This window comes from Nonomuraea glycinis, from assembly GCF_014646515.1.
Taxonomy (GTDB): Bacteria; Actinomycetota; Actinomycetes; order Streptosporangiales; family Streptosporangiaceae; genus Nonomuraea; species Nonomuraea glycinis.
The window spans coordinates 115343-171649 of record NZ_BMNK01000021.1; the positions used below are offsets into that span (position 1 = coordinate 115343).

The 56307-nt window shown below is 70.6% G+C and carries 49 protein-coding genes and 2 pseudogenes (2 of these 51 only partly in view); 25 read left to right on the forward strand and 26 right to left on the reverse strand.

Features of this window, described 5'->3' with window-relative positions; translation table 11 throughout:
- Positions 1-471, reverse strand: partial view of a TetR/AcrR family transcriptional regulator gene (locus IEY87_RS39840; protein ID WP_189144054.1) — the 5' portion only. Its footprint begins 111 nt before the window's first position; the window shows 471 of its 582 coding nt (coding positions 1-471); the start codon lies at positions 469-471; its stop codon lies off the left edge, out of view.
- A gap of 68 nt (positions 472-539) precedes the next feature.
- Between IEY87_RS39840 and IEY87_RS39845 the strand changes: the two genes are divergently transcribed.
- Both IEY87_RS39845 and IEY87_RS39850 read left to right on the forward strand, forming a co-directional pair.
- Positions 540-1328, forward strand: coding sequence for an ABC transporter ATP-binding protein (locus IEY87_RS39845; protein WP_189144055.1), 789 nt, complete (start codon positions 540-542; stop codon positions 1326-1328).
- Positions 1325-2650: an ABC transporter permease gene (locus IEY87_RS39850; protein WP_189144056.1), complete on the forward strand. Its 1326-nt coding sequence runs from the start codon at positions 1325-1327 to the stop codon at positions 2648-2650. Before IEY87_RS39845 ends, IEY87_RS39850 begins: the two co-directional genes overlap by 4 nt.
- Before the next feature lie 20 nt (positions 2651-2670).
- Here IEY87_RS39850 and corA read toward each other — a convergent pair whose 3' ends face one another.
- Both corA and IEY87_RS39860 read right to left on the reverse strand, forming a co-directional pair.
- The gene (corA, locus tag IEY87_RS39855; RefSeq protein ID WP_189144057.1) at positions 2671-3789 is read right to left on the reverse strand and encodes a magnesium/cobalt transporter CorA; all 1119 of its coding nucleotides are present in this window, start codon (positions 3787-3789) and stop codon (positions 2671-2673) included.
- 8 nt (positions 3790-3797) lie between these two features.
- The gene (locus IEY87_RS39860) at positions 3798-4268 is read right to left on the reverse strand and encodes a nuclear transport factor 2 family protein (RefSeq protein WP_189144058.1); all 471 of its coding nucleotides are present in this window, start codon (positions 4266-4268) and stop codon (positions 3798-3800) included.
- Between the two features lie 305 nt (positions 4269-4573).
- Here IEY87_RS39860 and IEY87_RS39865 point away from each other — a divergent pair, with 305 nt between their 5' ends.
- The 4 genes from IEY87_RS39865 (at position 4574) to IEY87_RS39880 (ending at position 11380) form a co-directional block, all read left to right on the forward strand.
- On the forward strand, positions 4574-5275 hold the full coding sequence (locus IEY87_RS39865) for a M50 family metallopeptidase (protein WP_189144059.1): 702 nt from the start codon (positions 4574-4576) through the stop codon (positions 5273-5275).
- A gap of 154 nt (positions 5276-5429) precedes the next feature.
- The gene (locus IEY87_RS39870) at positions 5430-6629 is read left to right on the forward strand and encodes a hypothetical protein (RefSeq protein WP_225277623.1); all 1200 of its coding nucleotides are present in this window, start codon (positions 5430-5432) and stop codon (positions 6627-6629) included.
- Positions 6626-8221, forward strand: coding sequence for a hypothetical protein (locus tag IEY87_RS46365; RefSeq protein ID WP_225277624.1), 1596 nt, complete (start codon positions 6626-6628; stop codon positions 8219-8221). Before IEY87_RS39870 ends, IEY87_RS46365 begins: the two co-directional genes overlap by 4 nt.
- Positions 8222-8362: 141 nt before the next feature.
- Positions 8363-11380: a coiled-coil domain-containing protein gene (locus tag IEY87_RS39880; protein ID WP_225277625.1), complete on the forward strand. Its 3018-nt coding sequence runs from the start codon at positions 8363-8365 to the stop codon at positions 11378-11380.
- Positions 11381-11436: 56 nt separating this feature from the next.
- Here the strand turns inward: IEY87_RS39880 and IEY87_RS39885 are convergent, their stop codons facing one another.
- A complete protein-coding gene (locus IEY87_RS39885) occupies positions 11437-11673 on the reverse strand; it encodes a DUF397 domain-containing protein (RefSeq protein WP_189144061.1) in 237 nt (78 codons plus the stop codon).
- The gene (locus tag IEY87_RS39890) at positions 11670-12527 is read right to left on the reverse strand and encodes a helix-turn-helix domain-containing protein (RefSeq protein ID WP_189144062.1); all 858 of its coding nucleotides are present in this window, start codon (positions 12525-12527) and stop codon (positions 11670-11672) included. Before IEY87_RS39890 ends, IEY87_RS39885 begins: the two co-directional genes overlap by 4 nt.
- A gap of 203 nt (positions 12528-12730) precedes the next feature.
- Here IEY87_RS39890 and IEY87_RS39895 point away from each other — a divergent pair, with 203 nt between their 5' ends.
- The gene (locus IEY87_RS39895) at positions 12731-13123 is read left to right on the forward strand and encodes an ATP-binding protein (protein ID WP_189144063.1); all 393 of its coding nucleotides are present in this window, start codon (positions 12731-12733) and stop codon (positions 13121-13123) included.
- A gap of 60 nt (positions 13124-13183) precedes the next feature.
- Here the strand turns inward: IEY87_RS39895 and IEY87_RS39900 are convergent, their stop codons facing one another.
- Positions 13184-14440, reverse strand: coding sequence for a citrate synthase (locus IEY87_RS39900; protein WP_189144064.1), 1257 nt, complete (start codon positions 14438-14440; stop codon positions 13184-13186).
- Between the two features lie 67 nt (positions 14441-14507).
- Between IEY87_RS39900 and IEY87_RS39905 the strand changes: the two genes are divergently transcribed.
- Positions 14508-15725: a LeuA family protein gene (locus tag IEY87_RS39905; protein WP_189144065.1), complete on the forward strand. Its 1218-nt coding sequence runs from the start codon at positions 14508-14510 to the stop codon at positions 15723-15725.
- Positions 15726-15727: 2 nt separating this feature from the next.
- Here IEY87_RS39905 and IEY87_RS39910 read toward each other — a convergent pair whose 3' ends face one another.
- Positions 15728-19582: an AAA family ATPase gene (locus IEY87_RS39910; RefSeq protein ID WP_189144066.1), complete on the reverse strand. Its 3855-nt coding sequence runs from the start codon at positions 19580-19582 to the stop codon at positions 15728-15730.
- Positions 19583-20701, reverse strand: coding sequence for an exonuclease SbcCD subunit D (locus tag IEY87_RS39915; RefSeq protein ID WP_189144067.1), 1119 nt, complete (start codon positions 20699-20701; stop codon positions 19583-19585).
- 106 nt (positions 20702-20807) lie between these two features.
- Here IEY87_RS39915 and IEY87_RS39920 point away from each other — a divergent pair, with 106 nt between their 5' ends.
- Positions 20808-22298, forward strand: a complete 1491-nt coding sequence (locus IEY87_RS39920; protein ID WP_189144068.1) for an alpha/beta hydrolase family protein — start codon at positions 20808-20810, stop codon at positions 22296-22298.
- On the opposite strand, the gene IEY87_RS39925 is transcribed toward IEY87_RS39920, so the two are convergent.
- Positions 22271-23224, reverse strand: a complete 954-nt coding sequence (locus tag IEY87_RS39925; protein WP_225277626.1) for an alpha/beta hydrolase — start codon at positions 23222-23224, stop codon at positions 22271-22273. The two genes, IEY87_RS39920 and IEY87_RS39925, sit on opposite strands and share 28 nt — an antisense overlap.
- A 294-nt stretch (positions 23225-23518) precedes the next feature.
- On the opposite strand from IEY87_RS39925, the gene IEY87_RS39930 reads away from it, so the two are divergent.
- Entirely contained in the window at positions 23519-24952 is a 1434-nt protein-coding gene (locus tag IEY87_RS39930) for an LCP family protein (protein WP_189144069.1), read from the forward strand.
- On the opposite strand, the gene IEY87_RS39935 is transcribed toward IEY87_RS39930, so the two are convergent.
- From IEY87_RS39935 to IEY87_RS39950, 4 genes are read right to left on the reverse strand one after another with little or no spacing between them, the layout of a single operon-like run.
- Positions 24927-25883, reverse strand: a complete 957-nt coding sequence (locus IEY87_RS39935; protein WP_189144070.1) for an asparaginase — start codon at positions 25881-25883, stop codon at positions 24927-24929. The two genes, IEY87_RS39930 and IEY87_RS39935, sit on opposite strands and share 26 nt — an antisense overlap.
- Positions 25876-26700 (reverse strand): amino acid ABC transporter permease, encoded by an 825-nt coding sequence (locus tag IEY87_RS39940; protein WP_189144071.1) that lies wholly within the window; start codon positions 26698-26700, stop codon positions 25876-25878. Before IEY87_RS39940 ends, IEY87_RS39935 begins: the two co-directional genes overlap by 8 nt.
- A complete protein-coding gene (locus IEY87_RS39945) occupies positions 26697-27341 on the reverse strand; it encodes an amino acid ABC transporter permease (protein WP_189144072.1) in 645 nt (214 codons plus the stop codon). Before IEY87_RS39945 ends, IEY87_RS39940 begins: the two co-directional genes overlap by 4 nt.
- Positions 27341-28243, reverse strand: coding sequence for a glutamate ABC transporter substrate-binding protein (locus IEY87_RS39950; RefSeq protein WP_189144073.1), 903 nt, complete (start codon positions 28241-28243; stop codon positions 27341-27343). Before IEY87_RS39950 ends, IEY87_RS39945 begins: the two co-directional genes overlap by 1 nt.
- Before the next feature lie 122 nt (positions 28244-28365).
- On the opposite strand from IEY87_RS39950, the gene IEY87_RS39955 reads away from it, so the two are divergent.
- Complete coding sequence (locus IEY87_RS39955) at positions 28366-29505, forward strand: ROK family transcriptional regulator (protein ID WP_225277627.1); 1140 nt, start codon at positions 28366-28368, stop codon at positions 29503-29505.
- Positions 29506-29597: 92 nt separating this feature from the next.
- Here IEY87_RS39955 and IEY87_RS39960 read toward each other — a convergent pair whose 3' ends face one another.
- The 4 genes from IEY87_RS39960 to IEY87_RS39975 form a co-directional block, all read right to left on the reverse strand.
- Positions 29598-31631, reverse strand: coding sequence for a methyltransferase domain-containing protein (locus IEY87_RS39960; RefSeq protein ID WP_189144127.1), 2034 nt, complete (start codon positions 31629-31631; stop codon positions 29598-29600).
- A gap of 72 nt (positions 31632-31703) precedes the next feature.
- Positions 31704-32708, reverse strand: a complete 1005-nt coding sequence (locus IEY87_RS39965) for an enolase C-terminal domain-like protein (protein WP_189144074.1) — start codon at positions 32706-32708, stop codon at positions 31704-31706.
- 10 nt (positions 32709-32718) lie between these two features.
- On the reverse strand, positions 32719-34104 hold the full coding sequence (locus IEY87_RS39970) for an MFS transporter (protein ID WP_225277628.1): 1386 nt from the start codon (positions 34102-34104) through the stop codon (positions 32719-32721).
- A 262-nt stretch (positions 34105-34366) separates the two neighbouring features.
- A complete protein-coding gene (locus IEY87_RS39975) occupies positions 34367-35587 on the reverse strand; it encodes an RNA-guided endonuclease InsQ/TnpB family protein (protein WP_189144075.1) in 1221 nt (406 codons plus the stop codon).
- A gap of 181 nt (positions 35588-35768) precedes the next feature.
- On the opposite strand from IEY87_RS39975, the gene IEY87_RS39980 reads away from it, so the two are divergent.
- From IEY87_RS39980 to IEY87_RS40010, 7 genes are all read left to right on the forward strand, one after another.
- A complete protein-coding gene (locus IEY87_RS39980; RefSeq protein WP_189144076.1) occupies positions 35769-37244 on the forward strand; it encodes a mannitol dehydrogenase family protein in 1476 nt (491 codons plus the stop codon).
- A 118-nt stretch (positions 37245-37362) separates the two neighbouring features.
- A complete protein-coding gene (locus IEY87_RS39985; protein ID WP_225277629.1) occupies positions 37363-38811 on the forward strand; it encodes an extracellular solute-binding protein in 1449 nt (482 codons plus the stop codon).
- Complete coding sequence (locus IEY87_RS39990) at positions 38812-39738, forward strand: carbohydrate ABC transporter permease (protein ID WP_189144078.1); 927 nt, start codon at positions 38812-38814, stop codon at positions 39736-39738.
- Positions 39735-40658 (forward strand): carbohydrate ABC transporter permease, encoded by a 924-nt coding sequence (locus tag IEY87_RS39995; protein WP_225277630.1) that lies wholly within the window; start codon positions 39735-39737, stop codon positions 40656-40658. Before IEY87_RS39990 ends, IEY87_RS39995 begins: the two co-directional genes overlap by 4 nt.
- 9 nt (positions 40659-40667) lie before the next feature.
- A complete protein-coding gene (locus IEY87_RS40000) occupies positions 40668-41681 on the forward strand; it encodes an NAD(P)-dependent alcohol dehydrogenase (protein ID WP_189144079.1) in 1014 nt (337 codons plus the stop codon).
- Positions 41682-41685: 4 nt separating this feature from the next.
- Positions 41686-42801, forward strand: coding sequence for an ABC transporter ATP-binding protein (locus IEY87_RS40005; RefSeq protein WP_189144080.1), 1116 nt, complete (start codon positions 41686-41688; stop codon positions 42799-42801).
- Positions 42802-43006: 205 nt separating this feature from the next.
- A complete protein-coding gene (locus IEY87_RS40010; RefSeq protein WP_189144081.1) occupies positions 43007-43363 on the forward strand; it encodes a hypothetical protein in 357 nt (118 codons plus the stop codon).
- Positions 43364-43437: 74 nt separating this feature from the next.
- Here the strand turns inward: IEY87_RS40010 and IEY87_RS40015 are convergent, their stop codons facing one another.
- Complete coding sequence (locus IEY87_RS40015) at positions 43438-43866, reverse strand: MarR family winged helix-turn-helix transcriptional regulator (protein ID WP_189144082.1); 429 nt, start codon at positions 43864-43866, stop codon at positions 43438-43440.
- A 152-nt stretch (positions 43867-44018) separates the two neighbouring features.
- On the opposite strand from IEY87_RS40015, the gene IEY87_RS40020 reads away from it, so the two are divergent.
- On the forward strand, positions 44019-44822 hold the full coding sequence (locus IEY87_RS40020) for an alpha/beta fold hydrolase (protein ID WP_189144083.1): 804 nt from the start codon (positions 44019-44021) through the stop codon (positions 44820-44822).
- Between the two features lie 99 nt (positions 44823-44921).
- On the opposite strand, the gene IEY87_RS40025 is transcribed toward IEY87_RS40020, so the two are convergent.
- The 4 genes from IEY87_RS40025 to IEY87_RS40040 form a co-directional block, all read right to left on the reverse strand.
- The gene (locus IEY87_RS40025) at positions 44922-45698 is read right to left on the reverse strand and encodes a DUF899 family protein (protein WP_189144084.1); all 777 of its coding nucleotides are present in this window, start codon (positions 45696-45698) and stop codon (positions 44922-44924) included.
- A gap of 209 nt (positions 45699-45907) precedes the next feature.
- Positions 45908-46114, reverse strand: a complete 207-nt coding sequence (locus tag IEY87_RS40030) for a hypothetical protein (protein WP_189144085.1) — start codon at positions 46112-46114, stop codon at positions 45908-45910.
- A gap of 62 nt (positions 46115-46176) precedes the next feature.
- The gene (locus IEY87_RS40035) at positions 46177-46629 is read right to left on the reverse strand and encodes a hypothetical protein (RefSeq protein WP_189144086.1); all 453 of its coding nucleotides are present in this window, start codon (positions 46627-46629) and stop codon (positions 46177-46179) included.
- 149 nt (positions 46630-46778) lie between these two features.
- Positions 46779-47147, reverse strand: coding sequence for a hypothetical protein (locus IEY87_RS40040; protein WP_189144087.1), 369 nt, complete (start codon positions 47145-47147; stop codon positions 46779-46781).
- A gap of 546 nt (positions 47148-47693) precedes the next feature.
- Between IEY87_RS40040 and IEY87_RS40045 the strand changes: the two genes are divergently transcribed.
- Together IEY87_RS40045 and IEY87_RS40050 are read left to right on the forward strand one after the other, a co-directional pair.
- A complete protein-coding gene (locus IEY87_RS40045; protein WP_225277631.1) occupies positions 47694-49022 on the forward strand; it encodes a sensor histidine kinase in 1329 nt (442 codons plus the stop codon).
- A complete protein-coding gene (locus tag IEY87_RS40050; protein ID WP_189144088.1) occupies positions 49019-49687 on the forward strand; it encodes a response regulator in 669 nt (222 codons plus the stop codon). The genes IEY87_RS40045 and IEY87_RS40050 overlap by 4 nt, the downstream gene beginning before the upstream one ends.
- 78 nt (positions 49688-49765) lie before the next feature.
- On the opposite strand, the pseudogene IEY87_RS47350 reads toward IEY87_RS40050, so the two are convergent.
- Positions 49766-49972: pseudogene (locus IEY87_RS47350) on the reverse strand (phosphatase PAP2 family protein); the annotation flags it as partial.
- Here IEY87_RS47350 and IEY87_RS46370 point away from each other — a divergent pair.
- From IEY87_RS46370 to IEY87_RS40070, 4 genes and pseudogenes are all read left to right on the forward strand, one after another.
- Positions 49886-50299 carry a hypothetical protein gene (locus IEY87_RS46370; RefSeq protein WP_229699448.1) on the forward strand — a complete coding sequence of 138 codons (414 nt, stop codon included), beginning with the start codon at positions 49886-49888 and terminating at the stop codon, positions 50297-50299. The pseudogene IEY87_RS47350 and the gene IEY87_RS46370 sit on opposite strands and share 87 nt — an antisense overlap.
- A 224-nt stretch (positions 50300-50523) precedes the next feature.
- Complete coding sequence (locus IEY87_RS40060; RefSeq protein ID WP_189144089.1) at positions 50524-50718, forward strand: hypothetical protein; 195 nt, start codon at positions 50524-50526, stop codon at positions 50716-50718.
- Positions 50719-50733: 15 nt separating this feature from the next.
- Positions 50734-51642, forward strand: a pseudogene (locus tag IEY87_RS40065) (NsdA family TPR-like regulatory protein); the annotation flags it as partial.
- The gene (locus IEY87_RS40070) at positions 51617-52177 is read left to right on the forward strand and encodes a GNAT family N-acetyltransferase (RefSeq protein WP_225277632.1); all 561 of its coding nucleotides are present in this window, start codon (positions 51617-51619) and stop codon (positions 52175-52177) included. The pseudogene IEY87_RS40065 and the gene IEY87_RS40070, both read left to right, overlap by 26 nt.
- A gap of 39 nt (positions 52178-52216) precedes the next feature.
- Here the strand turns inward: IEY87_RS40070 and IEY87_RS40075 are convergent, their stop codons facing one another.
- The 3 genes in view from IEY87_RS40075 to IEY87_RS40085 are tightly spaced (each overlapping or abutting the next) and all read right to left on the reverse strand, a layout consistent with a single transcriptional unit that may run on beyond the window.
- The gene (locus IEY87_RS40075; protein ID WP_189144091.1) at positions 52217-53374 is read right to left on the reverse strand and encodes a VWA domain-containing protein; all 1158 of its coding nucleotides are present in this window, start codon (positions 53372-53374) and stop codon (positions 52217-52219) included.
- Positions 53367-55631, reverse strand: coding sequence for a DUF5682 family protein (locus IEY87_RS40080; RefSeq protein WP_189144092.1), 2265 nt, complete (start codon positions 55629-55631; stop codon positions 53367-53369). The genes IEY87_RS40075 and IEY87_RS40080 overlap by 8 nt, the downstream gene beginning before the upstream one ends.
- Positions 55628-56307, reverse strand: partial view of an ATP-binding protein gene (locus IEY87_RS40085; RefSeq protein WP_189144093.1) — the 3' portion only. It continues 385 nt past the right edge of the window; 680 of the gene's 1065 nt are visible here — the last part of the coding sequence; the start codon falls outside the window, past its right edge — the gene reads right to left on this strand; its stop codon occupies positions 55628-55630. Before IEY87_RS40085 ends, IEY87_RS40080 begins: the two co-directional genes overlap by 4 nt.

A 56307-nucleotide genomic window follows, 5' to 3' on the forward strand; every position in this document is an offset into this window, starting at 1 on the left:
GTGCGATCCGGCCGCGTGGACCTCGCCCGGATCGCTGTCCGGTCCGAGGCCGGCGAACGCCCGCGCCAGCGAGGCCCTGGCGAGCTCTTGACCGCTGGCGATCATTCCCCGGATCTCGTCGTCCTGCCGTACGGACGCGACAGATTCGAAGTTGACGAACCACAGCGATCGGTTCGCCTGAATCGAGTCGATGATCCGACCCCACAGGCCTACCTGATCGCCGAGCCTGGACCGCGTGCCGTCGGCGACGCCGTCGGCTTCCTTGAGCACCGCGAACAGCAGCTCACCCCATTCCGTGTTGAGATCGCGCAAGGCCCGGGTGAGCAACCGCTCCTTGGACCCGAAGTGGTAGTTGATCGACGCCTGGTTCGCTCCCGACGCCGCGACCAGGTCTCGCACGGTCGTGTGCGCGTACCCCTGGGCCAGCAGACACTCGCGCGCCGCCAGCAACAGCTTGTCCTTGGCACTCATATGCTCTACCGTATCAAATCAACATTCGTATTAAACGATCATTTAAAACATCTTTTTAGAGAGGTACCATGACTCCGTACGCCGCTGCCGCGCCCGCGCCACCCGTACTGCGCATCCGCGCTCTCCGCTGCGAATATCCAGGTGAGGCCGGACCCGTCCACGCCCTGCGCGACGTCGACCTCAATGTCGCCCGATCATCCTTCTTGGCGATCATGGGACCGTCGGGTTCCGGCAAGACCACCCTCCTGCACTGCGCCGCCGGGCTGCAGAATCCGACGTCAGGCTCCGTCGAGCTCGACGGGCAAGACCTTCGCGGGCTCGATCAGACCCAGCTCGCGCGGTTGCGCCGGCGCCGCGTCGGATTCGTCTTCCAGTCGTTCAACCTCCTGCCCGCGCTCTCGGCCATCGACAACGTCGAGCTCCCCCTGCGCCTGGACTCCCGGAAGACCGAACCGGCGCGCACCACCGAACTGCTCACCCGCGTGGGGCTCGCCAACCGGGGCAGCCACCGCCCTCATCAGCTGTCAGGCGGCCAGAAGCAACGCGTCGCCGTCGCGCGAGCATTGATCACCGATCCCGACATCGTCTTCGCCGACGAGCCCACGGGCGCCCTCGACATTCGCAGCGCCAGGGAAGTCCTGCGATTGATGCGTGAACTCGCGGATCACGGTCAAACGATCATCATGGTCACCCACGATCCGGTCGCCGCCTCCTATTCCGACGCCGTCCTCTTCCTCGCCGACGGCCGGATCGTCGATCACCTCCCGCACCCCACCGCGCAGCAGGTCGCCGGCAGAATGGCCGTCCTGGTCGAGTCCGCGGAACAGGCCGCCCAGGACACGGCGGTGAACCGATGATCAAGATCGCCATGCGCTCTTTCGCGCATCACCGCGCCGCCGCGATCGCCACGGGCCTGGTCACCCTCGTCGGCACCATCCTGGTGACGGGCATGATGAGCCTGCTCGGCACCGGGCTGGCCGAGAGTACGGCCGCCGCCGACCGCGCGTTCCTGGTGCAGTTCCCGCTCATCATGGGCGGCTGGGCGGTCGCGATCGTCCTGTTCGCCATGGTGTCGACGATCAGCGTCGCTCTCACCGGCCGCGCCGGTGAGATCGCGGGCATCCGTCTCATCGGCGCGAGCCCTCGACAAGTGCAGCAGATGCTCGTCATCGAGACAGCGGCCATCTCCGCCATCACGGCGCTCCCGGGCCTGGCCGTCGGCTACATGGTCGGCTGGATCGTCACACGGAGCATCCATTCCGCCGGCCTCACCGACGCGGCCTCGGTCTTCGCTCCCGGTGTGCTCCTTCCGATCCTCGGCGTACTCATCGTGCTGGCCGCGAGCGTACTCGCCGCATGGATAGGCAGCCGTGCTCTCGCGCACCGCAGCCCTGTGGCCGATGCGTCTCCACCCCGACGCCGTCGTACGGGACGGCATCCGGGACGGCGGCGCCGGGTCACCGCGGCGTTCATGATCGCCGCCGGTTTGGCCTCATCGGCCGCGGTACTCGCCATGGATCCGGCCGACGTGCTCACCACCGCGATGACCGGGCCCGGCTGCGTCCTCGTCGCCGTCGGCATGTGCGTCCTCGCCCCGGAGCTCGTCGCCACGGCGAACGCCACGCTCGATGCCTTCCGCCCGGCACGCACCACCGCCCCCGCCCACCTGGCCGCGATCAACCTCTCCGCGGCCCCGGAGCGGGTACGACCGACCGTGACCTTCCTGACCCTTTTCGTCACTGTCGCCGCGGGCACGCTCACCATGCAAGGCATCGAGAACAGCGTCGGCACGGCGAACAGCACAGCCCAGGTCCTCGCCTCGATCAACTACTTCGTCGTCGCCCTGATCGCGGCGTTCATGGCCATCGCCCTCACCAACAACCTCGTCGCCTCCATCACCCAACGCCGCGAGGAGTTCGCGGTCATGTCCCTCATCGGCTCGACCAGCGCACAAACACAGCGCATGCTCGTACGCGAGATCGGTGCGGCCACCGCCATCAGCACCATTGCCGGAAGCGTAGGGGCGTTCGTCACCGTCCTGCCCTTCGCCATCGTCAAAACCGGCAATCCCCTCCAGGCGGCGGCACCGCTGCCCTACGCGGTCACCATCGTGATCGGGATCAGCGTCACCCTCGGCGTCACATCTCTCGTCGGGAGGCGCACCATCCGCACGGCGTGAGGTCGCGGCAGGCAAGGACTTCAGAGCCAGTCGCGCCGTTTGAAGATCACGTACAAGGTGATGCAGACGGCGGCCATGAGGAGGATGGCGAAGGGATAGCCGAAGGCCCAGTGGGTTTCCGGCATGTTGTCGAAGTTCATGCCGTAGATGCCGCCGACCACCGTCGGGGCGAACAGGATGGCCGCCCAGGAGGAGATCTTCTTGACCTCTTCCCCCTGCCGGATGCTGACCTCCGTCATCCGGGCCATCTCGGCGTTCTGCGCCTGGGTGACCAGCGTCGAGTTCACCACCAGGATGTCCTGGAGCTGCTGGCGGAAGGAGGCCACCCGCTCGGTGACCGTGATGACGTGGTCGGCCACGTCCCGCAGGTAACTCAGCAACTCCTCGTTGAGGTCGTACTTCTCGGCGCCGGCGATGAACCCGTCGATCAGCCGCACCAGCGGCACGGTGGCGCGCTGGAACTCGATGACCTCGCCGGACAGCTCGTAGACGCGGCGGGAGACCGACGGGTCGCCGCCGAACACCTGGGCCTCGATCTCCTCGATGTCCTTCTGCAGTCCGGCCACGACCGGGGCGTAGCCGTCGACGACGGCGTCCAGGATGGCGTACAGCACCGCCTGGGGGCCCTGGCGGAGCAGGTCGGGGTCGGACTCCATGCGCTTGCGTACCGCCTGGAGGTCGGGGGCCTCCGCGTGCCGGACGGTGAGCACGAAGTTGGGGCCGACGAAGATGTGCACCTCGCCGAACGCCACCTCCTCGACGTCGTCGAGGTAGCGGGCGGCGCGCAGCACGACGAAGAGGGTGTCGCCGTAGCGGTCGGCCTTGGGCCGCTGGGAGCCCACGATCGCGTCTTCCAGGGCGAGCTCGTGCAGCTCGAACTCCTCGGCGAGCTTGACCAGCTCCCACTCCTTCGGCCGGTAGAGGCCGATCCAGGCCAGGGCGCCGGGCATCTGCTTGAGGCGTTCGAAGGCGTCGGCCAGCGAGCCGGGGTTGTCGACCGCCTTGCCGTCCTGGTAGATCGTGTTGTTGATCACGGTCGGCCGGTAGGGCGGCTCGTCGGAGGCGCGCGGGTCCATCGAGTGTTCGGGCGCCTCCTCGCGGGTCGCGCCGGTACGCCTGAGCCCTTTCACCCTGGCCATGCCACCTCCTAAGGACGGAACTGGTTCAGCTCCTGCAGTGCTCGATCGCGGATGGTCTTGCGCCACATCGGGGTCCAGCCGAACAGCAGTCCGGCCGGACGGCCCAGCGCCATCTTGGACCAGCGCTTGAAGTCGAACTCCTCGTGATGCCGGACGATCAGGTCCCCGTCGAACCTGAACTGCGCGTCGATCTCGTTGACCACCTCGCGCCCGGTCTTGGCGAAGGTGTAGCGGGCGGTCCGGTGCGCGCTGCCGGAGAAGTCGTCGGCGGTCACATCACCGTAGGTGACGTGCAACCTGTCGCGGACCCCGAGCAGGAGCCGCCACATCGCCATCACCCGCTCGCGGCCCTCCACCTCCTGGAAGATGGGGTCTCCGAAGCTCACCTCGGGGTGGTAGCAACGCTCCATCGCCGCGAAGTCGGCGTGACTCAGAGCCTCATGGAACGCTGTGATCAGCGCAACGTGCCGTTCGTTCACTTTTCCATCAGATCATGACAAGGCCGTTGCTCCAGCACACGGCCCTCAACCAGTCGTCACCCAGATCGAGCCGGTCGAGTGCGTGGAGCTGATGCGCATACGGGTGCGGAATGGTGGGGAAATCACTGCCGAGGACCACCTTCCCAGCCAGCCCCAGATCACGCAAAGCGGGGCATAGTTTCGCAGGGCAGGACGTGCACCCTCAGGCCGTCAGGCCGAGCGCCCGCCACCAACCTGGAACGTCCGCATCAGAATGTCGTTCTGTGAGCACGGCCGAGACTTTACCTGGATAGGGTTTCTTCTCGATGGACAAGCTCTGGGCTCAGCTGATCGAGGTCCAGTCCGCCCCCGACCCCTGGGTCGTGGGCGGCTCGGCACTCGCCGCACTCGCGATCGTCACCTTCACCATGTCCTGGCAGCTGACCAGAGGCCTGATCACGATCGCCCACGAGGGCGGCCACGCCGTGATGGCCCTGCTCACGCGGCGCAAGCTGGAGGGCATCCGGCTGCACTCCGACACCTCCGGCGTGACGCTCACCCGGGGCAGGCCCAACGGGCCCGGCATGGTGCTGACCGCGCTCGCCGGCTACCTGGCGCCCTCGCTGCTCGGGCTGGCGGCCGCCTGGCTGACCGATCAGGGGCGGATCACGCTGCTCATCTGGAGCATGCTGCTGTTCCTGGTCTGCATGCTGCTGCTGATCCGCAACCTGTACGGCGCGCTGATCCTGCTGGTGACGGGCGGGGCGGTGTTCGCGGTGTCGATGTACGCCCCCGCCGAGGTGCAGCAGGTGGTGGCCCTGGTGGTGGTCTGGTTCCTGCTCTTCGGCGGCATCCGGCCGATCTTCGAGCTGCAGCGCAAACGGCGCAGGCGGCAGGCCCGCGACTCCGACGCCGACCAGCTCGCCAGGCTGACGTTCCTGCCCGGCGGGTTCTACGTGTTCTTCTTCCGGCTGGTCGGGGTGGGCTCGGTGGTCGCCGGCGCCTACCTGATGAATCCTCTTCAGTAGGTCCCAGACGCCCTTGATCACACCGTCGACGAGGACGACGGGGTGCAGGATGCCGCCGCCGGGGAACACCGCGCCCGTGTGCTCGGCGGCGGCGCATGGGCCTGATCATGCCACCGGTCCGAGAATGTCGGCGGGAGGCCGTACCTTAGTGCGCGTGCCCGAGCAGCCCTTGACTCTCGACACCGCGCTCACCGACGAGGCGGTGTTGTCCACCTATCGCCGCATGTTCGCGGCGCTGGCCCGCGACAGCGGTGCGGTGGTCGACGACCCGGCCCTGGTCGACATCGCCGAGACGCTGTTCGCGGCGTTCGCGGAGGCCGGTGAGGAGTGGCTGACGCACGAGCAGATGCGCTTCGCCTGCCGGGCGCATCCGACCGACCAGTTCGACAACCGGCTGCGCGTGCTCAAGGGGCTCGGGGCGATCCGTGAGGTGTTCCCCAAGCCCAACCAGTTGCGCTATCGAGCGTCGTTCACGAGCGTGGTCGGGCTGATGTTCATCCGGCGGATGATGGACGACGGCGGGCAGTCCGAGATGCACCGGCTGCTCGCGCTGGAGGATCTCAACGTCGCCGATCCGCGCACCACGATGGACGAGGCCCGGCAGAGTGCCGCGAATCTGGCGCGGGCGTTCCGGCTGTGGGCGCTGGAGCTGATCACGCTCACCACCGGCACGATCGAGGAGCTGCGCGAGCAGGCGCCCAAGCTGTGGGGCACCGAGGAGATCGCGCACCGGGCGCAGAGCCTGCACGGCACCATCCTCACCCGCTGGCCCGAGCTCGACCGGTCCTGCACCGACCTGCGCGCCGCCATCTACTCCTACAGCGACGCCTCGCGGCGGGCCGCCGGGCGGCTCGCCGACTCGGCCGGGATGACCCGCAACCTGACGTTGCTGCCGACGGAGGCGTGGCGGACGTTCGCCCAGACGGCGTCCAAGGAGCGGCTGGCGGCCGTGCTGGACGGGTTCGTGTTCGACGCGCCCGCGCCCTGGCACGATCCGGCCGCCATCGCCCGCGCCGTCGACGAGGCTCCGCGCCCGACCCCCGCGCAGCCCACTCCCCCACGCTCCGCCCTGCCCGATCCCGGGCCCGGCGACTCGCTCGACTCCTCGCCCACGGCCGCGGTCGAGCGGCTGACCGAGCTGGCGGAGACCCTGCTGGGGGCGTCGACACGGGTCGCGCTAGCCGACGTGCTCGGCCCCGACTGGCCCTCCGCACGCCGGTTGCTCGCCGACCTGACGACCGTCGATCTGCGGCCGGAGCTGCCCTACCGGCTCGCCTGGTCCGACTCCCTCACGATCGATCCGGCTCGTGAGCCGGCCTGGCTGTCCCACGGCTACCTGGAGCGCGTCCGATGAGCGACGACCGTCCCCGTGCTGGTCTCGCGGCTGACGCGCGTCGCCGTTCCGATGTCGGTCCCGCGACTGACGCGGTCGCGCATGTGCGGGCCCGCTCGGGCGGGCCTGTCTCGCTGGGCGCCGCGGTCCCGGCCCCCGGCGGGATGGTACGGCTGTCGCGCCACGACTACACCGGCCAGGCCCTGCCGCTGTGGCCGGACGGGGTGACGCCCTCGCTGCTGGAGGAGCATCAGGTGGCGCCCATGCCGGTGGAGCGTGCCGGAGAGACGCGGCGGGTATTGGCGGCGGTGCTCGCATGCTGCTGGGCCGACCAGTCCACCGACCCGTGGCCGGGCGAGCCCGCGCCGATGGAGCGGGTGCTCGACACCTACCGGGCGCTGATCGGCCGCAGCGACGACCTGATGCGCAACTGGGCCATCGGTGCGCTGCGCCGCTTGCACGACTCGGCGTGGATCGTCATGGCCGACGGCATCGTCTCCCTGGGCCCGCGCTGCGCCCTGTGGCCGGTGGAGTCGCAGTCCGTCCTGAAGGATCTGGTCCGGCGCGTCCCCGAGCCGGAGCGCCGGGCGCTGACCGTGGTGCCCGACGCCGACCTCGTGGCGGCAGCCCGCACCTCCGGCACCGACCTCGTGGCGGCGACCCACCTGCCCGACACCGACCTTGCGGTGACGGCCCACGTGCCCGACACCGACCTTGCGGCGGCGGCTCGCGCATCCGATGCCACGCCGGTGGTTCAGCCCGGAGGGCTCGCCGACGCCACCGACCCGGGGGATCCCCGGTCTGCGGACGGTTCTCGGGGCGGCACCGGCCTGCGTGGGCCGGGGAGTGGTGGGCGGGTGGAGTCTGGCGTGGTGGAGTTCGACGACCTGCTCGGGGCCTACGACGAGCGGCGGCGGGCCGAGCTGGTGGCGGCTTTCATGGTGGTGGAGCACGCCGCCGAGCCCGTACAGGAGGCGAGGTTCGCCGCGCTGCGTGATCCGGCGCTGCGCCGCACGCTGGGCGAGATGCTCGCCCGGCGTGGGCGCACCCTGATCCAGCACCGTGAACGCTGGATCACGGGCTACGACGACGAGGCCGCCGCCCTCGCCTCGGCCTTTGACCACAAGGTCACCGCCACCGGCTCAGATCGCGCCGCCGAGGCCGCAGCCGGCTCGAAGGGTGTCTTCATGGCCCCTTCGACCTCGCCGGGCGCGGGCGCACGCGCTGGCGGGGCGGATGCCGGTGCTGGGTTGGGTGAGAGCGAGCGGGCGGTGCTGACGCTGGTGCTGGTGCACTCGGTGGCGATTCCGCGCGCCGAAGGGCTGTTGCCGGAGGACTCGTGGCTGTCGCCACATCCCACGCCGGCCGACGAGTTGCGCCGCCACACCCAGTTGCCGATCGGTGAGCTGGAGTCGGCGTTGCGGACGCTGCGGCACGCGGGGCTGCTGACTCAGGTGAAAGCGGGCGAGGAGGCGGGCGGTTACGTGCCCGGTCCGCAGTTCCACCGGCTCACCCCGGCGGCGCGGCGACGGTTGCAGGAGGAGCTGATCCTGGCCGCCGGCCCGGACACACCGCTGGCGGCGGCCGTACGAGCTCGCAGGTCGGCACGGTGACGGGCATGGATCACACGTGCACATGGTGAAACCGCGGTCCTGAGAGCCATGCCTGCGAGTCCTGGGAGGGTGCAGGCAGCGAGGGGGCGCGGGTTGGAAGCGTACGAAGCCGCACGCGATGGGCGTGCGGGCGGAAGGATCATGGGGGTCCAGGTGGCGCAGGTGGAGAACGTCGTCGGCGAACGGGTGCTGATCGCTGTCCAAGCGGTCAACATCTCGCGGCTGTCCACCCACCCGGTGCCCACGGTGCCCGGCACGCTCATCGTGGTGGCGGGCGCCGGGCCCAAGGACTCCAACGGCGCGGGCAAGTCATCGTTCATCGCCTCGATCACGGCGCTGCTGGGTGACGAGCAGTGGCGGTTCGCCTCAGGCGCCAAGGCGGTGTCGGAGCTGCTGTTCAACGCCGAGCTGGCCAGCGGCGCGGGCGCGCGGCAGTGGGCGAGCGCCGATCACGGCTACATCGTGGGCGTCTTCGCTCCGGCGGGCATGGAGGACTTCACGGCGGCGACGTCGGTCGATTCGGTGGCCGGTGCGGACGGGGAGCTGTTCGAGGTGACCGCCACCTCCGGCGGAGCCGTCACCGTCTGGCTGCGGGTCAACCAGGAGGCGCCGCATCTGGAGATCCGCTGGCGCGAGGGAGTGCACCTGGCCGCCGCGGCCTCCGAGGCCGAGCGGGTGGCGCGGGCCGACGAGCTGTGGGCGTCGCTGCCGAGGTCCGCCGGGCGGCGGGACGTGGTGGCGCGCGATCTCACCAAGGTGCTGTACGGGGATCGGGTCCGGTGCGTGTCGTTCCTGTCGACCAGTGTGCGCAGCAAGGTCGCCACCAACCTGCTCTCCCAGCCGCTCAACGAGATCTCCCCCGAGCGGGTCTTCGAGGCCATCGCCGCGCTCACGGGGCTGGACGCCGAGCTGGAGCAGGAGCGGGAGGCCCGCCGGGACGAGCACGCCAAGCGGGTACGGGCCGCGCTGGCGGGCGAGCGGCTGGCGGAGTTCGAGGCGGAGTCGAAGGCGTTGCTGGCCACGTTCGACCGGCGGGACCAGGCGCGGGTGCGACTGGCCGGGGCGTTGCGGTGCTGGCGTGGCAGGCAGGCCAGGAGACTGGCCGACGCGGCGGGCAAGGACGAGGCGCTCGCCGCCGAGCTGGCGCGCCACCAGGCGGCGAGTGAGGCGGCGGCCGAGGCGATCGCGATGGTCAAGGCGGAGATCGGCACGCTCAAGGAGGACACGCTCGACCGGAGTGTCACGGAGGCGCGCAGGGAGCTCGCCGCCCTCCAAGCACGGGCCGGCAAGCTCGACGCCGACCGTGCCGTGGCGGAGAACTCCGCCGACGAGCTGCGCGCGATGATCCCCGCGCTGGAGGAGGCTCGCAGGTTCGCCGACGGCCGCGACGTGCCCACCGCCGAGCGGGAGTTGAAGGAGGTCGGGCTCCGGCTGAACGAGGCGCTCAAGGCTCTCGGCGTAGCCGACCGGGAGACGGCCTCCGCGCAGGCGGCGCTGGACGACGCCGAAGGAGGTCCGGCGGCCGCCCAGCTCAACGCGCTGGCGGCGGCGGGTGTGGGGGCGACCGGGCTGCTCGACGCGCTCGACGTGGCCGAGCAGGCCCGCGACCACGCCGACGCGCTGAAGGAGTTGCGGGGATGGCCGGGTGAGCACGCGGTGATCGTGGACGCCGCCCAGTTGGAGACGGCCGCCGCCGCGCTGGCCGGGCTGCCCGGCTCCGTGCTGGTCAGCGCCGCCGGGGTGAGCGTGGTGGGCGCGTTCGACGGGGTGGCGACGGGGCGCGAGGCCCGGATCAAGGCGGCCGAGCAGCGGCTGAACCGCGCCCTGGACATCCAGGAGACCGCCGCGCAGGCCGTACGGGATGAGGAGGAAGCGGTCGCGCAGGCGCAGCGCAGGCTTGAGGGGGCCAGGGCCGGGGTGCGGCTGGAGGAGTTGGAGCGGCGGCTGGGCGAGCGGCGGGCCAGGCTGAGCGAGCTGACGGCGGCGCTGGAGGAGCTGGTGCCGCGCGTCGCGGAGGCCGAACGGCAGGCGGGCGCGCTCGACTTCCGGGCCCGCACCCGGGACATGGAGATCGAACGACTGGAAGGGCGCCGGCACCGGCACGAGGCCGAGCGGGCGCGGGCGCGCGAGCAGGAGGCGAAGGTCGGCGCCGAGCGGGACGCGCTCAAGCTGGCGGCGCTGGCCGCCGACTGGGGCGGCACCGTGGAGACGGCCGGCGAGTGGGTGCGGGCGCTGCCGGAGGAGGAGCGGGGGCGGACGGCCGACGAGTGGTGGCGGGCCGCCGAACGCCTCCTCGACCAGGCGTTGCGTGACACGTTCCCGCAGGAGGAGGACGAGGTTCCCGAGGAGCTGCGGTTCCTGCTGCAGGAGCGCGGTGGCAGCACGGCGCGGGAGCAGGCGACGTTCGCGGCGGTGTGCGGGTCGCTGGCGTCCTACCTGCGGGCGCAGGAGGAGTACGAAAAGCACCAGCGGCGGCAGATCGAGGCGCAGGTGGTGTCCAGGCAGCGTGACCTGGCGGCGGCCGACAAGGGCGCGGAGGAGGCGGCCCAGTCGACGGCCGTGCACCGGGCGGCGCTGACGGCGGCGATCAGGGCGCGGCTCACCCGGGTGGCCGAGGAGTTCGAGAAGCTCGACAGCTCGTACGGCGGTTACGGCGCGACGCTGGAGTTCCCGGTGCCGCCCGCCCCGGCCGACCCGGAGCAGCGCTGGCAGTGGCGGGTGACGCCGAAGTGGCGGCGCGGCGAGGGGCAGGGCTACGTGCCGTACAACCGCCGGGCCAACACCGCGCTCATGGACGAGAAGGCGGTCAAGCTGGTGTGCGCGGCGGCCATCGCCTCCTCCGGCGGCGGGCATCTGTGCCTGGTGCTGGACGAGCTGGGCCGCAACCTGGGCAAGGAGCACCGGCGGGAGGCGGTGGCGCTGTTCCGGCGGATCGGGGAGACCTACGGCATCACGGTCATCGGGGCGCTGCAGGACGACATGGAGCCGTACGCGATCGACGCCTGCGGCCAGTACATCAAGCTCCGCCGCTCCTCCGACGCGATGCCCTACAACGAACCCCCGGTGATCGTCGGCCACGACCAGCACGCCGAGCGGGTACGAGCCCTGGCGGCGTACGTGGACAGGACCGGCGAAGCGTCAGGCACCGCTGCCGGTTGACTTGTACGGGCTCGGTCGGCGCCTTGATCCGAGGGCAAGGGGTCGAGCTCTCATGCTCAGGGACGCCGGAGTTCGCCGTGCTCGATGCCTCCGACGAAGGCGTTGTACTCCGCGTCGGTGAACAGGTGCGGCGGCTTCTGCGGGTTCTTGGAGTCGCGTAAGGCCACGATGCCGCCGTCCAGGAAGGCGACCTGAACGCAGTTGGTGCCGCCGCTGCTGAAGCTGCTGGTGTGCCAGTGGGCGTCACGGAGTTGGGTCTCGATCCAGGCAGTGTCGAGGGCGTTCTTGTTCATGAGAGATCCTTGGCGATCGTGGTGAGAAGCTTCTGCGAAGCGTTGGGTGACAGAGCGTCGGACTTCAACAGGTCGCTGGCGGTCCGGTAGAGCTCGACGGTTTCGGGCTTGTTCACGTGCAGGGATGCGCGTAGGGACTCGATGCAGACGAGGTCGCGGCCGGTCGAGAAGGACATGATCATAAATGGGCCGTCCATTCCCGCGTGCGCTCCCGCCGAGAATGGCAGGACTTGGATGGTGACTTCAGGGCTGGTGCGAGCCACGTGCATCAGATGCTCGATCTGGGCGCGCATGCATGCCCGCCCTCCGACCTCTTGGCGCAGCATTCCTTCAGGGAGCACTGTCCAAATCTTCAACGGCGGTCGGCTCTCCGACATGGTTCGCTGATGTTCCAGTCGTAGCGCTACGAAGCGGTCGATGTCCTGAGGGATCTTCCAGACCCTGCTGCCCTCGGTCACGGCGTGGGCGTACTCCGGGGTCTGGAGCAGGCCGTGGACGGCCAGCGGATTGAAGACGAACAGACCGTTGGCGTTCTCCACCTGGGAGAGGTAGTCGCCGAGCGGGTCATCGACCACACCCTCGTACCGTTGCCACCAATCGGCTTCGCCGGCACGGCGTACAAGATCCCGGAGTTCCTCGCGCAAGGTGGCGTCGGTGATGCCGAAGACCTCGAAGAAGTGCGGGAGCTGCTGGATCCTGAGCCTCTGCAATCCGTTTTCGATCTTGCTAACGGTCGAAAGGGACTGGTATCCGAGGCGGCTCGCAGCCTCCTCCTGGGTCCAGCCCAGCGCCTCACGGATACGCCTGAGCTCTGCCCCCAGACGCCGCCGGCGTGGAGTGGGTTCGACAGGCATGACCACCTCCTTCCTTGGTGGAGCGTAATGCCGGGGTCGGCCCAGATAACGCCATCCTCCCTGAAGGAAAGACTTTCTTCAAGGAATGACTTGCCCACAGGGTAGATCTCGCTGCATCATCAGGCATCACAGCGGAATGTGTCCGAGCGAGCACGGAGCGACATCTCCGCTGGACCGCTCGTCCACATCCCTGGAGAGGTCACATGTCTGCTATCACGGCTGCACCCGCCGCCCGCCAGTACTACATGGTGCTATCCGAGGTATGCCCGGAAGTGCTCGGCCCCGTTCGCGAGGTGGTCCGCGTCTACCTGGGGCTCTGGCGTAAGAGCGAGTTGAGTTTCGTGGCCGAGTTGGGCGTCACCGAACTGTTGACCAACGTGCACAAACACGCCCACAGCGGCTGCGAAGTGCTGGTCCGCGAGACGGCGGATGGAATCACCGTTGAGGTCACCGACTTCGACGACACCCTTCCGGTGATGAAGGAACCGACCCCGGATGAGGAGAGCGGCCGGGGACTTTTCCTGCTGTCCATGCTCGCGGAGGACCTGATGTTCGAGCCGCTTCTGGGCGGGAAGCGCGTCTGGTTCCGGCTGTAGGAGCAAGGCCCGACGGTCCGTACAACGGGGCCTCGATGTCAAGAACATTCTGACGCCGGGCTATCTGATCGGCGGGCCGATGTAGGTGGCGCGTAGGCGGAGCAGGGTGCCGTTGGCGTACTCCTCCATGGCGTGGGCGAGCCAGCCGGCGGTTCTGGCGATCGCGAAGATGGCCTCGCCCGCGCCGCTCACCATGCCGGCGACCTCGGTGAAGGCGGCGAGGGCGAAGTCGACGTTCTGCTCGGGGAGGCGGCGTCTGCGCACCTCGTCCAGCACGGCGCGGGCGGCGGCCAGCCTGTCGTGGCCGGGGGCTGCCTGGGTGATCAGGTCGAGGAGGAAGCGGCCTCGGGCGTCGCCGTTCTTGTAGACGCTGTGGCCGAAGCCTGGGATGCGCTCGCCTCGGCGAATCCGGTCGGCGATCACGCGCGGTGCCTGGGCCGGGGTGGTGACCTCGTGCAGGAGGCGTTCGGCGGCGTAGGAGGCGCCGCCGTGCAGCTGGCCGCCGAGGACGCCGAGGCCGGTGAGCACCACGGCGTACGGGTCGGCCTTGGCTGAGGCGGCCACCCTGGCGGCCAGGGTCGAGGCGGCCAGTTCGTGGTCGGCGAGCAGGACGAGGGCGGCTTCGAGGGTGCGCAGGAGGGCGGGGGTGGCGGGGTGCGGGGTGAGGCGGGGCCAGAGCCGCTCGGCGATCGAGGTTCCTTGGGGCTGCTGGAGGGCGGGCAGGGCTTCGACCAGGCCGGTGATGAGGCGGCGGGCGGTGGCGGTGACGGACTCGGGGTCGAGGTGGTAGCGGAGGGAGTCGGACGCGCCGAGCACGGTGGTGATCACTTGCAGGCGGTCGAGCGGCAGGATGCCGTCGGGCAGGTCGCGCTGCGCGGCAACGGCCGCCCGCACCGCCTCGGGATCGCACGCCCAGGGCCGCGCCTCTCCGCTGCGGGCGTAGGCATCTCCAGCCGGTTCACTGTCGGGCACGCCGGAAGGGCTGGGCTCGGGCAGGAGGGTCGGGTCGCCGGTCCACAGCCACTCGGCGGTGGCCGCGAAGCCCGTGGTGCGGGCCAGGGTCAGGGCGTCGTGGCCGCGATAGTAGGGGCGGTCGAGGCCGAGCGCGGTGACGGCGGACTCGATGACCAGCTCCGGCGGCTGGCCGCGTGGCCGGCCACGCCTGGCGAGCTGCTCGATCTCGGCCGCGTCGAAGAGGCTGCGCCGCCCGCTGTCATCGTGGCGGCGTTTGAGCAGGCCACGGCTCACGTACGCGTAGAGCGTGGCCGGTTTGATGCCGAGCCGCTCCGCCGCGGTCGCCGCGTCGATCCACTCCACCGGCCGCCTCCTATATTGACGAAAATCAATATTGATACACATTGAAGAGGCATGTCAACGTGACTGTATGCCTCAAGTTCACTTCCTCGATGTGACCAACCGGGACGGCGTGCAGACCGCGCGCACCGGCCTGTCCAAGTTCGGCAAGACCATGGTCAACTTCTATCTGGCCAGACTCGGCGTGGCGCAGTCCGAGATCGGGTTCCCCTTTCTGTTCCATGAGGTGCCGTACGTGAAGGCGCAGGTCGCGCTGGCCGAGGCGGGGGCGTTCGGCGAGCTGCGGCTGTCCGGGTGGTGCCGGGGTGTCGTGGAGGACGTGGAGAAGGCCGCCCCGCTCGGGCTGAAGCACTACAACCTGTCCATCTCCACCTCTGACTACATGATCCAGAACAAGTTCCGGGGCCGCCTCGACCGAGAGGGGATCATCAGGGAGATGACGGCCGCCGTCAGGGCCGCCAAGGCGGCGGGCGCGCAGACGGTCGGCGTCAACGCCGAGGACGGCTCGCGCACCGGTGACGGGTTCCTGCTGGAGTTCGCGGCGGCGGCCAAGGAGGCGGGCGCGGACCGGGTCCGCTACTGCGACACGATCGGCGGCGACACCCCCGACCGGATCCGCGAACGGTTCGCCAAGCTGGCCACCGCCGTCGCGCTGCCCATCGAGACACACTGCCACAACGACCTCGGCATGGCGGTGGCCAACTCCGTCTCCGGCGCGCTCGGCGACCTCGACGCCGGGCAGGACGCGTGGATCAACACCTGCGTCAACGGCATCGGCGAGCGCTCCGGCAACGCCGACCTGCTCTCCACGATCCTGGCCTTCGAGCACGGGTTCGGCCTGGAGGCGAAGATCGGTGACGCGCTCGACCTGTCGTGGGCGAGAAGGTTCGGGATGTGGGCGGCCTACGCCCTGGGGCAGCCTCTGCCGTACAACCAGGTGGGGGTGGGGCGCAACGCGTTCGCGCACGAGAGCGGCATCCACGCCGACGGCGCGCTGAAGGACCACGGCAACTATGAGCTGTACGACGAGGCCACGCTCGGTCCTTTCCCCGAGGACTGGCACGCGCGGGCCGGGCGGGTGGTGCTGACCGGCGAGTACGGCGGGAAGGCCGGGTTCCGGCACGTCATGGACGGCCTCGGCGTCGAGGTGCGGGAGGAGGACCTGGCGTTCCGGCTGGTGCAGCTCTGCAACGCGATGACGGGCAGGCCGCTCACCGACGACGAGCTACGGCTGATCGCCACCTATCCGCGCGAACTGTCCCTGCTCTTTCCCGGACACGAGGGCTGACCTTAGGCCGTGATCGCGGACAGTGTGGAGCCGGTGCGGGTCTTGGTGACCTTGAGCTGGGCGGGGATGCGGGAGCGCAGCTCGGCGACGTGGCTGACGATGCCCACCGCCCGGCCGCCGACGCGCAGCCCGTCGAGGATGTCGAGCACGCCGTCGAGCGTGTCCTCGTCCAGCGTCCCGAACCCCTCGTCCACGAACAGCGTGCCGATCTCCGCCCCGCCCGCCTCCTCCGTGACGACGTCGGCGAGCCCCAGGGCCAGCGCCAGCGAGGTGATAAAGCTCTCCCCGCCCGACAGCGTCACCGGGTCACGCTCCACTCCCGTCCATCCGTCGTACACCTTCAGTCCGAGCCCGCCGCCCGAACGCGCCCGGGACCCGGCTGTCTTGGCGAGATCGTGCCGGAGCAGGTAGCGGCCGCCGGACATGTGGCCGAGCCGCTCGTTGGCGGCGTCGACCACCTGCCGCAGCCGCTCCCCCAGGACGTACGACGACAGGCTCATGCTCCACTGGTTGTCGCTCGACGTGCCGCTGGCCAGGGCTGCCATGCGCTCCACCAGCCGGTGCCGCTCGTCGGCGGGCCGCCACCGCTCGATGCCGGCCATCAGCTCGCCGCGCAGCTCCCCCAGCCGGGTATGCCTGCTGGTGGCCCGGTCCAGCGCGGACGCCAGCCCGGTGTACGTGCGCTCGGCCTCGTCCCGCTCCGCGCCGAGCCCGTCCAGGTCCGCCACCGGCTCGGCCGCCGCCGCGACCAGCTCCGGGTCGGCCAGGGTGCTGGTGACGGCGGCGTGCTGGGCGTCGAGCCGGCGCAGTGCCTCGGCCTTGCTCTCCCGCTCGGCGATGCTCCTCGCGGCGGCCTCCACCTCCGCCACGTCGGCGAACCCCGCCTCCCGCGCCGCCTGCTCGGCCGCCTCCGCCGCCTTGCCGCGCTCCCCCTCGGCCGCGGCCGCCGCCTGCGTGGCCTCCAGCGCCTCCCGCAGCAGCTCGGCCTCGTCGCCGAGCCTGGACAGCCGTGCCGTGATCGTCACGTCCTCGCCGCGCGCCTCATCGAGCCGCGCCCCCAGCCTCGCGGCGTCGCCGCTCAACTCCTCCTGACGGGTACGGCCGGAAGCCAGCCTCGCGGTCACCCGTCGCGCCTGCTCCTGCGACCCGTCGAGCTCACGCCGCAGCCTGGCCGCCTCCTCGGCGAGCACCGGCTCCCTGGCGGCGGACGCCATGAGCCTGCCCAGTTCTTCGTCGGCGGCGGTGAGTAGTCCATGCGCCTCTTCGGGCGACATTTCCGACACCGCCCGGACGTGCTCGGAGCCGCCCTCCTGGTGGACACCATTCAGGGTGACGGCATCGGTAGCAGCGACGCTGTCAGTGACGGTTGGGGTTAGGCGGGTGAGGAGGCGGGATCGTTCGGCTTGTAGGTGGGTGGTGTAAGTGCGGTGTTCGGTGAGGGCTTCGCCGAGTTCGCGGGCGCGGTCTCTGGCGTTTTCGCGTTCCCCCTCGGCGCGTTGCAGCTCGGCGGCGAGCGTGGGTTCGCGGTTCGCGATGGACTTGAGGGCGGCCAGGTCGCGTTCGGCCTGTTCGACCACGGTCATGGCCGCGTCCGCGTCGAGGCCGCCGGTGGCCTCGGTCACGTCGGCCAGGCGGGACTCCAGGGTGGCCACGTTGCGTTCGGCCGCCTCGCGGGCGGCCAGTGCCGACTCGTGGGCGAGTTCGGCGCGGTGCTCGTCGTCGGCAGAGGGGGCGCTCGGTGCCGGTGCGGCGGGGTCGGGGTGGTCGGCGGAGCCGCAGACGGCGCACGGCCGGCCGTCGGCGAGGTCGCGGGCCAGCTCGGCGGCCATGCCGTCGATGCGGGCCTGGCGGAGGTCGAGCCACCGCTCCCGGAGCTCCTGGGCGCGGTCCACCCGTGCTTGGTGCGTCGCCTTGGCCGTCTCCAGCTCGCCCGCCAGGGTGTCTCGCCGGTGAACCGCGTCGAGCACGGCCTTGGCCGCGTCGAGGGTCGCGGCGGCTGCGGGGATGTTCGCCGCTTCGGAACGTACGTCGGCCAGTCGGGCGGCCGCGTCGGCGACCCGCGCGGGCAGCTCCGCCTCCGCGGCGGCGACCTCGGCCGCACGCTGCGTCAGCCCGTCGAGCTCGGCCGCGAGCCGCGCCAGCTCGCGGTCGATGCCGATCAGGTCAGCGGCGGCCTCGCGGACGGCCTCGGCCGCCGGGATCCGGGCGGCGTCCAGGCGAGCCTGGCTCAGCTCCCGCTCGGCCTCCTCGATGAGGCCGGGCAGTACGGCCAGCCGCTCCCCCACGGTCTCGTCCTCGCGGGCCAGCGAGATGAGCTCCTCTTCGATCCTGCCCAAGTCGCGCCGGACCACGAGCAGCCGCGCCTCCTCGGTGAGCAGCCCGGACAGGCGGGCGATCTCCGCCTGCCGCCGCCGCTCCAGGTCGGCCAGCCGCTCCGGCGCCACCCACCCGACGACCGACGCCTCAACGCCGGCGAACCCACGAACCTTGCCGTCGCGGACGTCAGAGGACGCGGGCACATCGAACGCGCGGACCCTGCCGTCGCGGACGTCAGAGGACGCGGGCACATCGAACGCGCGGACCTTGCCGTTGCGGGCGTCGGCGGTGAGGAGGGGGTGGGCGCGGGCGAGGGCGTCGGTGGCCAGGGTGCGGGACTTGGTGGCGGTCTCCGCGCGCTGTCTGGCCGCCATCAGGAGGGGCAGCACGCGGTCCGCGCGGCCGGCGTCGTCGAGCACGGCCTGGAGCTCGGCGCGTTCCTCGGCGCGCTCGTCCAGGGTGCGGCGCAGGGTGAGCGCCTCGGCGTGCCGGCGCTGCCGGTCGGCCAGCGCGGACGCCCGCTCGAATCGCAAGCCTGCCGCTCGCCAGACCCGCTCCGCCTGAGCATGCCGGTCCGCCGTACGGGCGACGACGGCCCGCGCGGCGTCCAGCAGGGCTCCGGCCCAAGCCACGGGATCGTCCTCCGGCGTGGGCAGAGGAACCTCGGCCGCAGCGGGAGAGGATCGGGTGGCCGTCGGCAGGTCGAAGAGCGCGGAACCGTCCTCTTCTCCGGCCGTGGCGGAGCCGGAACCGGCCCTCACCTCGGGCCCGATCGCGTCCACCCCTTCCCCGGGCGTCACCGAGCCAGAACGGCCCCCGTCGCCGGACGCCGCCTCGTGACCATCGGGCAAGGTCCCGGCGACGAGGAGGTCGTCGCCGGCTGCCTCCTCCAAGCGCTGGATCGCGTAGTCCACCTGCTGCCGCAGCTCCCCCTGCTCGCGCCAGGCCTGCTTGCGGTGGTCGGCGAGCCAGGACTCCGCCTGGGTGAAGATCTTGACGGTGAACAGCCGCTCCAGCAGCTTGCGCCGATCCGCCCCGTCAGCGCGCAGGAACCTGGCGAACTCCCCCTGCGGCAGCATGGCCACCTGGCTGAACTGGTCGGCGTTCATCCCGAGCAGCCCGCTCACCAGGTCGCCGGCCTCGTCGAGGCGGGTGGTGAGGCCCTGCCAGTCGGCCCCCTGCCACTCCTGGACGATGACCTTGGAATTCTCCTCGGTCGTGCCGGTGCCGCGCAGCTTGGGCCGCTGCCAGGCCGGGGAGCGCTGGATGCGGAACAAGCGGCCGCGGATCGTCACCTCCAGCGTGACGGAGGGGCCGGCGGCGGGCGGGGCGTGGTCGCAGCGCAGGCTGCGCGCGCTGTTGCGCAGGCCGGGGACCTGGCCGTAGAGGGCGAAGCTGAGGGCGTCGAGGACGGTGGTCTTGCCCGCCCCCGTCGGCCCGTGCACGAGGAAGAGGCCCGATTCGGTCAAGGCGTCGAAGTCGACCGTCTCGGACCCGGGGAAGGAGCCGAACGCCGTCAGCGAGAGCCGGTGCGGCCGCATCTACGCCATCGTCTCCTTGACCCGGGATGCCTCGATGGCCCGTCTTAGCAGCTCTTCCTCGTCGGATGCGGCAGGCTCGCCGCGCACTTCGCGAACGAAGTCCAGCGCGACGTCCGCTTCGGGCCGTCCGCTGAGGCGTACGTGCTGGTGGGCCTGCTGGCCGCCGTCGGGGTCGAAGGAGAGGGCGAGGGTGTGCGGGAAGCGGGCGCGGAGCCGTTCCATGGCGGCTTTGGGGCGGATCGGGTCGGTGAGCACGACCTGAAGCCAGTGCTCTTCGAGGCCGGCGTGGCGCGGTGAGGTGAGCAGGTCCTCCAGGTGGCCGCGCAGGCGGCCGACGGGGCGGGGCACCGGGGCGGGCACGAACTCCACGCCTTCCACACCCGCGCCGAGGGTGACGAGCCAGGAGCCCTTCACCTGGTCGGCCTCGGAGAAGGAGTAGGCGAGCGGGGAGCCGGAGTAGCGGACCGTCTCGGACATGCGCTGGCGGCCGTGCAGGTGGCCGAGCGCGACGTAGTCGACGCCGTCGAAGGCGGTCAGCGGCACGTGCGCGACCCCGCCGACGCTGATGTCGCGCTCGCTGTCGCTGGCCTGCCCGCCGGTGACGAAGGCGTGGGCCAGCACGACCGTGCGCGGGTGCCGCTCGGCGTCGGCGCGGATGTGCCGCATGGCGTGCGACAGGGCGGCGGTGTGGCTGCGGTCGGGCAGCTCCCAGGGGCGCCGGACCAGCTCGGGCTCAAGGTAGGGGATGCCGTAGAAGGCGACGTCGTCGATGACGATCGGCTCCCAGGCGAGGGACGGATCGGTGCGCAGGTGCACCCCGGCCGCCTCGAACAGGGCGGCGCCGAAGCCGAGCCGGCGCGCGGAGTCGTGATTGCCGCTGATCATGATGGTGCGGGCCCCGGCGCCGCGCAGCCGGCCGAGCGCCTCGTTGCAGAGCGCGACCGCGTCGACCGGCGGCAGCGCGCGGTCGTAGACGTCGCCGGCCACGACGACCACGTCGACGCGCTCGGCGCGCACCGTCTCGACCAGGTGGTCGACATAGGCCGCCTGACCGTCGAGCAGGCTCTCCCGGTGGAACGACCGCCCCAGATGCCAGTCCGAGGTATGCAGGATCCGCATTCGCAGGAACCTAACAGGTCCCACTGACAATCGCGGTCACTCCTGCCCCAGGCACCGGGAGTAGGCTGAAAGATCGGCGGGCAAACCAACGCACATGGGGAGGCCGATGCGGACGGGCCGTGGCACTTTGAGCGTGGCCGCCGGTCTGTTGCTGGTGGCCCTCGCGTCCGTGGGCTATGTGCTGCCGCCCACGTTCGATCCTCCGCCGCTCAAGGCCGAATTAGCACTGCAGTCACTGCCGCCGCAGCCTGCCACCGAGGTGCGGCCGGTGCTGGACGTGGCGCCCATCCGTGAGGCGCCGATCTCGATTCCCGCCGAGGGGCAGCGACTGGAGGGCACGGTGCGCTTCCCGGCGGCGGCCGGACGCTATCCGGCGATGGTGTTCGTGTCGGGGTCCGGCAACGGCTCGCGGACCGAGTTCACGCCGCAGGCGGAGTTCCTGGCCAGGGCGGGCGTGGTGACGGTCGCGTTCGACAAGCGGACGAACGGCTACAACTTCCGGGACAGGGACTTCGGGCTGCTCGCCGACGACGCGTTGCGGATGGTGGAGTATCTGCGCTCCCGTGCCGACGTGGATCCGCTGCGGGTGGGGATCTGGGGCGTGAGCGAGGGCGGCTGGGTGGTGCCGATCGCCGCCGCCAAGAGCCCGAGCGTGGGCTACATGGTGCTGGTGTCCTCGCCGAACGTCTCCCCGCTCAGGCAGGTGGCCTGGGCGCTGAACGAGCAACTGCTGCGGCTGCGCGCCCCCATCGGCGTGCGCGATCTGCTGATCAGGGCGATGGGCGGGGTCGGCTTCGATTTTCTCCGGTACGACGCGCAACCGGCCCTGAGCCGGGTCAAGCAGCCGGTCCTGGCGTTCTACGGCGCGACCGACCCGTCCATCCCGTTCGTGGAGTCCACCCACGCGCTGCTGAGGGGGATGAAGGAGGCGGGCAACGACCACTACACCATCCGCTACATGGCCAAGGGCGACCACGCGATGCGGATCCACGGCGGCGAGTTCACCGCCGGCTATCTGGAGACGCTGGCCAACTGGATCGAGGGCCTGCCGGGGACGGCGGAGCCTCCGGTGCACCTGGCGGGGGCGACTCCGGTGCAACGGTTCGAGGCCAGTGACGTGCCGGCCGCGCCGTGGTACGCGGGCGGCACGATGCTGGGGCTGACGATCTGCCTGGCGGCGGTGGGTTATGTGGCGGGTCCGGTGGCCGCGATGGTGGTGCGCTTACGCGGCCGCCACAACGCGCCGGAGGTGAACGCCCGGCTGTGGCCGCTGATCAGGCGCAGGCTGCACAAGATGGTGTGGACCGGTGTCGGGCTGCTGCTGTCGGTGGTGGCGTTCATCACGCTGCTGGTGCTGTTCTCGATCAACCAGGCGGGGGCCTGGCCGGCGGTGCTGGCGGGCTGGCTGGTCGTGCGGGTGCTGGCCGTGCTGATGCTCGTCCAGGAGGTCACCGCCGTGGCGGCGGTGGTGTCGGGGCTGCGCGAGGGCATGCGGCCGACCCGCTGGCAGCATGTGGCGATCGCCGGCGTGCTCGGCGGCACCGGGCTGCTGCTGGTGGCGGCGGCCTACTACGGGCTGTTCTCGTTCCCCTGGTGAGCGTTTCCCTGGTGAGCGTTTCCCTGGTGAACGTGCGCGGTCATCCACCTGTCGATCTCGGCGAACACCTGGTTGCGCACCGGCTCCGCCGACAGCACCAGGTCGTGCACGCCGCCCGCGACGCGCACGCTGGTGACGTGCGGGCCGATCGAGGCAGACCAGCGGGCGATCTGGCGGGGGTCGAGCACGATGTCGGCCGAGCGCACCTCCGGCACGAAGTCGCGCACCCGTAGCCCAGTGGCCGAGGACAGGACGAGTACGGGCACGTCCACGGACAGCCCGGCGTGCAGTCGCCGCTGTGCCCTGCGGATGGCGGCCAGCCACATGGCGTGCACGGCGAAGCCGCCGAGCGGCTTGAGCTCCAGGTCGTAGTCCCATTCGCCGTGGTGGTCGCGGTGCAGGCTCTCGCCGTACACGGTGCTGATGCCGAGCGGCAGCGGCCTGCGGGTGTAGGAGAGGGGGGTCTGGAGCAGGTCGGCAGCCAGCCGGAGCGGGAGGGGGACGTTCAGGTCGAGGAACGGGCTGTTGAGCACCATGCCCTGGACCAGGCCGCGGCCGCGGACGCGGTCGGCCCACAGGGGTGCGATGAGGCCGCCGGTGGAGTGCGCGTTGAGCGTCAGCTCGTCGTGGTCCTGCCGGATGATCTGGACTGCCTGGTCGATTTCCGGGAAGTACTCGGTGACACTGCGGACCAGCCCCCTGGTCTGGTGCGGGCGCAGTGACCGGCCGTACTTACGCAGGTCGAGGGCGTAGAAGTCGACCCCGTGGTTCAGGTAGTGGTCGGCCAGGTGGTCCTGGAAGAAGTAGTCGGTGAAACCGTGCAGGTAGAGCACCGCTCTGCGGGATCCGGCGCGCCTGGACAGCAGCGTCGCGACGACCTCGCCTTCGAAGTCGGGCGGCATCCTCAGAACGGTGGTTTCGTACATGTTAGACACCATAGGGAGCATCGGGCCGGGACGGCATGCCAGGGCGGCGGCTTCTGGCGACTCTCCGCGCATTGTAAAGGTCAGCGCGTTGAGCCGTTCCGGCCGCTTCAATGTGAGGGTGGCGATCTGGTCCGCCGCGTCGTACGTGATCATGACCTTGTTCGGCCACAGAAGCTCCACCTCTTATCAACGTAGATTTCGTATCTTGACCGTAGGCTGCCCCCTCGATTCGGCCTACCGAGCCGGGGAAACGGGGATGACGTGGTCAACAGGGTGGTCCAGGGGAGGCAACGCGTGGACGCCGTGAGGCTCCTCGGCTGGCTGGTGCTGTCGGCCCTGGCGCCGGGGGCGGCGCACCTGCGCGCCGGGTGGCGCAGGACCGGGCTGGTGCTGCTCAGCTGCTACGCCGTCGGGCTGCTCGGCCTGCTCGCGGTGGTGCTGTCGGCCGGCGACATCACCAGCCTGCTCGGCTCGCTGGTCGACGACACGTGGCTGTCGGCGATCACCTTCGGCTCGGCCCTGCTGGGCGTCGCCTGGTTCGCGCTGATGGTGCACTCCTTCGTGGTGCTGCGGCCGGGCGGGCTGCGCCAGGCGGAGCAGATCGTCACCGGCACCCTCGCCGGGCTGCTCTCCGTCGCGGTGCTGGCGCCGTTCGCGGTGGCCACGCACACGGTCTGGACGCTGAAGCAGGCGGCCAACAGCATCTTCCATGACGCGCAGCCGGATCCGCAGGCGCAGGGCGAGAAGCTGACCGAGCGGCGGCGGGATCCGTGGGCGGGCCGCGCCCGGGTCAACATCCTGCTGCTGGGCGGCGACGCCGACGACAACCGGCCGGGGGTCCGTACCGACAGCATGAATGTGGCCAGTATCGACGTGCGGACCGGCAACACGGCGCTGATCAGCCTGCCGCGCAACCTGGAGGAGGTGCGGTTCAGGCCGGGCACGCCGATGGCCGAGCGTTTCCCCGACGGTTTCCGGCTGCCTGTGGATCCCGGCGGCGGGCGCAGTGACCTGCTCAACAGCGTCTGGGAGTACGCCGACGCGCACCCGGAGATCTTCGGCGGCAAGCGCAAGCAGGGCCCCGAGGTGCTGATGGACACCATCGGCTACACGCTGGGGCTCGACATGGACTGGTACGCCCTGGTCAACATGTGGGGCTTCGCCAGGCTGATCGACGCGATCGGCGGCGTCACGCTCACCGTGGAGCAGGACGTGGTGTTCGGGAAGTACAACGAGGGCCTGGTCAAGGCGGGCACGCGCAGGCTGAAGGGCGCGGACGCCATGTGGTACGCCCGCTCACGCACCAACAGCAGCGACTACATCAGGATGCACCGCCAGCGCTGCGTGATCGGCGCGCTGCTCGACCAGGCGGACCCGGCCACGGTGCTGTCCCGGTTCACGCATGTCGCGGCGGCGACCAAGGAGCTGATCCAGACCGACATCCCGCGCGCCATGCTGAGCAATCTCGTGCCGCTGGCGCTGAAGGTGAAGGACGCGAAGGTGACGAGCATCCAGCTCGTCCCCCCGCTGATCCAGACCTACGATCCCGACTGGGACAAGATCCGCAAGCTCACGCAGAAGGCCATCCGCGAGTCCACCGGGGCTCAGCCCGTGACCGCGAAGACTCCCACGGGCACTCCCACGGGCATCCCCACCAAGAGCCCCAAGGCCACCAAGAAGGCAGACGCGCCCACTCAGGGCCTCACGGACGGGTGCGGCCGGCTGTGACGATCCGCCCGACCGGCACGCCGCCGCCGAGCACCGCCACGCTCTCGAACGCGGCGGCCGGCGACACGTCGCAGCCCATCCGGCGCAGCACGTCGAGGGCGATGACGGTGGTGGCGCGAGGGCTGCCGTCGATGACCTTGACGGCGACGGAGTGCCCGGAGTCGAGCGCCACCACCAGCACGCCCTCGGCGCCGCCCTTCGCCACGGCGCCCGGCAGGGCCCGCATCAGCTCGGTGTTCTGGTGGCCGGTGCCGCCCACGTACTCCGGGTGCGCGCGCATCGCGTCCGCGACCTGACGCGGCGCGCTGCCCGGGGCGGCGAGCACCAGCCCCTGCACGGCCCGCGCGAGCCCGGTCAGCGACAGCCCGAACAGCGGCGCGCCGCAGCCGTCCACCGCGACGTGCGCGGTCTTCTCCCCCGACAGCTCCTCGGTCGCCGCGCGCACCGCCAGCTGCAGCTGGTGGCCGGGCGCGAGGTAGGAGGCGGTGTCCCAGTCGTTGGCGACACTGGCCGCCAGCATGGCGGCGTGCTTGCCGGAGCAGTTCATCCGCTCGCGGGTCGGCCCCTCGCCGCGCCTGATCAGCTGGTCGCGGGTGGCCTCGTCCTCCGGCCACGACGCCGGGCAGGCCAGCGCGTCGAAGCCGAGCCCGTAGTCGGCCAGCAGCTCGCCGGTCAGCCGGACGTGGAAGTCCTCGCCGGTGTGGCTGCCCGCGGCGATGGCCAGCCGCGGCCCGTCCAGGGCCGCGCCGGTGGTGAGACAGGCGAGCGCCTGGAACGGCTTGGCCGACGAGCGGGGCAGCACCGGCGCGTCCACCTGGCCGAGCGCCACCTCGGCGCGCCCGGACGGGTCCAGCCCGACGGCGCTGCCGTAGTGGACGCTCTCGGTGAAGCCGGAGCGCACGACCTCGGCGAGGGCGGCGAGTTCAGGCACGGGCGAGTCTCCTCTTCGGTACGGCGAGACGCTGGCGCGCTTCCAGCGTGCGGGCCAGCTTGGACAGTGACAGGTTGACCACGAGATAGATCAACGCGACGATCAGGTACGTCTGGATGAGCAGCCCGTTGAACGAGGCCAGCACCTTGCCGCTGTAGAGCAGCTCGGCGTAGCTGACGACGAAGCCGAGCGAGGTGTCCTTGAGCAGGCCGACCGACTGGCTGACGATCGACGGCAGCACCCGGCGGGCCGCCTGCGGCGCCACGATCAGGCGCATCGTCTGACCTCGGGTGAGGCCGACGGCCAGCCCGGCCTCGCCCTGGCCGCGCTCGATGGACAGGATGCCGGCCCGGAAGATCTCCGCGAACGCCGCCGCGTTCGACACCGCCAGGGGCACCACCAGTTTCCAGAACAGCGGCAGGTCCAGCCCGTACCGAGGTAACGCGAACAGCACCACGTACACGAGCAGCAGGGCCGGGATGGTCCTGACCACCTCGACGTAGCCGGCGGCGGGCAGGCGCACCCAGCGCCGCTCCGACAGCCGGCCGAGGGCGAGCACCAGCCCGAAGGCCATGGCCAGCGCGGCGGAGACGACGGCGGCCAGCGCCGTGGACCACAGCCCGCCCAGCAGGTAGCGCCACATCGGCCAGGTGGCGTACGGCTGCCAGCGCTCGTAGCCGAGCTGGCCGCCCGCGGCGAACTGCCGGACGGCCAGGGCGGCGAGCGCGACGGCGGCGAGCGTGCCGAGGACGGTCGCGACGCGGATGCGCCGCCGGGCCCGGGGGCCGGGCTCGTCGAACAGGGCGGTGCTGCTCATCGGAGGATCACCAGCTTGCGTTCGAGCCGCCCGGTGACGAAGCCGGCGCAGGCGGCGATCAGCGCGTAGGCCAGGCCCGCGCCGACGAAGATCGGGATGGGCTGGGCCTCGACCAGGTTCACCCGGTTGGCGGCGGCGGTGAGGTCGACGATGCCCACGGCGGCGGCCAGCGAGGTGTTCATGGCGAGCGCGATGAACAGGTTGCCGATCGGCTGCACGACCGTGCGCAGCGCCTGGGGCAGGATGACGTGCCGCAGCGACTGGGAGAACGTCAGCCCGATCGCCCTGGCCGCCTCGCCCTGCCCCTTGGCCACCGAGTTCACCCCGGAGCGCAGCGCCTCGGCGAAGTAGGCGGCCTGGTAGACGGCGATGACCACGATGGCCGTCTCCAGCAGGTCGGCCTGGATGCCGATCTCGGGCAGGCCGAAGACGGCGAGCACGAGCAGCACCAGCAGCGGCAGGTTCTGGAACGTCTCCACGTAGGCCGTGCCGAGCCCGCGCAGCACCCGTACCGGGCTCACCCGCAGGGCGGTGACCAGCACGGCGAGCACCGCCGCGCCCGCGAAGGACGCGGCGATGAGCTGCAACGTCACGACCAGGCCCTGCCAGAGCTCGGGCAGGTGATCGAGGAGTGCGGACATCAGGATCCCGGCACGGAGCCGATCTGGGGCGGCGCCGGCGCGTCACCCGTGACGACCGTGCCGATGGAGTTCTTCCAGATCTGCTGCCAGAGGCCGGCGTCCTGGGTCTTCTTCAGCCAGGCGTTGACGAACGTCTTGAACTGCTCGTCACCGTGCTTGAGCCCGATCCCGTACGGGTCGGAGGTGAAGGGCTTGGTGACGATCTCGATCGACGGGTCCTTCTGGGCGTTGGCGATGAGCAGCGTCTCGTCCTGCACGTAGGCGACGCCGCGGTCCTGCTTGAGCGCCTGCATGAGCTCCGGGTCGGTGCCGAAGGTGATGATCTCGGCCTTGGGGGCGAGCTTCTCGATCGCGGGGATGGCCGGGGTGTTGGCCCCCGCGAGCACCTTCTTGCCGTCCAGGTCCTCCGGCTTGGTGATGCCGGTGGTGCCCTTCTTCACCGCGATGGTCAGGCCCGAGGTGTAGTACGGCCCGGCGAAGGCGACCTGCTCGGCCCGCTCCGGCGTGATCGTGTACGTCTGGAAGACGACGTCCACGGTGCCGTTGGCGAGCAGCGCCTCACGGGTCTCCGAGGCCGAGTTGACGATCTTGACCTTGGGTTCGCCGATGATGTACTTGGCCAGCGCCTTGCCCATGTCGGCGTCGAACCCCTCGACCTCTCCCGTGGTGGGGTTCTGCTGGGAGAGCAGGGGTGCGTCGAGCGAGCCGCCCACGATGAGCTCGCCGCGCTGCTTGATCTTCTCCATCGTGGAGCCGGGCAGAATGTCCGCCGCCGCGGCTACCGGCGCGTCGGCCAGCAGGTCACCGCTCTTCGACGCTCCCGGTACGGCGGGGCTGCTCGTCTCGCCGCAGGCCGTGAGCCCTAATACGGCCACGGCGAGGGCAGCGACCATCCTCTTCATGTCTAACCACTTCCTTCGACCTATCTTCGTTCGATATCGAAGACAAAGCGGACCGTAGTGGCTTATTTCGTAGCAAGTCAAGATGTTGTCGAACTTAAGCGGCTCGTGATATTCCTCTGGGCATGGACCAGCGGCTGCCCGTGCAGGGGGCACAGGGCGACCTGCTGAAGCTCGTCGCCACCGGCGACGCCGAGTCACGCGCGGACCTGGCCCGGTTATCGGGCCTGGCCGCCTCCAGCGTCTCGCTGCGCGTCGAGGAACTGATCGAGGCGGGCCTGCTCGCCGAGGAGGGCTCCGGCGCCTCGCGCGGCGGCAGGCGGCCACGACGGCTGCGCCTGTCCCCCACCGCCGGCGTACTGGCCGTCGCCGACCTGGGCGCCCACCACGCCAGGCTCGCCCTGCTCGACCTGAGCGGCGAGCCGCTGGTCGTGCAGGAGCGGCCCTGCGACATCGCCAAGGGCCCGCAGGTCACCCTCGACTGGCTGATGACCGCCTTCGACGACTTACTCGCCGAGCGGGTGCCCCCCGGCGTGCCCCTGCGCGGGCTCGGCACCGGCATCCCCGGCCCGGTCGACCCGGCCACCAGCAAGGTCGTCACCCCGTCCCGGATGCCGGGCTGGAACGACTTCCCCGTCGCCGACCACCTCGCCACCCGCTACGACCTGCCGATCCTGGTGGAGAACGACGCCAACCTGATGGCCGTCGGCGAGGCCCGCGCCTGGCCCGGCAGCGCCAACCTCATGGTGCTCAAGGCCGGCACCGGCATCGGCTGCGGCGTCATCGTGGGCGGCCGCCTGCACCGGGGACGCGGCGCGGCCGGCGACATCAGCCACGTGCGCGTACGCTCCGACGCGGCCGTGGTCTGCGCCTGCGGCCACACCGACTGCCTGGAGGTGCACGCCAGCGGCGCCGCCCTGGCCGGCGCGCTCGCCCAGGCGGGCATCGACGTCGCCCGCACGGCCGACATCGTCACCCTGGTCAGCGACGCCGTCCCGGAGGCCACCAGCCAGGTGCGCGCCGCCGGCCGCCGCATCGGCGAGGTGCTCACGGCGCTGGTCAACTTCTTCAACCCGGACGTGGTGGCGATCGGCGGCAGCCTGTCGGCCGCCGAACCGCTCATCACCTCGATCCGCGCCACGGTCTACGAGCGCTGCCTGCCGCTGGCGACCCGCGACCTGGAGATCGCCCCCGCACGGGCCGGCCGCGACGCCGCCCTGCTCGGCGCGGGCGCCCTCCTCCTGGACGCCGCCCTGGCCCCCTGACCCCTCACGGGACGGTGGCTTCTCCGGGGCTCAGGCCGCCAGACAGCGGCTTTGCCGGAGCTCAGACCGCCAGGCAGCGGGTTTACCAGGGCTCAGGGCCGGTGGAAGGTGGCCCGGCAGCGGTGGCGCTCACCGTCGCGGAAGTCCTCGATCTCGTACGGGACCAGCCCGCCGGTGGCGAAGGCGGCGATCTCCGACGGCGTGAGCGGCCACGGCGGCGCGAACACCGGCCCGCCCTCGTCCCGCGCGGACGCGACGACCACCAGCGTCCCGCCCGGCCGCACGAACGAGGCGACCCGCTCGATGGCCCCGGCGTGCAGGTCCTCGGGCAGCGCCTGCACCGTCATGACCTCCACCACCAGGTCGAACGCCTCCCGCCACTCCTGCGGCGGATCGAACAGATCGGCGTGGCGGAAGAACACCCCCGAGGCGGGGAACCGCTCCTTCGCCTGTGCCACGGCCGACTCACTCACGTCGAACGCCACGGTGTCGAAGCCGAGCCCCGCCACGTACGCGGCGTCGTCCCCCAGCCCGCACCCCACCACCAGCGCCCGGCGCCCGTCGCCGCGCACCTCCCGCTTCGAGGCCCAGTCGGCGAGCATGACGTGCGGCGTCCCCGAATCCCACGGCACGATCGCCGCACCAGCGCCCGACTCCGCATAGAGCCGCTCGAACCACCCGATCGGGTCGCCCGCCGCCAGCGACTCGGCGGCCAGCCGCCTCGCGTCCTCGTCCGGGTCCTGCTCACTCATGCCATACCCCAGTTCCAGTCCGTACGTCATACCTTGGGCGACCTTGTCCGCCAGCTCCACCACGTCTACCCGATCGCCCAGCCGCCCGACGAGCACGCGCTGCCGGAAGGGGTCTTCGTGCAGGTAGCCGATCCGCCGCAGCGCCACGTCGAGCAGCGGCATGAGCGCGCAGACGGCGGGCGAGGGGTGCGGGCAGGAAAGGCTCGCGTGCCACACATCGAGCTCGTCCGCCCGGCCTTCGACCGCCAGGCGAACCACATCATTCGCGGTGGCGGGCCGCCCCAGCAGCGTGGTCGCGGACGCCATGATGTGGGTCCGCTCCCCGTCCGAGATGTGCGCCCACAGCTCTGCGGGCTTGTCACGAACGGACTCACCCTTGACGAAGAGCGACGGTCCGGTCCGCTTGCTCACCTCGTACCAGAGGAGGCGCCCCAGACGGTGCTCGACCCGGTCCGGCAGGGGGCCGAACACAGGGGGGATCATGGGGCGCATCGGCGTGCCGGAGCCCCAGCCCAGCTCGGAGAGCAGCTCGGCCTCGTGCCGGTCCCCCACCACGATCCTGGCGTCGACGGCCGGCCAGATCCGCTCCAGCAGGCCGTCGTGCCTGATCTTCCACTCGAACGACGTGTAGACGTCGGTGTGGTAGTCGAAGGACCTGTTTGCCCAAAGGCTCACATAGCGGTACGTGTGCCAGGCGAAGGCATCGCCGAGCACGATCTCCCTCCGCATCGCGCGGGCCAGCGTCTCCCGGCCGACGAGGGCGGCGGTCCGCTCCCACAGCTCCTGGCGCTGACGCTTGTGCTGCGCCCGAAGCCGGGCACGGTCCGGATGCGGCTTGCCTTCCCTCGCCCGCGCGAGGTCCCACCTGTTGAGACTGCCGACCCGCTCCTCGTGCCATGACCACAGCCGCGGGATCAACAGGCTACGCACCATCAGGGCGCGCATCTCGTCCTCGTCCAGCTGGGTCACCAGAGGCAGGCCGATCAGCAATCGCCTCCTGGCCCTCACCTGCAACCCCATGGACGGGTCGGTGCACAGGCGCACCTTCGGGACGGTCCTGGCCCCCGCCAGCTCCACGGCCTCGAGGAGGACCTTCTGGAGCCGGGGATGCTCGTCGAGCGCGAGGACCGGAAGGTTCCACCAGTCGTGGGGGCGGCGGCGAGCGGCGATGAAGGAGTAAAGGCACGCGCCGATCATCAGGCACCAGAGCAGCCTGACGCGCGGCCAGTCGTAGGCCATCGTCACGAAGACCCCGCCGACGCCGGCTCCGAGCAGCACGGCGATGCCGGCCATCAGCTTCGCCCAGTCGGGCACAAGGACGTGCAGGTGCGTGGTCAGCAGGAGGTACAGCACTCTGGACCTGGACAACTCCACCGCGCCTCCCTTTGTCCCGAAATATCGGGACAAAAGTAGACGAAGATGATCACGTGCGTGTCACACGTACGGTCAGGCGCTGAAGTGGTCCTTGGCCAGTCTGTGGACACGGGCCTCGTCGACCGTGTGGCCCAGGCCCGACTGGGTGAGGGGGACCGCGATCACGCCCGCGTTGGCGCCGACGATGGGGGTGACGATCTGGTTGTTGCGCGGCGGCTGGGTCACGTCGCACGGCAGGGTGCAGCCCGGCAGGCTGCCGACCGCGACCGTGGCCGCCCTGGCCAGCCCGGTGCCCTGGCCGCCCGCGCACTGGATGTCCCAACCGGCGGCCACCGCGCGGTCGTGGGCGCGGCGGGCCTCGCTGAGCGAGACGAAGGCCGTGGGCCGCAGCAGGAGCACCCGGCCCGCGCGCAGCGTGAGGTAGTCGTCCAGGCCGGCCGTGGTGCGGACCTCGACCGCCACCGAGGCCGCCACCTGGTCCTGCAGCGCGGCGTGCGCGTAGATGTCGGTCGCCGGGAAGGGGCGCTCGATGACCTGCAGGCCGTAGGAGTCCAGCGCGACGAGCTGGCCGCTGTCGCTGTAGGCGCCCGCGCAGTCGACGGCGAGGGTGAGCGCGGGGTAGGCGGCGCGGACGGCCCGCACCGGCTCGACGTCCCAGCCGGGCCGGATGTCGAGCGTGACGTGCCCGTAGCCGGCGCAGACCTGCTGGTTGACCCTGGACACCAGGCTGTCGATGGACGCGTCGGGGGTGAGCCGGACGGTGGCCATCAGGGACGTGCGGGTGCCGCCGATCGCGTCGGCGAGCGGCACACCCCGCATCCTGGTCCACAGGTCCCAGCAGGCCATGTCGACGGCCGAGTCACCGCTCGGCACGCTGTCGGGGTGCTCCCAGTCGACGCCGATGAGCAGCGCCCCCAGCGACTCCTCCAGCCTGCTCCAGGCCTTCGGCTCGGGGCTGACGGTCTCGCCCCACCCTGTCATGCCGGCTTGATCGGTGAGCTTCACCAGGAGGCTCTCCGTACGAGGCCCGTACGGCAGAACCACCCGGAGCACCTCAAGCTCCCGCACTCGCGGCATATGCCCCCCTCTATGACTCGGACGCCTCCAGTGTGCCTGTCTTCCCAGGCTGGGCAAAACGGGGGGCCACGAAGGCGGCCAGAAGAGCGAGGCCGACGGTGAAGGCGAAGCCCACCAGATAGGTCTCGCCGGTGGCGGTGAACAGAGCTCCGGTGACCGCGACGGCGACCACGGTGAACACCGATTCGCCGACGCCGACCGCCGCGCTGTTGCGGCCCTCCTCGCCCCGCGCGGACATCTCCAGCAGAAGGACGGACACCGTGGGGTGCAGGGCGCCGATGCCGAGACCGGAGATCGCCATGGCGACGTACGCGACGGCGACGGGCACGGAGTCGATCAGGACGAGCGAGACGAGCGCGATGCCGGCGGCGATCATGAGGGCGCCGCCGCGCAGCGCGGTCAGGTTGCCGATCCGGCCCCGGCCCATGATCCACGAGCCGGCGGACCAGCCGAGCGCGCCGATGGTGAGGACGACGCCCGCGCCGGTGGGCGTCAGGTGACGTTCGTTGATGAGCATGAGCGGGATCAGCACCTCCGCCGCCATGAGCGCGCCGAAGGCGAGGCCGCGCAGCACCGGGGCGGTCGGCAGGCCGCGGGCGGCCCGGAGCGAGCCGGCGGGCAGCAGCCTGGGCAGCGCCACGGCCAGCAGCACCACCCCGGCCAGGAGCAGCGGAACGCCGGCCAGTTGGAGCGCGCTGCCGTACTGGATCAGCGCGGCGGCGACGGCGGTCAGCGTGGCCCACACCAGCTTGCGCCCGATGCCGGGCGCGGGCTGCGCGCCGCCGCCACCGCCGGTCGCCTGCCCGCCGCCGCCCCGCCAGAGCAGCAGCGAGGCCGGCACGACGATCAACGAGACGCCCAGGAAGATCCAGCGCCAGTCGGTGTTCTCCACGACGAGCCCGGCGATCGACGGGCCGACCATGGACGGCACCACCCAGGCGGCCGAGAACAGGGCGAACACCTTGGGATGCAACTCCGGCGGATAGACCCTGGCCACGAAGACGTACAGCGCCACCTGGATCAGCCCGCCACCGAGCCCCTGCACGAAGCGGCCCGCGACGAAGATCTCCATGGTGGGCGCCAACCCGGCGATCAGCAGTCCGGCCACGAATCCCGCGACACCGGTGGCGATGGGGGTCATCGGCCCCGACCTGTCGCTCCAGCGCCCGCCGAGCACGGTGGCGATCACGCCGGCGGCCAGGGTGGCGCTGAAGGCCAGGTTGTAGAGATGCATGCCGCCGAGCTCGCGCGCGACCACCGGCATGGCCGTCGCCACCGCCATCGCCTCGAAGGCCACCAACATGACCAGCGCCACCAGGCCCACACTGAGCGCTCGGTAGCGCGGCGCCAGCACCCCGTCAGGGGTCACGGCGGGTTTCTCATCCGTTGTCGTCATGCCGGGACGCTATAGCGAAGCCGCAGGTCAGCACATCGGGCTCAGGTCGTAGGACGTTCGCCCTAGGCCGCGGGGTCCGCGATTATGCCAACAGTTTAGGAAGGGGAGCTATCGGCGTTGGCGGTGGCGGGCGTAGAGACGGAGGAGGGGGGCAGAGGAGAGCGGTTTTGAAGGCTCCCCCGCTTGAAGGCGGGGGTTCCCGCCCGGCCTCGCGGCCGGACGCCGCTTTCGCGGCACCTTCGGGCGTGTGGGGATTTCAGACTCAGGCAGCCTCTGGGAGCGGCGCTCCCGGGGGGCTTACGCCGTCGGCACCTGCCGGGTTCCAACCTGCCCGGACCAGCATCACGCGGGCGCTGTTCTTGTCCCTGGGGGAGACAGCGCCGCACGCGGTGCAGGCATAGGTTCGTTCTGAGAGAGGTAGTGCGTGCTTGGTTCTCGCTCCGCACCGCGCGCAGTCCATGGTGGTGTGCGCGGGGTGCACGAGGCGGACGTCCCGCCCGTGCTTGCGGCCCATCTCGATCAGGGCGCGCTTGGTCGCCGAGATGGCCGCGTCCGCGGCCTTGCGTGCCATGTTCGACCTGGCCAGGAACTTCGGCCGGAAATCTTCCACCGCGATCCGGTCGTGGTCGCGAACAACGGCCTTGGCCCACTTCGGCCCGGTGTCCTGCCGCTGGGCCGCCACCTTCCGGTGCAGCTTCGCGGCCTGCCGCTTCGCCTGGCGATAACCCTTCGATCCCGCCTGCCCTTTCGGGGGCTTGCGGCGAGCCATCATCCGCTGATAGCGGGCGAGCCGTTGCGCGGCCGTGCGCCCGTGCCCGGCGTGGGGAAGATCGTGGGTATCGCTGGTGGTCGTGGCCGTCTGTTTGACGCCCCAGTCGACACCGATCGCCCGGCCGGTCTCGGGCAGGGGCTCGACCTGCACCACGACGACGAAGGACGCCTGCCAGTGCCCCACCGCATCGCGGTACACCCGCACCGAGGAAGGGACGGCGGGCAGTTCCCGCGACCACACCGGGCGCACCACGATCCCGCCCGCCAGATGCAGAGCGCCGTCCTTGAGGCGAAACCCGCGCTTGGTGTAGTTCAGGCTCGCCGCAGCCTCACGCCTGGTCTTCCAGCGCGGCATCCCGGCCCGCTGCCGCATCGGCAACCGGTCCTTGATGTCCTTGCAGGCCTTGGCCCGGGACTTCCCGAAGTCACGTATCACCTGCTGCTGCGCAACGCTGGAGCCTTCCGCGAGCCACGGCGTGCGCTCGCGGGCCTCGGTCAGCATCTTGTCCAGCTGCGCCGGACCACACGTGCGCTTCTCACCGGTCGCCTTGTTGTGCCGGTGCACCTGCATGGACTTGGCGACCGACTCATTCCAGACCCACCGGCACCGGTCCCACTCAGCCTCAAGCAGACACCGGGCCGCAGACGACAGACGCACCCGGAAGGTGTACCGGGCGTGCCCGGCGCCCTGCGTAGCCGCTTGTGCCGTCATGCATCCGAACCTATCCGGGAGGACTGACAGTTTTGAGCCTTATCGATCTTTGTGGTGTCCCTCACCTGCGAGATGGTGGACGCCGGATCGCCCTGGCGGCGATCCGACTACCTCTGCTCCGCTCCGCAGGAGTCCGATTCCTCCCCCGGCCTGAAGACCGGAGCATCCTCGGAGGGAAACGGTGACGGCTTTGACGCAGCGGACGGTCGGGGAGCTCGCCGGGCGGGTGGCGGTCCCCGCCTATGACCGGTCGAAGCTCACGGTCGGCATCGTCCATTTCGGGGTGGGCGGATTCCACCGCGCGCACCAGGCGATGTATCTCGACCGGCTGATGAACGAGGGCAAGGCGCACGACTGGGCGATCTGCGGCGTGGGGGTGCTGCCCGGCGACGCGCGGATGCGGGACGCGCTGACCGCGCAGGACTGTCTGTACACGCTGGTAGAAAAGCACCCCGACGGGACGTACGAGGCCCGCGTCGTCGGGTCGATCGCCGCCTACCTCTTCGCACCCGACGACCCGGAGGCGGTCATCGAGAAGATGTCCGATCCGGCGGTACGGATCGTGTCGCTCACGATCACCGAGGGCGGCTACAACATCCACCCCGTCACCGGGGAGTTCGACGCGCAGGCCGCCGCGATCCGCGCGGATCTGCGGCCCGGCGCGGTGCCTGCCACGGTGTTCGGGCTCGTCACCGAGGCCCTGCGGCGGCGGAGTGCCCGGGGGCTGGGGCCGTTCACCGTCATGTCGTGCGACAACATCCCGGGCAACGGCGAGGTCGCACGCCGCGCCTTCACGGCGTACGCCCGCCTGGTCGATCCCGGGCTCGCCGCCTGGATCGAGGACGCGGTCGCGTTCCCCGATTCCATGGTCGATCGCATCACCCCTGTCACCACCGACGACGACCGCGCGGCCGTGGCGCTGCGGTCCGGGGTCGAGGACGCCTGGCCGGTGGTCTGCGAGCCGTTCACGCAGTGGGTGCTCCAGGAGCGGTTCGCCGCCGGGCGTCCTCCTTTCGAGGAGGCCGGGGTACAGGTCGTCGGGGAGGTGCGGCCGTACGAGTTGATGAAGTTGCGTCTGCTGAACGCCGACCATCAGGCATTGTGCTATTTCGGTTGTCTCAGTGGATATCGCTACGTCCATGAGGCGGTGGCCGACCCGGCGATCGCCAAGTTGCTCGCCGGCTACATGGACCTGGAGGCCACGCCGACGCTCCCCCAGGTGCCCGGCATCGATCTGGACGCCTACAAGCGGACGCTGCTCGAACGGTTCGCCAATCCCGGGATCAGGGACACGCTGGCGAGACTGTGCGCCGAGTCGTCCGACCGGATCCCGAAGTGGCTGCTTCCCGTCGTGCGCGAGCGGCTGGCGCAGGGCGGTTCGGTCGCGTACGCGGCCGCCGTGGTGGCCTCCTGGGCGCGTTATGCGGAGGGGGTCGACGAGTCCGGGGCGCCGATCGAGATCGTGGACCCGCTGAAGGAGCGGTTGACGGCCGCCGCGCGCAGGCAGCGCGAGCATCCCACGGCCTTCATCGAGGATCGGGAGCTCTTCGGCGATCTCGCCGAAGACCGCCGGTTCGTCGACCCGTATCTGCGCGCACTCGCCGCCCTGCACACGAAGGGCGCCAAGGCGACGGTACGAGAGCTCGTCGGAATATAGACATTTATCCGGAATTTTCCAAGGATAAAAGTCAAGAAAAGCTCCGCTTTTCCCATAAATGGCACTTAAGAGTTTATGTCAACATTTCCACGGTATGGGGCTTTCACGGTGTCGGGAGGTGCAGTGGACAGTGGACCTGAGCAGGCGCGAGGTCATCCGTGGCGCCCTGGCCACCGGGGCGTCGGTGGCCCTGGCGGGGTGCGGCTCCCACAGTGACGCGCCACGCATCGCCGGCGGTGACCCGTGGCGCCAGTTCAAAGGCGCCACCCTGAACTTCATCTCGGAGAACACCGCCCCCACCGCGGCCATCGCCGCGAACCTCCGCCCGTTCACCGAGCTGACGGGGATCAACGTCAGCATCGTGACGCTCGAGTTGTCCGCGCTGGTCCAGCGGGTCGCCCTGGACCTGGCCTCGGGCCAGGCGCAGTACCAGGTGATCTACGCCGACCCGTACCAGGTGCTCGCGCCGTACCAGAAGGGGCTCGTGGACCTGCGTGGGCCGCAGAGCGACCCGAACCTGCCGGACCTGCCCGGCGGCCTGGCGGACTTCATCCCCACCCAGCTCGACGCGGCCGGCCGGTTCGTCGATCGGCAGGCGGTCTACGCCCTGCCGTACGACGCGCCGACGATGATCTGGCAGTACCGGCGCGACCTGTTCGACAAATACCGCGACCGGATGGCGAACGACCTCGGCTTCGACCCCACACCGGGCGGCGACCGGACCTGGGAGGAGTACTTCCAGATCGCCCGGTGGTTCAACGAGAACGCCACCTCGGACGTCCGGTACGGCACCGGCCACCAGGCCCGCCAGCACGACTCCCTGATGAACGACTTCAGCAACGTGCTGTGGTCCTACGGCGGGGACTACTTCGACAACGGCAAGGAGGTGGGGCGGCTGGGGACGACGGATCCGGGCCCGTGCCGGCTCGGCTCCGAAGCCGCGATCGCGGGCGCGGAGTTCTACAACCGGCTGCTCGGCATCGCCGACCCGGCCTCGACGACGTGGGACTGGGACGGCGTGGGCGCCGCACTCCGATCCGGCAGGCTGGCGATGTGCCCCAACTGGCACGAGTTCGCGGCCAGCAACGAGAAGGCGATGCCGGGCAAGATCGACTATGCGCCGCTGCCCAAAGGCCCGGTGGGAACGGCCAACATGTACGGGGGCACCGGGATAGCGATCAGCGCGAACACGCTGCCGCACGAGCGCGGCGCCGCCTGGCTGTTCCTCGTGTGGAGCACCTCGCCCGAGACGCAGCTCACCAACCTCAAGAGCAAGGCCGGCGGTGGCACCCCCACGCGAACCTCCGTCTACGCGCTGCCGGAGGTGCGCGCGGCCGAGCACCGGCCCTCTTCCATGCCCAACATGCTCACGGCCGCCGCGGTACGGGAGGCCTGGCAACCCGACCGGATCGGGCTGCGGCCCAAGATCCCGATGTGGAACGAGTGCAACACCGCGGTCTTCACGCAGCTGTCCCGGATGCTCACCGGGGCGACGTCGCCGCAGGAGGCGATGCGTTCGATCACGTCCCGGGTCGATCAGATCGTGGCGCGAGGGTGGGTGGCCTAGATGACGAAGATCGCGCAGTCGTCGCCAGGGCTCCGCCGATCGTGGCCGGAGGCCCCCAGCGAGCCGCGGATCCGCTTCGAGGGCAAGATGATGCTGCCCGGCCTGATCCTGCTGGCCGCCCTGTCCATCCTGCCCTTCCTCGCCCTGGTCGCGATGAGCTTCTCCCGCGTCCGACTGCTGGGCGGCGTGCGACTCGAACTGGTCGGCCTGTCCAACTGGGTGCGATCCTTCACGGACGCCGACATGTGGATGTCCTGGCTGCGCACGATCATCTACTTCGTGCTCACCGTCGGGCTGGAGATGGTCCTGGGGCTGGGCATCGCCCTGTGCCTTTACCGCGTGCTGCGCGGCCGCAACCTCCTGCTCGGGCTGATCCTGCTGCCGATGTTCGTCGCGCCCTCGATCGTCGGCCTGCTGGGCCGCTACCTGACCGACTCCACCTTCGGCCTCTACGCGTACGTGCTGCGCTCCCTCGGCTTCACCGGCGACATCCTCGGCAGCCCCACCAGCGCCTTCGCCGCCGTGGTGCTGATGGACGTGTGGGAGTGGACCCCGCTGATCGCGCTGATCTCCCTCGCCGGCCTGTCCAGCGTGCCCCAGTCGGTGCGTGAGGCCGCCGCCGTCGACGGCGCCTCGGGGTGGATGACGCTGCGGTTCATCATCTTCCCGGCGATCTCCAACGTGCTGCTCGTCGCCCTGCTCATCCGCTCGATGGACGCCATCCGCTACTTCGACATCATCTGGGTCACCACCAACGGCGGCCCCGCGGACGCGACCAAGATCGTCCCCATCCGGTTGTACGAGACCGCCTTCCGCTTCTTCGACTTCGGGTACGCCGCCGCCATCGGCCTGACGATGCTCGCCTTCTCGATTCTCATCGCCCGCGCCTTCGTCCGCATGCTCGACACCAGGGGGCTGACCCGATGAGCACGTCGACGACCGGCCCTGACCGGACCGCGCGGACGGCCAGGCGGCCGGTCCAGGCCGCTCCCCGAGGGGTGCCGCAGTCTCCGCTGGAGGAGAGCGGCCGGGGGACGCGGTGGGTGGTGGCGATCGTCGTCGTCGTGGCCATGCTCTGGACGCTGGTGCCGCTGCTGTGGATGCTGCTCTCGTCGTTCAAGAACTCCGCGGACGTGACCGCGGCCACCCCGCAGTTCCTGTTCACCCCGGTCCTGGACAACTATCGCAACCTGTTCACCGGCGCCAACAACCTGTGGCCCTACATCTGGCACAGCGTGCTGGCCGCCGGGATCTCCGCGGTGCTCGCCGTCTGCCTGGGGGCGCTGGCCGGTTATGGACTGGCGCGGACCCAGATGCGCGGGAAGAAACACCTGGCCTTCTGGATCATCTCCACCCGTATGGCACCCATCGCGGCGATCGTGGTCCCGCTGTTCCTCATCTTCCGCGGGCTCGGCCTGATCGACTCGATCCCCGGCCTGGTGCTGGCCTACCTGAGCTTCAACCTGCCGTTCGCCATCTGGCTGATGAGCGCGTTCTTCGCCGAGGTGCCGCCGTCCCTGGAGGAATCCGCGCTCGTCGCCGGCTGCACCCGCTGGCAGGCCTTCCGCACCGTCATCCTCCCGCTGACCAAGTCCGGGCTGGTCACCACCTTCGTGCTCTGTCTCGTCTTCGCCTGGAACGACTACGCCTTCGCCGTGGTCTTCTCCGGGCCGAACTCCCAGACGCTGCCCATCGCCGCCTCCCAGCTCGTCACCCAGACCGGCATCGACTGGGGCCAGCTCACCGCCATCGGCACGATCGTGGTCATCCCGATGATGCTCGCCGGGCTCGCCGTGCGCCGCTGGCTCGTCACCGGGCTCACCCTGGGCGCCGTCACCGGAGAGTAGGAGGCGATCATGCGGGCTGCCGTGCTGCACGGGGTGGGAAAGATCGCGCTGGAGGAGCGGCCGCGGCCCGAGCCCGGTCCCGCGGAGGTGCTCGTGGAGGTGGCGTCGGTCGGGACCTGCGGCTCGGACGTGCACTACTACGAGCACGGGCGGATCGGCGACTTCGTGGTGGAGTCGCCGCTGGTGCTCGGCCACGAGCCGTCCGGGACCGTGGTCGGCGCAGGGTCCGACGCCCACCGGCACCGCCCGGGGCAGCGCGTCTCGCTGGAGCCGGGGGTGCCGGACTTCACCTGCCGGCAGTGCCGCGCCGGGCGGTACAACCTCTGTCCCCGGATGCGGTTCTTCGGCACGCCTCCGGTCGACGGGGCCTTCTGCGAGTACGTGACCGTTCACGAGGAGTTCGCCTACCCCGTACCGGATGATCTGTCCGATGACGCCGCCGCGCTGATCGAGCCACTGTCGGTGGCCGTGTGGGCTTGCGGCAAGGCGCGGGCCGGGCCGGGCAGCCGGGTGCTCGTCACCGGCGCGGGCCCGGTCGGGCTGCTCTGCCTGCAGGCCGCGCGGGCCTTCGGCGCCACCGACGTCATGGTCACCGACGTCAACCCCGTCCGGCTCGGGCTGGCCCGCGACCTGGGCGCGAGCGCGACCCTCGACCCGCGCGCGGACCGCCTGCTCGACGCCGCGTTCGACCCCGACGTGCTGCTGGAGTGCTCGGGCCATCCGGCCGCCGCCGGACAGGCCATCCGGGCGGTGGGACGGGCCGGGCGGATCGTCCTCATCGGCATGGGCGGGGACGAGATCCCGCTGCCGCTGACCCACGTACAGGCTCACGAGCTCGAGGTGACGGGCACCTTCCGCTACGCCAACACCTGGCCGCGGGCCATCGAGCTGGCCGCCTCGGGACGCGTCGAGCTGGACGCCCTGGTCACCGGGCACTACGGCCTGGCCGAGGCCGAGCAGGCTCTCACCGCCGGCACCCGCGATCCCGCCCTGGTCAAGGCAGTCGTACGGCCACAGGAGTGATGGCATGTCCAGAGTTCTCTACGACGAGGCGACCCGCATCTACCCCGGGTCCACGCAACCCGCGGTGGACGCCCTGGACCTCGACATCGCCGACGGCGAGTTCCTGGTGCTCGTCGGCCCGTCCGGCTGCGGGAAGTCCACCTCCCTGCGCATGCTCGCCGGGCTGGAACGGGTCGACGGCGGCCGGATCGCCATCGGCGACCGCGACGTCACCCACCTGCCGCCGCGTGACCGGGACATCGCGATGGTGTTCCAGAACTACGCGCTCTATCCGCACATGTCGGTGGCCGACAACATGGGCTTCGCGCTGCGGGTGATGAAGGTCTCCAAGGACGAGCGCGACCGCCGGGTCCTGGAGGCCGCCCGGCTGCTGGACCTGGAGGAGTTCCTCGACCGCAAGCCGAAGGCGCTGTCCGGCGGGCAGCGGCAGCGCGTGGCCATGGGGCGGGCGATCGTCCGCGAACCGCAGGTGTTCCTCATGGACGAGCCACTGTCCAACCTGGACGCCAAGCTGCGCGTGCAGACCCGCACGCAGATCGCCGACCTGCAGCACCGGCTCGGCGTGACGACGGTGTACGTGACCCACGACCAGGTCGAGGCCATGACGATGGGCGACCGGGTCGCCGTGCTCAAGGACGGGATCCTGCAGCAGGTGGACACGCCGCTGGGCCTGTACCAGCATCCGGCCAACGTCTTCGTCGCCGGCTTCATCGGCTCCCCGTCGATGAACCTGGGCGAGTACCGCGTGGAAGGCGACGAGGTGGTCTTCGGCGGAGCGCGGGTACGGCTGACCCGCGAGACGCTCAAGGCCCTCAAGGAGGAGGGCAGCGACCGGGTCATCCTGGGCTTCCGCCCCGAGGACGTCACCATGGTCGGCGACGGCGACCAGGACGACGCGACCTTCCTGGTCACCGCCACCGTCGTCGAAGAACTCGGCTCGGACGCCTTCCTGTACGGCCAGTACGCCGACACGACCGATCCGCGACTCCTCGAACAGACCGTCATCGCCCGCGTCGACCCCAACGCGCCACCCGCCAAGGGCGATCGGGTCCGCCTGCGGATCGTGCCGGGCAAGGGCCGCCTCTTCTCCGCGTCCACGGGCCTGTGCCTGCCCGCTTGAGGACCGGCCCGCGGTTCACCGATCAGGGAGGGCCGCGGAGGGCTGGCACAATGAGCGACCGAACGACCACACTCCGAACACGATTTCCTATCGACACGCTCCGTAATTGAGTCAATACTGCTCGTGTATCTCCCAGATCGTCGTCCCGGACCTTCTCCCCCGCGCCGGTGCGCCGTGTACCGGGACGCAGACAGAACGGAGCACGATGAAGCTCACCCGAGCAGCCCTCACCGCCCTCGCCGCCGCCGCCACCTGCCTGGCCGCCGCGACCCCCGCGACCGCCACCGTCACGAGCGCGACCACCGCGGCCGGCGCCACCGCCGTCCCACCCGGCTACCAGCTCGTCACCCTGTCCAACGCGAACGTGCCCAACTTCCAGCGGCGAACCCTCTACTGCCCCGGCTCCAAGCGGGTCCTCGGCGGCGGTGCCGAGGCGCGCGGCAACGGCGCCATCCTCGTCGGCTCTTTCCCCACCGACGACGGGCGCGGCTGGATCGGCATCGGACGCCAGATCGGCTACAACGACGTCGGCATCAGCGTCTTCGCCATCTGCGTCGACTGACCTGACGGCCACCCGCGACGCGCGCTCCTGAGACAAGCAGGAGCGCGCGTTGCTCCTCCGACTCCCGGGTGGGCTCACGCCGAGAGCGCTCGCTCTTCCCCGAGCACGAGTGCGAGCAGCGTTCCCAGCTGGTCCAGCTGGTCGGTGGTCAGGCCGGCGAGGGAGCGTTCGAACACGGCGGTGACGCGCCGGTGGCCTTCGCTGCGGATCGCCTCGCCCTTGTCGGTGATGCTGTGCCGGACCGCCCGTCCGGGCGCGGGCACGCGCTCGATGAGCCCGCGATCGACCATTCGCGCGGCGAGGGTGCCGAACGACTGGTCGGTCTGGAAGGTCAGTTGCGCCAGGTCGTGCAGTGATGCGTCGGGGTTCTGGTGCAGGTGGCGCAGGGTGTCCCACTGCACGAGGGACACCCCGAGGTCGGCGAGGGCGGCGGTCAGGGCACGGTGGTGGCGGTGCTGGACGCGCTTGACGAACAACCCGACCTCCTGAACAGAGCGAGCCATACCCGTAGCTTAGCGCAACCTCGGGACGCTTATATAAGCTTGTTTATATAAGGATTCTGTTCTAAGGTTCCTTAATGGCGGTGACAGTGGTTCTCCCGCAACGGCCGGCCTTCTCCCCCCGCCACCCCTGTCAACCGGCCGAAGGAGACATCATGTCCACCACCACGCACACCGTCACCCGCCCCAGCTCCACCACCCCGGTCGAGCTCACCGTCGACGAGGTCGGCGCCGCCGGTCACCCGTTCCTGCTGCTGCACGGCGGCGCAGGACCCGCTTCCGTCCTGCCGTTCGCGACCTACCTGGCCCACAACCGGCCGGCCCGCGCCCTGGTTCCCACCAACCCCGGCTTCAACGCCACCCCCCGCCCCGATGACCTCGCCGACGTCCGCGCCCTGGCCGGCCTCTACGTCGCCCTGCTCGAACAGCTCGACCTGCGCGACGTCACCGTCGTCGGCAACTCCATCGGCGGCTGGGTCGCCGCCGAGATCGCCCTTCTGGCCAGCCCGCGCGTCTCCAGCATCGTGATCGTCAACGCCGTGGGCCTGGTCGTCCCGGACCACCCGGTCGCGGACTTCTTCTCCCTCACCCTGGACCAGCTGACGGACCTGTCCTACGACGACCCGTCACGCTTCCGGCTCGACCCCACCGGCTTCAGCGACGCCCAGAAGGCGGTCCTGGCCACCAACCGGCAGGCCATCGCCGTCTACGCGGGCAGAAACATGACCGACCCCACCCTGGCCGCCCGGCTCGCCGCGGTCACGGTGCCCACCTTGGTGCTGTGGGGCCAGAGCGACCGCGTCGTCGACCCCGGCTACGGCCGGGCCTACGCCGCGGCCATCCCCGGCTCGACCTACCACCCCCTGTCCGGCACCGGCCACCTGCCGCAACTGGAAACCCCCGCCCTCGCCCTCGCCCCCATCTGGGACTTCGCCGACAAGCACGCCACCCACCGCTGACCATCACCACAACCGCGGACGTCCCGGCCGGTCGCGAACGGCGGCCTCGATCTCCGGTGAGGAGTCCTCATCCTCCGGCAGAGATCGAGGCGGGCGCCGTCAGTGGTGGTGGCCGCGTCGGCCGAGGGTCTCCACAGGGGTCGCGCCGGGGCGAGTCCACTGCGGCACGGGGCGGCTGGTCGGGCCCCACGTGGCGTTCCCGTCCGCGTCCGAGCGCCAGGACCAGCACGAGCTGCCCCCTGCGGGCCGGCCCTCCGGGTTGTCCTCCCACGCCTCGCCACGGCCGTAGGGCGTCATGTCGAGCAGGGCCATGGACCCGTTGACCCGCTCGTTGCCCCGGCCCGTCGTGGAGTAGGTGAGGAACACGCGGTCCCCGTCGCGCAGGAAGCAGGTCAGGTGACCCATGCCGACCGGCATGTCCACGTCGCGCACCGAGTACCAGGGCTGGGTGTAACCCATGAACTCCACGTAGGAGGCCACCTCGTCCCACCGCCCCGTGGTCACGATGGCGAACGAGACGCCGCGGGCGTTGAGGTAGACGGCGTCCTTCAGGTGCCAGGCCGTAGTGGTGCAGCCCTCGCACTGCCCCTGGTGCGGCGCGCCGTCGTACCACATGTGCTGGTAGACCACGAGCTCGTCGCGGCCCTGGAACAGGTCCAGGAACGGGACCGGCCCATCGGGGCCGACCACCTCGACCGTCCCGTCGAGCTCCACCATCGGCAGCCGGCGGCGGGCCGCGGCCAGGGCGTCGCCCTCGCGCGTGTGCGCCTTCTCCCGGACCAGAAGCTCGTCACGGGCGGCCTGCCAGGTGGCCAGGTCGACGACGGGCGGGCGGCCGTGCGGCGCGGTGGCCGGGTCATTCGGCGCGGTCGTCATGGTGTCCTCCGTGGTGTCTCGTGCCAGGCGACGTCGTACGACGCCCTCCATCGGTCATCGCCCTGTGGCGGTCATCAGAACAGACCCGCGACCCGGCCAAAACTCATCGCGGCACGGTGCCGCTCCCCCCATTCGCCCCCCGAGCAGCGCCTTCCGGAGCCGTTCCCCGCGGCTCCCCAGGCTGATGGAGTTCACGGAACCACCGACGCTCAGGAGCTCGCGCCGAGGTGGCGTTCGGCCCACTGGGTGATGTCGCGGCGTTCGATCGCCGCCGCCATCAGGTCAGGGAATGCGACGCGACCTTCCTGGTCACCGCCACCGTCGTCGAAGAGCTCGGCTCGGACGCGCCTGCCATTGATCCGGCAGGCGATCCAGTGGTGTGGTGCCGACCGGCTCGGCCACGGCGTCCGGATCATCGACGGCCTCGCCTTCTCCTCCAACGGCGAGGCCGAGCGCTGAAAGCCTGAGCGTCAGCGGCTCAGGTGTACTGGTTGTCTCGGTCTGCGCTGTAGGCGAAAGCCCGGATCCCGCCTGATCGGGCGTAGACCTGCACCTTCAGGTGGACCTTCGCTATGGGCTTGGTGCCGGTGCGGGTGATGTTTCCGAAGTTGGTGCCGTGGTCGCCGCAGCCGTTGGTGTCCTTCCTCCAGGCGCTTCTCCCGGTGGTTCCGTCGGTGTGCGTCCAGACAATCTGGGCTCGCACCGGAAGGTTGTCGCCGGGACAGAGGTCGCGCACCGTGAAGTTCCGAAAGACGACCTTCTTCCGGTTGACGAAGTCGACGGTCGTCCGGACGGACCCGCCACCGTAGCGGCTGCCCGGGACGTTCGTGCTGGCGGAGGACACTCCGTCTTTCGCCTGCGCCGGGATTGGCACCAGCAGCCCGCTCAACGCTGCGATGCCCATCACGGCGCCCAAAATGCGTGTCTTCAACAGTCCTCCAGCAAGAGATGTTTCGGTTGGCCTTGGGGCGTGCACTTCAGCGCTTCGGCGTGGCCGGCGGGGGGAGATGTGCGAGGTGTCGCCTCGTGGCGGATCGCGACGAGAACGGCGATCGATGGTTCGGGGGTCCTGCCTGAGTGTCAGGTCTTGAAGGTGAACGTCCCGCGCAGGACGGTGTCTCGCCCGCTCCAGTAGCTCTCGTAATCGGCCCGGTAGGTGACGTCTTCGAAGCCGGGGAGCACCGCACAGGTGGCGCCGGGGTGCCGGATGTTGTCGTCTCTGATGACGATGGGCTTTCCGACCACGCCCGGGCGGGTCAGGGTGACCTCCACCCAGGCTGTCCCTGTGGTGTCATCCGCCCGGACGCACAGCTCGTTGGCGGGGTCGGCGTAACGGACGATCCCGTCTCCGACGTCCCGTTGAAAACTCGCCGCCAAGGCCGGTTGCGCGAGAATGACGCTCGCCACCGCGACAGCGACGCCGACGGTGACCGTTCTGAGCACGTTCATCGTTCCTTCTCTCGGACGGAGATCAGCCCTCCGGAGCGCCTGATGCCAGCGGAGTGGAACACGGCCTCCGACGAGGCTTCGCCATGCTCGAAATCCCTGCTGACACGAGCGATTCCGGCGGCCCGAGGTTCACCGCAGTGATCGTTGCACGCGTCGGCAGCAGCGTGGAATACGACGGGAATACGCCTGATCACCCGGCATCGAGAGATGACTTCGGTTCCACCGCGTGGAGACTGGCTCAGCTCGCCGATACCCTCCGGCGGTGGGAGAGCCCACCGCCGCCCCGCGAAAGCCGGTTCCGCACGCCGGGAAAGCCCCGGTGACGTCTTCGGCGTCAGGTGAGTGTGGTGGTCGTGGCCTTATGGGTGCTGGTGGTCACGCTGTGGGTTGGGCCAGTGCCGAACTGGCGCGGAAATTGACAGCGCTTCTACCGCTGCATCGCGAGACTGACGGGTCAGGAGTCCTTGCCGGTCCTTCTTCACTGAGCGGTCTTTCAGACCTTCGGCCGAGGTGGTGAGGTGGGGGGCGGCTCTATCGTGCAGGTCTGTGAAATCTGTATCGGCGTGGTTCCTGATGACGGCTGTGGTGAGCGCTGGGCTGAGTGTCGGCTCGGCCTGGTGCGCTGTGGTGACCGTGGTGGCCTCGTTCACGGCGGGGCTACTGCCTGGGCGGCCGCGAACGGCGGTGTTCGCGCTGGTGGCGATGCTCGCGGTCGGGGTTGTGGCCGTGTGCGTGGTGCCGGTGTGGTTGGTTCTGGGCGAGCGCTACATCGCCGTGGTGGTGGGGGCGGCCATGATGCCGTGGTTCGGGGGGCGGTTCTGGCGACAGTACCAGGAGCTCGTACGGGTCGGGTGGGAGCGGGCCGAGCATCTGGAACGCGAGCAGCAGCTGGTGGCCGAGCAGGCGCGCCTGCGGGAGCGGAACCGGATCGCCCACGACATGCACGACGAACTGGGCCACGAGCTCAGCCTGATCGCCCTGACGGCCGGCGCTCTGAAGCTGGCCCCTGGCCTGCCGGAACCGTACCGGGCGCGCGCTCAGGACATCAGGGTACGGGCGGAGAGTGCGGTGGACCGGCTCGGCGAGATCGTCGGCGTCCTCCGCGAACACGGCTCCCTGCAGGCCCCTGACGGTGTCGAAGGTCTGGTGAGGGCCGCGTCGGCGGCCGGTCTCCCGGTCACGCTGCAGGTGGACGGCGATATCTGCGGGATGCCGGCGGCGGCCTACCGGGTGGTTCAGGAAGGGCTGACCAACGCCGCCAAACACGCCCCCGGAACCCCCGTGACCGTCCACGTCGCCCACTCGCGGACAGAGACGCATGTCGTGGTCAAGAACGATCCGGGATCGGAACGCGGCCCCCTGCCCGACGTCGGGAGTGGTGGTCATGGGCTCATCGGTCTGAATGAGCGGGTCCGGCGGGCGGGCGGCGTCCTGACCTACGGGCCTGCCGGGGACGACAGCGGGTTCACCGTCGAAGCCCGGCTCCCCCACGACGTGAGCCGCTTCACCCGCCCGAGCGTGCGCCACGAACGGCGGCGAGTCCGGCGGAGCGTCGGCCGCACCCTTGCCGTCGCCCTCATGCTCCCCTTGATGACGGCTGTGCTGACTGGCGGCGTTCTGCGGACGTGGGAGATGCTGGAGACCCAGCGGGCCGTGCTGACCGCCGAGGACTACGCCGTTCTGCGACCGGGCCAGGCCCGCACGGAGCTGCTGCTCCCACCGCGGCAGGCTCCCCGGCGACCGCCCGCCACCGACCCCGGATGCGAGTTCTACGCGATGAGCACCGATCTCCTCAACGACCGCTACGGTGACACCTATCGCCTGTGCTTCGCGGCGGGCCGCCTGGTGTCAGCGGACGCACTGGTCGCCAGATGATCCGGGTGCTGGTGGCCGACGACGAGTCGCTGGTCAGGGCGGGCGTACGGGCGATTCTGTCCACCGACCCGGCCATCGACGTTGTCGCCGAGGCCGCGTGCGGCGACGAGGCCGTGGAGTTGGCCAGGGCCCATCGCCCGCACGTCGCCGTATTGGACATCCGCATGCCGGTCCGCGACGGCATCGAGGCGGCGGCCGAGATCCGCAGGACGGTTCTCGGCACGGCGGTCGTGATGCTGACGACGTTCGGGCAGGATGACTACATTCTGCGTGCGCTCGGCTCGGGCGCCATGGGATTCCTGATCAAGTCGGGAGAGCCGGAAGAGCTGATCGCGGGGGTTCGGGCGGTAGCGGACGGGGCGGCGTACTTGTCACCGAAGGTCGCGGCCCGGGTCGTCGCGCACCTCGCGGCGGGCGCCGGGCCCCTGGCCGGGCGCCGAGCCGCCGCCCGCGGACGGGTGGACGCGCTGACCGCCAGGGAACGCGAGGTGCTGGCTCTCCTCGCCGCCGGCCTTTCCAACCGGCAGATCGGCCGCCGGCTCCGGGTGACCGAGGGTACGGTCAAGGCGCACGTCAGCTCGATCCTGGCCCGGCTGGGCGTGGACAACCGGGCGGCCGCGGCGGTGGTCGCCCATGAGGCGGGCCTGCTTGCCGAACACCTGTGAGGCCGGTAGGGCGAGCACCAGCAGCACCGCTGTCACGACACACGCGCCGAGCACCCCGCCCGCCAGCACGTCGTGCGGGTAATGCTCCCCGGCCAGCACCCGCAGCACCCCCGCCACCACGGCGAACGGCACCGTTAGCAGAGCCAGCCGCGGCCGCAGCACAGCGACCCCGATCCCTAGCCCTGCGGCCAGGGTGGCGTGATTGCTTGGAAACGCCCAGTCCCCGGATGGCGGGCAGTCCGCCAGCACCGCGACCACCCGGCAGGGCCGCTCTTCATCCACCACCAGCTTCAACCCCTCACTGACGGCATAGGCCACCACGGTCCCCACCCCGATCAGGACGACTCCCACAACTCCGAACCCGTCTCGCCGCCGCAACGCCCCGAAGCCCACCCAGGCCACCACCAGGCCAAGCACCACCAGAGCGCCGTCGGAGGCGACGTCCATCTCCGCGGTCGCTCCGCCCACCACTTCGACGGCCCACCGATACAGGTCGGCGGAGGCGCCGCCGACGACCCGTACCGGGTCCGCGTTCCCCAGCCCGCCGGGGGCCAGCAGGCCGACAACGGCCGCTCCGATGCCGAGGAGAGCTACGGTGATGAGCAGTCGTAGTCGCAATTCCATTCGCATAGGGAGTGACCGTAGAAACAAACTCCCCCACCCGCCTCAGCCGAAGGTCAGGTCCCGGTCTAAGCGAACGTCGGGGTTGACACGCGGGCCCCGCGATCAAATGCGGTGGCGGCGGGCCGCGGTGTCTGGACTGACGTCCAGTACGACGGCGATCTCGTCCCAGGTGGCGCCTGCGGTCCGGGACCCCCAGCCAAACGGTAAAGATCATGGAGGGCTTCTCTACCTACGACATCGTCTCCAGGCGTCAGGTGATCGCCGAGCTGGCAGTGCTCGCCGGCTCGGTTTTGCTGCAACCCGTACGCCAATGGGTCGCCAACCTGCCGGTAGCGCCGGTGGGCGGCCATGCGACACACGACGACGTAGCCGAGCTGGAGCAGGCCGTCATGCTGTTCAGGCGATAGGACGCCTCAGGGGCGGGCGAACTGCGCCGTAAGGCGGTGGTCGGCCAGTTGAACGCCGTCACCGAAAGCCTGACTGAGCACCACCCTGCCGAGGTCGCCCGACGACTGTTCCTCATCACTGCCGAGCTGGGACAGCTGGCAGGTTGGATGGCTTATGACCAAGGGTTGCCGGGCATGGCGCAGCGCTACTACCTGCTCGCCTTGCATGCCTGCCGTGAAGCTGCCGCCCCTGCGCTCGGCGCAAAGATCATCGGCGACATGACCCAGTTGTCCACTGCTCGCGGTACCTTCGAGGACAGCTTGGGCTTGGTGCGTGCGGCGCTCTACAGCCTGCCGCGCGGAGCGAATGAGCTGGTACGCGCTGAGCTGCTGGGACTGGAAGCCAGAGCCTACGCGCAGCTTGGGCAGCGGGAGGCCGGCAACGCCGCTCGAAGTGCCGATGCCTGCGTCGAGGTCTGGGCCGAAGCCCAAGGCGACACGCCCCCTGACTGGCTGCACTACATGAACCAGGCGGAAGTGGACTGCCTAGCGGCCAACACGTTCACAGACCTGGCCCTGCGAAGCACAGTGCCAGAGCGTTGGCGGCGCTACGCGGCTCGTGCCGAAAGTCATACGCTGAGCGCACGTTCAAGCCGAGATCAGGGCTATACCCGCAGCCTCATCTTCGACGAGATTCGCTTGGCCAAGGTGCGATTGGCACAGCGGGAGCCGGTGGAATCGGTGGCCGTGGCGCGCACCTCCTTGCGGCTCGCAGAGCCCGTTCGTTCGTCGTTGGTGGTGGATTGGCTGGTCCGGTTCGATGGCGAACTGCTGGCTCGCCATCCGGATTGCTCCGAAGCCGCCGGATTTCACGATGAGCTACGCGACTACCTACGTAGGGCAGCGCCACAGAGGGAGCGTGAGCTGGTTGGGCACGGGGATTGAGTACCAGGCGCTGAACGGCCAGGAAGCCGCCCAGCACCTGAACGAACTGACCGACCTCTACACGGAGGTGTACTCCGAGTCCCCTTACGCATGGGGGCCGGAACACGCCGCGCTGTTCCGCGAACGGTTCGACGTGCAGCGCCGGCAAAAGGGATTCGCACGGGTGACGGCCGGTGAGCACGGATCTCTTGTCGGCTTCGGCTTCGGCGTGACCCTCCAGCCGACAACCCCGTGGTGGCGAAACTTGCGCACGCCATTGCCCGATGACCTGACGGCAGAACGGCCAGGCCGCACCTGGGCGTTGGTCGAGTTGCTGGTACGCCCGCCGTGGCGGCGCCGGCATGTAGCCCAGACCATCCACGACACGTTGCTGGCAGGCAGGTCAGAAGAACGGGCCACGCTGACCGTGTTGCCGGCGGCCGCGCCTGCCGTGGCCGCGTACCGCACATGGGGGTGGACACAGGTCGGGCAGAAGCGGAACCCCCTGCCGGGGGCGCCGATCTTTGCCGTGATGCTGAAGGGGCTGAGAGTGTGACTACAATCTGCCCATTCGCCGCACCACCACCGTCGAGTTTCAGGAGCCCGCGCCGAGGTGGCGCTCGGCCCATTGGGTGATGTCGCGGCGTTCGATCGCCGCCGCCATCAGGTCCGGGAAGGCGTCGGGCGTGCAGGCGAACGCGGGCACGCCCAGCGCGGCCAGGGCGGCGGCGTTCTCGTGGTCGTAGAACGGCGCCCCCTCGTCCGAGAGCGCCAGCAGCACGATCACCTGCACCCCCGCCTGGGTCATGGCGGCCACCCTGCGCAGCATCTCCAGCCGGACCCCGCCCTCGTACAGGTCGCTGATCAGCACGAAGACGGACTCCGCCGGTCTGGTGATGAGCCCCTGGCCGTACGCGATGGCCCGGTTGATGTCGGTGCCGCCGCCGAGCTGGGTGCCGAAGAGCAGCTCCACCGGGTCGTGCAGCTGGTCGGTCAGGTCCACCACCGCCGTGTCGAACACCACCAGGGACGTCTTCAGCGACCGCATCGACGCCAGCACCGCCCCGAACACGCTCGCATACACCACCGAGGCCGCCATCGACCCGCTCTGGTCGATGCAGAGCACCACCTCCCGCTGGACCGCCCGCTGCCTGCGCGCGTATCCGACGAGCCGCGACGGCACGACGGTGTTCTTCTCCGGGAGGTAGTTCTTCAGGTTCGCCCTGATCGTCCGGTCCCAGTCGATGTCGGCCACCCGCTTGGGCCGGTGGGTGCGGGCGGAGCGATCGAGCGCGCCGGTGACGGCCGTCCTGGTCTTCTGGGCGAGCCTGCGCTCCAGGTCCCGCACCACCTTGCGGACCACCGCCCGGGCGGACTCGCGCGCCTGGTCGGGCATCACCCGGTTGAGCGCGAGCAGCGTGCCGACCAGGTGCACGTCCGGCTCCACGGCCTCGAGCATCTCCGGCTCCAGCAGCAGCCTGGTCAGGTTCAGCCGTTCGATGGCGTCCTTCTGCATGACCTGGACGACCGTGGACGGGAAATATGACCTGATGTCGCCCAGCCACCTCGCCACGCGTGGCGCCGACGCGCCGAGCCCGGCTCCTCTGCCGCCCTGCCCGCCGCCCTGCTGCTCTCCGTAGACGGCGGCCAGCGCGCTGTCCATCGCCGCGTCGTCACCCTGCAGCCCGCACCCGGTGCCGTCCGCCTCGCCGCCGCCCAGCACCATGCGCCACCTGCGCAGCCGCTCATCCATGCGCTCTCCCCAAGATCGCCAGCACCGTCGTCGCCGCGGCCGCCGCGCGCCGCTCGTCCAGCTCCGCCTCGACCGCCTCCGCACGCCTTCCACCCGACCGGACCCGCTCGCCGATGGCCCTGCGCTCCGGTACGGCGAAGCCGCCGAACGTACGCCTGAGCAGCGGCAGCACCTCGATGAACTGGTCGCCGCCGAGCCCGGTCAGCCATTCGTCCACCAGGGCGAGCAGCCGGGGATCGTGCACCAGCAGCAGCCCGCCGCCCGACAGGAACCCCTCCACCCAGGCCGCCGCCTTCACCGGAGTCTGCCCCCGGGACATCGCCCTGGACATCCGGTCCCCGGCGTCGTCGAGCTCGCCCGCGTCCAGCAGAATCCTGGTCAGCCGCCCTTCGATGAGCCCGTGCAGGTCCTGCCGATCACAGATGCCACGCAACGTCACCAGCCACCGACCACGCGGCGTGGCCCCCCGCACCACGTCCGTCCCCGCCTGTCCCCCGTCCTCGTCTGGGGCCGGTGCGGGCGTCCGCGCCTGACCTGCGCCCTCGTCGAGCAGGGCGACAGCGGTGTGTACGGCGTCAACATGGCCGAGCAGGTCGGCCGCCGCGCCGTCGTCCAGGCCGGTGACCGAGACGGGCAGGCCCACGCAGATCCGGTCCACCATCGAGTGCACGATGACCGCCAGCCCGTCGGCCGAGGTGCCGCGCACATCCCCGTACCGATGGGCGCGGACCATCGCCGGCAGCGCCGCCATCAGCTGCGTGACGTCGGTGTCGAGCGCGGCCCGCGCCGACAGGGCGGCCAGCACCTCGGGCAGCGCCTCCGGCAGGTCGGCCAGCAGACACCGCTCCACCAGAGCGGTCAGATCCGCCAGCGACCCGGAGGCCAGGTCGCGGGCGTACTGGGTGGCCGCGCCGGACACCGTGGTGCCCAGGGCAGCGCGCTCGATGAGCGCCAGGTCGAACTCCGGCTGCCAGCACAGCGTCCACGTCTCCCGGAACGTGCCCTTGCCACGCGAGACGCCCGGCACACCCCAGTCCACGCCGAGCAGCCGCAACCGGTGCAGCAGATGACTGCGGGTCAGGTCGAGCGGCTTGCGCAGGTCCAGGTCGAGCTCCCGATCGAGCGCCTCCGGCCGCAGCCGCACCTTGCGCTGCTGATCCCGCAGGTCCCGCTGCAGCGGAACCATGGGTGTGCCGTCGGTGACGTGCCCGAGCCGGTCGCCGACCACCATCCGCCGCTGGATCAGCTCGACGGCCAGGTCGTCCCCCTCGCAGAGCACCGCTCGGGCCGCCTCGGTCACCTCACTCAGCCCGGCCAGCGGCCGCCCGCGCAGCCCGGCGAGGCTGTTGGCCAGCCGTACCGACTCGATGACGTGCGCCGGCGACACCGGCAGCCCCTCGTCGCGGAGCGCGGCCGCCGCCCCCGCCAGCCACCGCTCCACCGGCCGGTCCGCCGCCGCGAACAGGTGGTCGTACCAGCCGGGCGAGGTGATCCCCGCCCCATAACCGCTCCACCACGCCAGCCGCCCGTACGTCCACGGCACCCAGGTCAGCTCGGCCTTCACCTTGGGCAGCCCGCGCAGCAGCGCGTTGTCGTCCTTCACCGGGGGCATCGGCTCGGTCAGCGCGGGCACGTGCCAGGCGCCGCAGACGACCACGATCCGCTCGAAGCCCTCCTTGAGCGCCGCCCGGAGTGTCTTGCGCATGTACGCCTCACGCCTGGCCTCCCGCTCGTCCGGCCGGTATCCCTCCCGGACGACGGCCATGGCCTCGGCGATCACCTCGAACGGCGTGTCGCCCCGATGCTCGACGACGTCCTCCCACCACCGCTCGGGATCGTCATGCCCGGCCGCCCGCGCCAGCGCCCCGATGGGATCGACCCGCAACTCCCCCGCTTCGGGTCCATCCTGAGGCTGGGGCTCGGTGGCCTCCGGCTCGGGCTGGGGCACGGCCAGGGTGTGGGCAGCCGGTAGGTCGCAGAAACGTACCGGAATGCCGGCCGTGACCCCGTACAGGATGGCCTGCCACTCGGGTGAGAAGGTGGCGAACGGCCAGAAGGCGGCGCCGGCCGAGGTGCCCGGGACGTGGGCCAGCAGCGCGACCGGCGGCTCCAGGTCGGGTGCGAGGCTGACGAGCGCGTTGGCCTCCGGCGGGCCCTCGATGAGGATCACGTCGGGGCGCAGGCGCGCGAGCTCGGCCCGCACGGCCCGGGCCGAGCCGGGGCCATGGTGGCGCACGCCGAGGATCGAGACGCTCACGACACCTCGCGGCAGGCACGGTAGAACTCACGCCAGTCGGACCGCTCACGGACGACCGTCTCCAGGTATTCGCGCCACACCACCCGGTCCGACACCGGCTCCTGCACCACCGCGCCGACGATGCCCGACGCCACGTCCGACGGCCGCAGCACGCCGTCGCCGAAGTGCGCCGCCAGGGCGATGCCGCTGGTCAGGACCGAGATGGCCTCGGCCGTGGACAGGGTGCCGCTGGGTGACTTGACCTTGGTACGGCCGTCCTCGGTCACGCCGGAACGCAGCTCGCGGAAGATCGTCACCACCCGGCGGATCTCGGCCAGGCCGGTGCTCGTCTCCGGCAGCTCCAGCGAACGGCCGAGCTGGGTGACACGCCGGGAGACGATGTCCACCTCCTCCTCGGCGGTGGCGGGCACCGGCAGCACGACGGTGTTGAAGCGGCGGCGCAGCGCGCTGGACAGCTCGTTCACGCCCCGGTCGCGGTCGTTGGCGGTGGCGATCACGTTGAAGCCGCGCTCGGCCTGGACCTCCCGGTTGAGCTCCGGGATGGGCAGGGTCTTCTCCGACAGCACCGTGATCAGCGCGTCCTGCACGTCGGAGGGCATCCGGGTGAGCTCCTCCACCCGCGCGACCCGCCCTTCGGCCATCGCCCGCATCACCGGCGACGGGGTCAGCGCCTCCA

Bases quoted from the DNA above. Each gene is read 5' to 3' on its own strand.
- IEY87_RS39845 (WP_189144055.1), top strand. From the start codon at position 540: ATGACTCCGTACGCCGCTGCCGCGCCCGCGCCACCCGTACTGCGCATC.
- IEY87_RS39850 (WP_189144056.1), top strand. From the start codon at position 1,325: ATGATCAAGATCGCCATGCGCTCTTTCGCGCATCACCGCGCCGCCGCG.
- corA (WP_189144057.1), bottom strand. From the start codon at position 3,789: ATGGCCAGGGTGAAAGGGCTCAGGCGTACCGGCGCGACCCGCGAGGAG.
- IEY87_RS39865 (WP_189144059.1), top strand. From the start codon at position 4,574: ATGGACAAGCTCTGGGCTCAGCTGATCGAGGTCCAGTCCGCCCCCGAC.
- IEY87_RS46365 (WP_225277624.1), top strand. From the start codon at position 6,626: ATGAGCGACGACCGTCCCCGTGCTGGTCTCGCGGCTGACGCGCGTCGC.
- IEY87_RS39880 (WP_225277625.1), top strand. From the start codon at position 8,363: ATGGGGGTCCAGGTGGCGCAGGTGGAGAACGTCGTCGGCGAACGGGTG.
- IEY87_RS39885 (WP_189144061.1), bottom strand. From the start codon at position 11,673: ATGAACAAGAACGCCCTCGACACTGCCTGGATCGAGACCCAACTCCGT.
- IEY87_RS39890 (WP_189144062.1), bottom strand. From the start codon at position 12,527: ATGCCTGTCGAACCCACTCCACGCCGGCGGCGTCTGGGGGCAGAGCTC.
- IEY87_RS39895 (WP_189144063.1), top strand. From the start codon at position 12,731: ATGTCTGCTATCACGGCTGCACCCGCCGCCCGCCAGTACTACATGGTG.
- IEY87_RS39905 (WP_189144065.1), top strand. From the start codon at position 14,508: ATGCCTCAAGTTCACTTCCTCGATGTGACCAACCGGGACGGCGTGCAG.
- IEY87_RS39910 (WP_189144066.1), bottom strand. From the start codon at position 19,582: ATGCGGCCGCACCGGCTCTCGCTGACGGCGTTCGGCTCCTTCCCCGGG.
- IEY87_RS39915 (WP_189144067.1), bottom strand. From the start codon at position 20,701: ATGCGGATCCTGCATACCTCGGACTGGCATCTGGGGCGGTCGTTCCAC.
- IEY87_RS39920 (WP_189144068.1), top strand. From the start codon at position 20,808: ATGCGGACGGGCCGTGGCACTTTGAGCGTGGCCGCCGGTCTGTTGCTG.
- IEY87_RS39925 (WP_225277626.1), bottom strand. From the start codon at position 23,224: ATGTACGAAACCACCGTTCTGAGGATGCCGCCCGACTTCGAAGGCGAG.
- IEY87_RS39940 (WP_189144071.1), bottom strand. From the start codon at position 26,700: ATGAGCAGCACCGCCCTGTTCGACGAGCCCGGCCCCCGGGCCCGGCGG.
- IEY87_RS39945 (WP_189144072.1), bottom strand. From the start codon at position 27,341: ATGTCCGCACTCCTCGATCACCTGCCCGAGCTCTGGCAGGGCCTGGTC.
- IEY87_RS39950 (WP_189144073.1), bottom strand. From the start codon at position 28,243: ATGAAGAGGATGGTCGCTGCCCTCGCCGTGGCCGTATTAGGGCTCACG.
- IEY87_RS39955 (WP_225277627.1), top strand. From the start codon at position 28,366: ATGGACCAGCGGCTGCCCGTGCAGGGGGCACAGGGCGACCTGCTGAAG.
- IEY87_RS39965 (WP_189144074.1), bottom strand. From the start codon at position 32,708: ATGCCGCGAGTGCGGGAGCTTGAGGTGCTCCGGGTGGTTCTGCCGTAC.
- IEY87_RS39970 (WP_225277628.1), bottom strand. From the start codon at position 34,104: ATGACGACAACGGATGAGAAACCCGCCGTGACCCCTGACGGGGTGCTG.
- IEY87_RS39975 (WP_189144075.1), bottom strand. From the start codon at position 35,587: ATGACGGCACAAGCGGCTACGCAGGGCGCCGGGCACGCCCGGTACACC.
- IEY87_RS39990 (WP_189144078.1), top strand. From the start codon at position 38,812: ATGACGAAGATCGCGCAGTCGTCGCCAGGGCTCCGCCGATCGTGGCCG.
- IEY87_RS39995 (WP_225277630.1), top strand. From the start codon at position 39,735: ATGAGCACGTCGACGACCGGCCCTGACCGGACCGCGCGGACGGCCAGG.
- IEY87_RS40000 (WP_189144079.1), top strand. From the start codon at position 40,668: ATGCGGGCTGCCGTGCTGCACGGGGTGGGAAAGATCGCGCTGGAGGAG.
- IEY87_RS40005 (WP_189144080.1), top strand. From the start codon at position 41,686: ATGTCCAGAGTTCTCTACGACGAGGCGACCCGCATCTACCCCGGGTCC.
- IEY87_RS40010 (WP_189144081.1), top strand. From the start codon at position 43,007: ATGAAGCTCACCCGAGCAGCCCTCACCGCCCTCGCCGCCGCCGCCACC.
- IEY87_RS40015 (WP_189144082.1), bottom strand. From the start codon at position 43,866: ATGGCTCGCTCTGTTCAGGAGGTCGGGTTGTTCGTCAAGCGCGTCCAG.
- IEY87_RS40020 (WP_189144083.1), top strand. From the start codon at position 44,019: ATGTCCACCACCACGCACACCGTCACCCGCCCCAGCTCCACCACCCCG.
- IEY87_RS40025 (WP_189144084.1), bottom strand. From the start codon at position 45,698: ATGACGACCGCGCCGAATGACCCGGCCACCGCGCCGCACGGCCGCCCG.
- IEY87_RS40030 (WP_189144085.1), bottom strand. From the start codon at position 46,114: ATGATCCGGACGCCGTGGCCGAGCCGGTCGGCACCACACCACTGGATC.
- IEY87_RS40040 (WP_189144087.1), bottom strand. From the start codon at position 47,147: ATGAACGTGCTCAGAACGGTCACCGTCGGCGTCGCTGTCGCGGTGGCG.
- IEY87_RS40050 (WP_189144088.1), top strand. From the start codon at position 49,019: ATGATCCGGGTGCTGGTGGCCGACGACGAGTCGCTGGTCAGGGCGGGC.
- IEY87_RS40060 (WP_189144089.1), top strand. From the start codon at position 50,524: ATGGAGGGCTTCTCTACCTACGACATCGTCTCCAGGCGTCAGGTGATC.
- IEY87_RS40075 (WP_189144091.1), bottom strand. From the start codon at position 53,374: ATGGATGAGCGGCTGCGCAGGTGGCGCATGGTGCTGGGCGGCGGCGAG.